The 57,671-nt window shown below is 49.2% G+C and carries 47 protein-coding genes and 2 pseudogenes (1 of these 49 running past the window's edge); 40 read left to right on the forward strand and 9 right to left on the reverse strand.

What is annotated here, in order from left to right; genetic code table 11:
- Window positions 1-24 precede the first annotated feature (24 nt).
- Together ABID13_RS28655 and ABID13_RS21220 are read left to right on the forward strand one after the other, a co-directional pair.
- A pseudogene (locus ABID13_RS28655) lies at window positions 25-90 on the forward strand (Maff2 family mobile element protein); the annotation flags it as partial.
- Between the two features lie 94 nt (window positions 91-184).
- On the forward strand, window positions 185-1,378 hold the full coding sequence (locus ABID13_RS21220) for a glycoside hydrolase family 36 protein (RefSeq protein ID WP_354021238.1): 1,194 nt from the start codon (window positions 185-187) through the stop codon (window positions 1,376-1,378).
- A gap of 272 nt (window positions 1,379-1,650) precedes the next feature.
- Here the strand turns inward: ABID13_RS21220 and ABID13_RS21225 are convergent, their stop codons facing one another.
- Entirely contained in the window at window positions 1,651-2,145 is a 495-nt protein-coding gene (locus ABID13_RS21225) for a hypothetical protein (protein WP_048930307.1), read from the reverse strand.
- Between the two features lie 11 nt (window positions 2,146-2,156).
- Complete coding sequence (locus ABID13_RS21230; protein WP_007859359.1) at window positions 2,157-3,842, reverse strand: helix-turn-helix domain-containing protein; 1,686 nt, start codon at window positions 3,840-3,842, stop codon at window positions 2,157-2,159.
- 267 nt (window positions 3,843-4,109) lie between these two features.
- Here ABID13_RS21230 and ABID13_RS21235 point away from each other — a divergent pair, with 267 nt between their 5' ends.
- The 7 genes from ABID13_RS21235 to arcC all read left to right on the forward strand — a co-directional run bounded on the left by ABID13_RS21235 (window position 4,110) and on the right by arcC (window position 11,869).
- A complete protein-coding gene (locus tag ABID13_RS21235) occupies window positions 4,110-5,471 on the forward strand; it encodes a YjiH family protein (protein WP_048930306.1) in 1,362 nt (453 codons plus the stop codon).
- A 17-nt stretch (window positions 5,472-5,488) separates the two neighbouring features.
- On the forward strand, window positions 5,489-5,680 hold the full coding sequence (locus tag ABID13_RS21240; protein ID WP_007859357.1) for a hypothetical protein: 192 nt from the start codon (window positions 5,489-5,491) through the stop codon (window positions 5,678-5,680).
- Window positions 5,681-5,881: 201 nt separating this feature from the next.
- Entirely contained in the window at window positions 5,882-7,399 is a 1,518-nt protein-coding gene (locus ABID13_RS21245) for a YfcC family protein (protein WP_045093963.1), read from the forward strand.
- Window positions 7,400-7,424: 25 nt separating this feature from the next.
- The gene (locus tag ABID13_RS21250; protein WP_048930305.1) at window positions 7,425-8,423 is read left to right on the forward strand and encodes an NAD(P)-dependent oxidoreductase; all 999 of its coding nucleotides are present in this window, start codon (window positions 7,425-7,427) and stop codon (window positions 8,421-8,423) included.
- Between the two features lie 69 nt (window positions 8,424-8,492).
- A complete protein-coding gene (locus ABID13_RS21255) occupies window positions 8,493-9,614 on the forward strand; it encodes a Rossmann-fold NAD(P)-binding domain-containing protein (protein ID WP_007859345.1) in 1,122 nt (373 codons plus the stop codon).
- Window positions 9,615-9,628: 14 nt separating this feature from the next.
- Entirely contained in the window at window positions 9,629-10,900 is a 1,272-nt protein-coding gene (locus tag ABID13_RS21260) for an agmatine deiminase family protein (protein WP_048930304.1), read from the forward strand.
- A 27-nt stretch (window positions 10,901-10,927) separates the two neighbouring features.
- Window positions 10,928-11,869, forward strand: coding sequence for a carbamate kinase (arcC, locus tag ABID13_RS21265; protein WP_007859341.1), 942 nt, complete (start codon window positions 10,928-10,930; stop codon window positions 11,867-11,869).
- Window positions 11,870-12,109: 240 nt separating this feature from the next.
- Here the strand turns inward: arcC and ABID13_RS21270 are convergent, their stop codons facing one another.
- The gene (locus tag ABID13_RS21270; RefSeq protein ID WP_007859339.1) at window positions 12,110-13,141 is read right to left on the reverse strand and encodes a LacI family DNA-binding transcriptional regulator; all 1,032 of its coding nucleotides are present in this window, start codon (window positions 13,139-13,141) and stop codon (window positions 12,110-12,112) included.
- Window positions 13,142-13,440: 299 nt separating this feature from the next.
- On the opposite strand from ABID13_RS21270, the gene ABID13_RS21275 reads away from it, so the two are divergent.
- The 10 genes from ABID13_RS21275 (at window position 13,441) to ABID13_RS21320 (ending at window position 25,019) form a co-directional block, all read left to right on the forward strand.
- The gene (locus ABID13_RS21275; protein WP_007859338.1) at window positions 13,441-14,220 is read left to right on the forward strand and encodes an SDR family oxidoreductase; all 780 of its coding nucleotides are present in this window, start codon (window positions 13,441-13,443) and stop codon (window positions 14,218-14,220) included.
- A gap of 14 nt (window positions 14,221-14,234) precedes the next feature.
- Complete coding sequence (locus tag ABID13_RS21280; RefSeq protein ID WP_048930303.1) at window positions 14,235-15,053, forward strand: transketolase; 819 nt, start codon at window positions 14,235-14,237, stop codon at window positions 15,051-15,053.
- Window positions 15,050-15,985: a transketolase family protein gene (locus tag ABID13_RS21285; protein ID WP_048930302.1), complete on the forward strand. Its 936-nt coding sequence runs from the start codon at window positions 15,050-15,052 to the stop codon at window positions 15,983-15,985. The genes ABID13_RS21280 and ABID13_RS21285 overlap by 4 nt, the downstream gene beginning before the upstream one ends.
- 3 nt (window positions 15,986-15,988) lie before the next feature.
- A complete protein-coding gene (locus ABID13_RS21290) occupies window positions 15,989-17,443 on the forward strand; it encodes an FGGY-family carbohydrate kinase (RefSeq protein WP_048930301.1) in 1,455 nt (484 codons plus the stop codon).
- A 304-nt stretch (window positions 17,444-17,747) separates the two neighbouring features.
- Window positions 17,748-19,220 (forward strand): sugar ABC transporter substrate-binding protein, encoded by a 1,473-nt coding sequence (locus ABID13_RS21295; RefSeq protein WP_048930300.1) that lies wholly within the window; start codon window positions 17,748-17,750, stop codon window positions 19,218-19,220.
- 138 nt (window positions 19,221-19,358) lie between these two features.
- Entirely contained in the window at window positions 19,359-20,234 is an 876-nt protein-coding gene (locus ABID13_RS21300) for an ABC transporter permease (protein ID WP_227884017.1), read from the forward strand.
- Window positions 20,235-20,281: 47 nt separating this feature from the next.
- The gene (locus ABID13_RS21305) at window positions 20,282-21,313 is read left to right on the forward strand and encodes an ABC transporter permease (RefSeq protein ID WP_007859319.1); all 1,032 of its coding nucleotides are present in this window, start codon (window positions 20,282-20,284) and stop codon (window positions 21,311-21,313) included.
- Between the two features lie 24 nt (window positions 21,314-21,337).
- Window positions 21,338-22,864, forward strand: a complete 1,527-nt coding sequence (locus ABID13_RS21310) for a sugar ABC transporter ATP-binding protein (protein ID WP_227884014.1) — start codon at window positions 21,338-21,340, stop codon at window positions 22,862-22,864.
- Between the two features lie 27 nt (window positions 22,865-22,891).
- On the forward strand, window positions 22,892-23,797 hold the full coding sequence (locus ABID13_RS21315) for an alpha/beta fold hydrolase (protein WP_007859317.1): 906 nt from the start codon (window positions 22,892-22,894) through the stop codon (window positions 23,795-23,797).
- A gap of 190 nt (window positions 23,798-23,987) precedes the next feature.
- Window positions 23,988-25,019 carry a homocysteine S-methyltransferase family protein gene (locus ABID13_RS21320; RefSeq protein WP_048930299.1) on the forward strand — a complete coding sequence of 344 codons (1,032 nt, stop codon included), beginning with the start codon at window positions 23,988-23,990 and terminating at the stop codon, window positions 25,017-25,019.
- Between the two features lie 176 nt (window positions 25,020-25,195).
- On the opposite strand, the gene ABID13_RS21325 is transcribed toward ABID13_RS21320, so the two are convergent.
- Window positions 25,196-25,780, reverse strand: coding sequence for a sugar O-acetyltransferase (locus ABID13_RS21325; RefSeq protein WP_045093969.1), 585 nt, complete (start codon window positions 25,778-25,780; stop codon window positions 25,196-25,198).
- Window positions 25,781-25,875: 95 nt separating this feature from the next.
- Between ABID13_RS21325 and ABID13_RS21330 the strand changes: the two genes are divergently transcribed.
- From ABID13_RS21330 to ABID13_RS21340, 3 genes are all read left to right on the forward strand, one after another.
- Window positions 25,876-26,502 carry a GNAT family N-acetyltransferase gene (locus ABID13_RS21330; RefSeq protein WP_195415265.1) on the forward strand — a complete coding sequence of 209 codons (627 nt, stop codon included), beginning with the start codon at window positions 25,876-25,878 and terminating at the stop codon, window positions 26,500-26,502.
- A complete protein-coding gene (locus ABID13_RS21335) occupies window positions 26,499-27,032 on the forward strand; it encodes a DsbA family oxidoreductase (protein ID WP_045093970.1) in 534 nt (177 codons plus the stop codon). Before ABID13_RS21330 ends, ABID13_RS21335 begins: the two co-directional genes overlap by 4 nt.
- 205 nt (window positions 27,033-27,237) lie before the next feature.
- Window positions 27,238-30,357 carry an ATP-binding protein gene (locus tag ABID13_RS21340; RefSeq protein ID WP_048930298.1) on the forward strand — a complete coding sequence of 1,040 codons (3,120 nt, stop codon included), beginning with the start codon at window positions 27,238-27,240 and terminating at the stop codon, window positions 30,355-30,357.
- Window positions 30,358-30,426: 69 nt separating this feature from the next.
- Here ABID13_RS21340 and citG read toward each other — a convergent pair whose 3' ends face one another.
- The 3 genes from citG to ABID13_RS21355 are packed head-to-tail and all read right to left on the reverse strand — an operon-like array spanning window position 30,427 to window position 33,861.
- On the reverse strand, window positions 30,427-31,851 hold the full coding sequence (citG, locus tag ABID13_RS21345) for a triphosphoribosyl-dephospho-CoA synthase CitG (RefSeq protein ID WP_045093971.1): 1,425 nt from the start codon (window positions 31,849-31,851) through the stop codon (window positions 30,427-30,429).
- Between the two features lie 17 nt (window positions 31,852-31,868).
- Window positions 31,869-32,993: a [citrate (pro-3S)-lyase] ligase gene (locus tag ABID13_RS21350; RefSeq protein WP_048930297.1), complete on the reverse strand. Its 1,125-nt coding sequence runs from the start codon at window positions 32,991-32,993 to the stop codon at window positions 31,869-31,871.
- 1 nt (window position 32,994) lies between these two features.
- Window positions 32,995-33,861 (reverse strand): LysR family transcriptional regulator, encoded by an 867-nt coding sequence (locus ABID13_RS21355; RefSeq protein WP_007859299.1) that lies wholly within the window; start codon window positions 33,859-33,861, stop codon window positions 32,995-32,997.
- A gap of 283 nt (window positions 33,862-34,144) precedes the next feature.
- Between ABID13_RS21355 and citD the strand changes: the two genes are divergently transcribed.
- From citD to ABID13_RS21385, 6 genes are all read left to right on the forward strand, one after another.
- Window positions 34,145-34,447: a citrate lyase acyl carrier protein gene (gene citD, locus ABID13_RS21360; protein ID WP_007859297.1), complete on the forward strand. Its 303-nt coding sequence runs from the start codon at window positions 34,145-34,147 to the stop codon at window positions 34,445-34,447.
- The gene (locus ABID13_RS21365; RefSeq protein ID WP_007859296.1) at window positions 34,444-35,355 is read left to right on the forward strand and encodes an aldolase/citrate lyase family protein; all 912 of its coding nucleotides are present in this window, start codon (window positions 34,444-34,446) and stop codon (window positions 35,353-35,355) included. The genes citD and ABID13_RS21365 overlap by 4 nt, the downstream gene beginning before the upstream one ends.
- A gap of 21 nt (window positions 35,356-35,376) precedes the next feature.
- A complete protein-coding gene (gene citF, locus ABID13_RS21370) occupies window positions 35,377-36,936 on the forward strand; it encodes a citrate lyase subunit alpha (RefSeq protein ID WP_048930296.1) in 1,560 nt (519 codons plus the stop codon).
- A gap of 55 nt (window positions 36,937-36,991) precedes the next feature.
- Window positions 36,992-38,290: a CitMHS family transporter gene (locus tag ABID13_RS21375; protein WP_045093975.1), complete on the forward strand. Its 1,299-nt coding sequence runs from the start codon at window positions 36,992-36,994 to the stop codon at window positions 38,288-38,290.
- A 111-nt stretch (window positions 38,291-38,401) separates the two neighbouring features.
- Window positions 38,402-39,658: an SLC13 family permease gene (locus ABID13_RS21380; RefSeq protein WP_007859289.1), complete on the forward strand. Its 1,257-nt coding sequence runs from the start codon at window positions 38,402-38,404 to the stop codon at window positions 39,656-39,658.
- Window positions 39,659-39,756: 98 nt separating this feature from the next.
- Window positions 39,757-40,815: a lactonase family protein gene (locus ABID13_RS21385; RefSeq protein ID WP_048930295.1), complete on the forward strand. Its 1,059-nt coding sequence runs from the start codon at window positions 39,757-39,759 to the stop codon at window positions 40,813-40,815.
- A 98-nt stretch (window positions 40,816-40,913) separates the two neighbouring features.
- Here the strand turns inward: ABID13_RS21385 and ABID13_RS21390 are convergent, their stop codons facing one another.
- Complete coding sequence (locus ABID13_RS21390) at window positions 40,914-41,573, reverse strand: Crp/Fnr family transcriptional regulator (protein WP_007859287.1); 660 nt, start codon at window positions 41,571-41,573, stop codon at window positions 40,914-40,916.
- A 250-nt stretch (window positions 41,574-41,823) separates the two neighbouring features.
- Here ABID13_RS21390 and ABID13_RS21395 point away from each other — a divergent pair, with 250 nt between their 5' ends.
- From ABID13_RS21395 to ABID13_RS21450, 12 genes and pseudogenes are all read left to right on the forward strand, one after another.
- Complete coding sequence (locus ABID13_RS21395; RefSeq protein ID WP_007859286.1) at window positions 41,824-42,306, forward strand: (2Fe-2S)-binding protein; 483 nt, start codon at window positions 41,824-41,826, stop codon at window positions 42,304-42,306.
- Window positions 42,307-42,320: 14 nt separating this feature from the next.
- Window positions 42,321-44,615 carry a xanthine dehydrogenase family protein molybdopterin-binding subunit gene (locus tag ABID13_RS21400; protein WP_048930294.1) on the forward strand — a complete coding sequence of 765 codons (2,295 nt, stop codon included), beginning with the start codon at window positions 42,321-42,323 and terminating at the stop codon, window positions 44,613-44,615.
- Between the two features lie 15 nt (window positions 44,616-44,630).
- Entirely contained in the window at window positions 44,631-46,985 is a 2,355-nt protein-coding gene (locus ABID13_RS21405) for an FAD-dependent oxidoreductase (protein ID WP_048930293.1), read from the forward strand.
- A gap of 113 nt (window positions 46,986-47,098) precedes the next feature.
- Complete coding sequence (locus tag ABID13_RS21410; protein ID WP_048930292.1) at window positions 47,099-48,757, forward strand: hypothetical protein; 1,659 nt, start codon at window positions 47,099-47,101, stop codon at window positions 48,755-48,757.
- 52 nt (window positions 48,758-48,809) lie between these two features.
- Window positions 48,810-49,418, forward strand: a complete 609-nt coding sequence (locus ABID13_RS21415; protein ID WP_040415491.1) for a nucleotidyltransferase family protein — start codon at window positions 48,810-48,812, stop codon at window positions 49,416-49,418.
- A gap of 20 nt (window positions 49,419-49,438) precedes the next feature.
- Window positions 49,439-50,551: a histidine phosphatase family protein gene (locus tag ABID13_RS21420; protein WP_048930291.1), complete on the forward strand. Its 1,113-nt coding sequence runs from the start codon at window positions 49,439-49,441 to the stop codon at window positions 50,549-50,551.
- Between the two features lie 137 nt (window positions 50,552-50,688).
- Window positions 50,689-52,240 (forward strand): annotated as a pseudogene (locus tag ABID13_RS21425) (Y-family DNA polymerase).
- Entirely contained in the window at window positions 52,237-52,695 is a 459-nt protein-coding gene (locus tag ABID13_RS21430; RefSeq protein WP_048930290.1) for a hypothetical protein, read from the forward strand. Before ABID13_RS21425 ends, ABID13_RS21430 begins: the two are co-directional and overlap by 4 nt.
- Before the next feature lie 194 nt (window positions 52,696-52,889).
- A complete protein-coding gene (locus tag ABID13_RS21435) occupies window positions 52,890-54,464 on the forward strand; it encodes an amidase family protein (protein WP_048930289.1) in 1,575 nt (524 codons plus the stop codon).
- A gap of 284 nt (window positions 54,465-54,748) precedes the next feature.
- Window positions 54,749-55,639 (forward strand): cation diffusion facilitator family transporter, encoded by an 891-nt coding sequence (locus ABID13_RS21440; RefSeq protein ID WP_048930288.1) that lies wholly within the window; start codon window positions 54,749-54,751, stop codon window positions 55,637-55,639.
- A gap of 97 nt (window positions 55,640-55,736) precedes the next feature.
- Window positions 55,737-56,204: a metal-dependent transcriptional regulator gene (locus ABID13_RS21445; RefSeq protein ID WP_048930287.1), complete on the forward strand. Its 468-nt coding sequence runs from the start codon at window positions 55,737-55,739 to the stop codon at window positions 56,202-56,204.
- Window positions 56,176-57,027: a MarR family winged helix-turn-helix transcriptional regulator gene (locus ABID13_RS21450; protein WP_048930286.1), complete on the forward strand. Its 852-nt coding sequence runs from the start codon at window positions 56,176-56,178 to the stop codon at window positions 57,025-57,027. The genes ABID13_RS21445 and ABID13_RS21450 overlap by 29 nt, the downstream gene beginning before the upstream one ends.
- Before the next feature lie 63 nt (window positions 57,028-57,090).
- Here ABID13_RS21450 and ABID13_RS21455 read toward each other — a convergent pair whose 3' ends face one another.
- Window positions 57,091-57,671, reverse strand: the end of a protein-coding gene (locus ABID13_RS21455; protein ID WP_048930285.1) for an MATE family efflux transporter. Its footprint extends 847 nt past the window's final position; the window shows 581 of its 1,428 coding nt (coding positions 848-1,428); the start codon falls outside the window, past its right edge; the stop codon is at window positions 57,091-57,093.

The raw sequence follows: 57,671 nt of genomic DNA on the forward strand, positions 1-57,671 counted from the left end.
TAACCGCCCGACCTATCCGACACAATGCGCAAGTGCCGGATAGGAACGGCAAAATTTTTTACACTTCTATTACTTCTTTATCGCACATCAGTAAATTGTCACCGTATGTAACACGGACTCCATCGACATCCTCACCGGACGGCTGACAGCGGCAGGACAGAAGGCGGCGGACAATGGACCCGGAATTGAACAGGAACTTCCCATGGTATTTAACGAATACTGCACCACATGGGGATGTCCGTCCCATGAGAACATTGTGGAGATATTACAAACAGTCAGGGAAAAGGGCTTTACCTATTTTGTGATCGATTGCGGGTGGTACAAGGAGGACGGTATTCCCTGGGATATCAGCATGGGGGATTACAATATTTCAAAGACACTGTTTCCGGGAGGGCTGGAACAGACCGTGAAGGCGATCAAGGAGGCAGGGCTGAAGCCGGGAATCTGGTTTGAGATTGAAAATGTGGGAAAGGCGTCCATGGCCTACCAGATGGAAGAACACCTCCTTCACCTGGACGGCAAAGTGCTGACCACCACCAGGCGCAGGTTCTGGGACATGAACGATCCGTGGGTGGAGGAGTACCTGAGCGAACGGGTGATCGGAATGCTTAAAAGATATGGGTTTGAGTATATGAAGATCGACTACAATGACACCATAGGAATGGGCTGTGACGGCACAGAGTCCATCGGGGAAGGCCTGCGGAAAAATGTGGAAAAAACCTATGGGTTTCTGGATAAGATCAAAAGGGAGATCCCCGGCATTGTTCTGGAAAACTGTGCGTCCGGCGGACACAGGCTGGAACCGCGCTTCATGGCAAGTACCAGCATGGCATCCTTTTCCGATGCCCATGAATGTGAGGAGATCCCCATTATCGCAGCCAACCTCCACCGGGCGATCCTGCCAAGACAGAGCCAGATCTGGGCCGTGATCCGGGAACAGGATTCCGGAAAACGGATCGCGTACTCTATGATAAATACATTTTTTGGAAGACTGTGCCTGTCCGGAGATGTGACAAGGCTGACGGAAAGCCAGTGGGAAGTCATTGACCGCGGAATGGAGTTTTACAAAAAGCTGGTGCCTATCATCAAGCATGGCCAGTCGTACCGCTTCGGACCTGCCGTAGACAGCATCCGCCATCCGAAGGGATGGCAGGCAGTGGTGCGCGTGGAAAGGGACGGCGGGCAGGCCTGTGTTATCCTTCACACATTTGACGGCAGCCTGCCGGAACGGATCAGCATAGACCTGCCCCAAGGGTGCCCGGAGACTGTACAGGATATGTATTCGGATACGGATGAGGCGGTCACTGTGGAACAAGGCTGTCTGTGCTGGATGCCTTCTGATAACAGGAAGGCGGTGGCGGTGCTGCTTGGGATGTAATGATTAATAAGTGTACTCTCGGAGTCTCCTCGGCACCCATGTTTGCGGCTGATTTTCCGCCAGTCGCACACAAATTTAATCAACGTACACACCGTGTACCCTTCATAAATTGGTGCACAACTGACAAAAAATCATCTCACAAATCTGAGTACCAGGAGATTCCGAGAGTACACATAAATGTTTAGTAACAAAAACACATACCATTCCAGGGATATCTGTGCGGAATGATATGTGTTTTTTTATTGCCAGCATGACCAAAATTGAAAGGCTTTTTAGATAATCCCTCCATCTTCCCTATCTGTCTTATTCACAAAATCCAAGTGATATAGTTTTTCCCAATGGTTAATATTTAAGGTTCCCCTTGTGAGATGAATTGCTAAAATGCAGCAATTTTCATCCTTTTCATTGTTCGCCATATCGTACCAGTTAGCAAAAGCTGTACGAAGTTTTGTTCTTATTTCTGCATTTTGGGGGTCAAGTGCCCAACCAAGGCTTTCCCCTACTCCCATAGCAGTAAACATCTCCGAGGAGAGCGCAACCGCAACCTCGGCATTTTGTTCTATTTGCAACATTTTATTTGATTTTCCATATGTAACAATATAAAATGTGCAGTCTTCATAATAGGCATCCACACAACGGACAGCCGGGCGAGGCTTTCCGTTAGTACCCGATTCCCGGGCGATCGTTGCAAGGGAAATAAGATTATCTTTTCCGTTACCAAACTTCTCATCAAGTAATTTTAATCCTTCTTCGTACATACTCGTCATTATAATGTCTCCTACCTATAATGTGAAAAATAATCAAACTGATTCAACAGGATTGTAAGGCGAAGCCCAATAATACTGTCAAGATTAGAGAAGCTGACATGGATCAGGTTCTCTATTTTTGCGATCCTGGCATGGAGGGTGTTGACATGGATGAATAGCTTTTCGCTTGTTATTTTATAGGAAAGCTCATTGGAGAAAAAGTATTCCAGGGTAAGATACAGGTCCGAGGAATGCTTTTTGTCGTAATCCACAATGGGTTTTAAATAGGATTGATACAGTTCATTGAGGTAGGCGTCATTGATATTGCCGTTGCTGTCGGTGAACAGTTTGATGATCCCCAATTCCCCGTATACCAAAAGACACACATTGTCCTGTTTGTTTTTTGCGTAATTGATGGTAAAAGCAGCTTCATTAAAGGCCCTTCTCAGATCCCAGTAATGGTGCAGGTCACTGATCCCCATGATGAAATGGGAGGAATTAAAATAGGTGGAAAGGGCATCGTATAACTGTGCGCCCATGGCCTTGATGGAGGGGACCTTGTCATCGATCAGGATGACCCATTGTTCCTTATATAAAAAGACCAGGAATTTATTATTGTATAACTTGATATGTTTTAAATGATTGATAAATCCGGTCAGCAGTCCCACATTGTTAAAGATATTTAAGTCCTTGCGGCTGTTGATCAAAAGCAGGTAATAGCTGCCGCTGAGCTCCGTGTTCAGGCTCAGGCCGATCTGCTTTTTTCGGGCGCGGTCTTCGTGGGACATATCCAGGAGACTTTCAAAAACAACACTTTTAAAATAATAATTTGATTTCTCGAATTCAGCGGTAATACTGTTTTTCAGAGAATAGATGGACTCGATGGTCTCCAGCCTGCAGATCAACTCCGGGGGCAGTGTCTCCGCGAAGGAGCGGTATTTTACAATGATAAAAAATGCGGAGGTAAACTTTGAAATATGGGAGGGAATGATAAAATACTGATACTCCCCGTTAATGGCAGTGTCCTGGTATCTGTAGCCGTTCATTGTGACGCCGTTAAAGTTCTCGCCAATGGGAATGCGGTGGTGCAGGGCGCTGACCCTCAGGTTATACAGTTCCGTGTTCCAGTTATTATCGTTTGAGCTGTCCTGAAGCCGCAGGTTGTAGTCTGCAATGGCGATGGTGATCTGTGTCAGGTTGTGTACGATCTCACACAGACTGTTGAGGGTATAGTTTTTGGACAGGTAATTGATGATGGAGTTCTGGAAATTCTGGTTCTCAACAAGGTACTGCGTCTGATTGTTGATGACCAGATTCTGGATCAGGACGATCATATCACGCCACGGAACATTGTCCTCTATAAATATAAGAGGAATATGATAATTCATCAATAAGTTTTTCTGTTCCGTGGTAATATATTCTTCATACAGCTTATGTGTGATGACACCGGAGATCTGCTTCTGGTGCAGGGTATTGATGAACTTTTCGGTGAGGCAGGTGCGCATAAAACGGCTTATGATCAGGATATCTCCTTCATGGAGCCAGTCGTCAATATCCTCCACATCCATAACGGTTGCGCTTTTTATGACACGCTGAAGTCCCTGTTGTGTTATGACCGTATCACAGGAATACATTTGCTTTGTATTGAGAAGATCCCTTATGGAAACCTCCTTGAAATCATTGTGAAACGTATACTTTAATGAATTATCTCCCATCATATCCACCGCCTTATCTGAGATTATATCATTGTTCCCTGAACATGCAAAGATGATAATTTAAACTTAAATAGAAAAGACCGGAAAATGAATTGGTGATTCATATAAAAACAAAACTGTAATTTTGTAGATATACACAATAGAAAAAACAGTATCAACAGATTATACTGGTTTTAAAAATCAGACCTCTCAGCGGGGCGGAACATAGAATCATCACGTAGAATCATTACATAGAATTGTCACTTAGAATCATCACATAGGAGAAACGATATGGAGAGCCAAGGCAACAGAACGTATACTTTACAGGAGTTATGCAGATTTCTTATCCCGTCTGTATTGGGAACAGTGATCTTTCTGCTTCCCATCCAGTGGCAGGGGAATATGACCATACTCATTGGCATCATTACGGATCTCATGCAAAAGCTGTTAGCCCCTGTGATCACCACTGTGGTGGTAGCAGCCATTGTCCTGTCGGCAGTATGCTCCACTGTCAGACGGTTCCTGAAGCCGGCCTGGATCGTGGAAAGTGAACGCTGGAACAGCCTTTTTTCCTGTAATACGTTCTATTATGTATGCCGTGTTCTGGGAGCTGTGTTTGCGGTCATGGTTTACTTTGGAGCTGGCTTTCATGTTGTGGTCTCTCCGGATACAGGCGGGACCATGTTGAATCTGCTCAAGACCATTACCGTGTGGTTTATGGCAGCGGCATTTCTGATTCCGCTGCTGACGGATTTCGGGATCATGGACTATGTGGGGACCATGCTGCGCAGGGTGACCAGGCCGGTATTCCGCCTGCCGGGAAGGGCGGCGGTGGATCTGCTGGCCTCATGGCTGGGGAGCAATACGGTGGGGGCGGTCCTAACCATTAAGCAGTACGAGCGTGGATATTACACGGCCAGAGAGGCTATTGTGATCGCGTGCTGCTTTTCCGCCGTATCCCTGCCATTCAGCCTGGTGATCGCTGCCATGATCGGAGTGGATCATCTGTTTGTTCCCTTTTATCTCATTGTCACAATTACCGGAGTGTTGAGCGCGGCCGTTATGATCCGGATCCCGCCCCTTTGCCTGTATCCGGAGGAGTTCTGCCCGGACGTGGGCAAGCAGGTGAAGGAGGAAGAACTGGAAGGATACACCATGCACCAGTGGGCATTGAAGCTGGCTGTTGAGAAGGCGGCAAAGGGACCCGGGCTGAAACAGATCCTGGTCAGCGGACTGGATACATTTATGGGGATCGTGTTCCAGACAGCGCCCATTGTAATGGCCTTCGGAACCATTGCCTGCATGGTGGAGGCGTATACACCGGTATTTGAATGGCTGTCCATTCCCTTTGGATACTATCTGCAGTTACTTGGGATTGAGGATGCCTTTTCTGTGGCGCCTGCAACCATTATCGGGTTTATCGACATGTTCCTGCCCTCCATTCTGCTGGCAGGGGTGGGGAGCTTAAAAACAAGATTTGTATTGGGCGCATTGTCGTTGGTCCAGATCATATATATCACCGAGATCGGTTCCATCCTGATCTCCTCAAAGGTGCCGGTCAAACTAAAGGATCTCTGCTGTATATTCTTAGAGAAAACGGTGCTGGCATTGCCGATCATTATTTTGCTGACAAAAATGTTCCGATTATTTTAGGTGAGGTTATAGATAGTATGATAAAAAGAGAATCCAGATGGAAACTTTTAAAAATTGTTCTGATCCTTTATATGGTGTACGCCGCCGTTCGGATGGTATTTTACGGACAGGGTAGCTTGCAAAGCGTTATATTTGACCTGGGCAGGATTGTGCTGCTGGTGCTGTTATTGTGGTGGCTTAATACCAGATCCGCGCCGCCTGGGGAATGAATCTGTATGAGTATATAGAATGGGACTGTTGCCTTGACAGTCTCATTTTTTTGATATTTTCACGTTGGTGATTCATACATTCTTTTGATCGTGACTTTGTATGTCCGACCAATGTATTTCCGGACCCATTTCCCCTAAAATAAAATCACGCAATGCAGTACTGGAAAATGCAAACAAAAAGAAGAGGAAGGTGAATTAAAAATGGGAGGAACCCAAAAGAAGAAAAAGGAAAAGAAGGGCCTGAATTCGTATGTTGTTATATTTGCAGTCATTGTGCTGATGGCCCTTCTGACCTGGTTTGTACCTGGCGGAGAATACGAACTGGATGAAGCCGGTTATGCAATTGCAGGAACGTACAGGGAACTGCCCGCCAATCCCCAGGGACTGTGGGATGTGATCACGGCGCCGATCACGGGCATGGTGGGGAATGGAGCCGTGAGCGGAGCTATCTCCATTTCCCTTTACATCATGCTTTTCGGAAGTTTCCTGAAGATGATGGAAGAGACAGGTGTGATCGGATATGCGCTGACATCCGTGGCAAAGAAATTTCAGGAAAAACCATATGTGCTGATAACCATTCTGGTGTTTATCCTGTCGTTCCTTGGCACATCCCAGGGGGCATATGAGGAATGCGCCATCTATGTATCCTTATTCCTGCCAATATTCCTGGCCATGGGTATGGATACAATCACGGTTGTGATGATTTCCGTATTTGGTACGCAGATCGGATGTGCGGCATCGGCGATCAACCCCTTTTCCACAGGCATTGCTTCGGATATTGCGGGAATATCCTTTGGAGATGGTATCATTCCCAGATTGATCCTCTTCTTTGTACTGTCAGGTACGGTTGCGGCCCTGATCAGTCTTTATGCAAAGAAGGTTCAGGCCAATCCCGAAAAATCCGTGCAGTTTTACCGCCGGAATGAGGATCTGGAAGCTTTTGGAAACGCTGAGGAAAACAGCGGCACATCAAACAATGTGAAGCATATGACCGGGCTTGTGGTCGTATTTATCATGACCTTTGTGATCATGCTGCTGGCATTGTTCCCATGGACTTCCATCAACGAACATTTTACATTCTTTACATCCGTTGCAGAGTGGATCAACACAACTCCCATTATCAGCACCGTGATCGGAAGCAATGTGGTGGCGTTCGGCGACTGGTACTTTACGGAACTGACAGCCCTTATGCTGGTGATGTGCCTGATCGCAGGATTTATGGCAGGATATGATCTGGACAGGATCATCAACATAATCATCAAAGGTGCGGCGGAGCTTGTGTCAACAGCATTGATCGTTCCCATGGCACGCGGCATCCAGGTGATCATGACCTCGGGAAATATCACATCCACCATCCTTCATGCAACAGAAGTGACGCTCGGCTCCCTGCCGGTGGTGATTTTTGTGATCCTGGCATTTGTTATCTATCTGATATTTGCCTGCTTTCTCCCCAGTTCCACGGGACTTGCGGGAGCTACCATCTCGGTTATGGTGCCCCTTGGCACATTTGCAGGAGTACCGCCCTATGTAATGATCATCATCTATAACTTTGCCCTTGGCATTGCCAAGATGTTTACACCAACCTCCATTGCGGTCATGACCTGTACGCAATACGCAAAGATTGATTACATGTCGTGGGTCAAAGCGGTCTGGAAACCCCTGGTTGTGATCTTCCTGGTGTGTCTGGCATTTGCGCTGGGACTGACGCTGATGGGTTAAGGCAGGATTGCCGGAAGGGGAAGATATGAAGATATTGATTGCAGATTATGCAGAACTGTTAATGCCCACACACGATCTGGAAACCCAAGTCTTAAAGGACGGGCTGGGGGAGGAGTGTGAGGTGGAAGTATACGAGTACACGGATGAAAAGCGGGATGAGTTTTATGAAAGGCTTTCCGGGGCGGACGCCCTGCTCACCGGTTTTATTGAGATGGATGCAGAGGCCATGGACCATGCCCCCGGCCTGAAGGTGATATCCATCAATGCAACCGGTTATGACAAGGTGGATCTGGCTGAGGCAAACCGCCGTCATATTGGAGTGTGCCCTGTGGGGGAGTACTGCACCATTGACGTTGCGGAGCATACGATCTGTGTCATGCTTGCACTGGTTAAAAACCTGAAACATTACATGCATGCGCTGGAACGTGACCACAACTGGGATTATCAGATCGTGGAGCCTAATAAAAGGATCAAGAATATGACACTGGGCATCTTTGGCCTTGGAAAGATCGGGACAGCGGTTGCTCTGCGTGCACAGGCCCTGGGAATGGATGTCATGGCCTATGACAGATATGTAAGTCCCACATACGCGGAAGATTTTGGAGTAAAGCTGGCGGACTCCCCGGAGGATATATATGAGGAGGCGGATGTGATCTCAAATCACATGAGCCTGACAGAGGGAAATCACGATCTCTTTAACATAGACGCATTCCGCAGGATGAGAAAACATCCTTATTTCATAAATGCGGGCAGGGGCGCTTCGGTGGTGGAAGCAGATCTTAAGCAGGCCCTTGATGAGGGGCTGATCAAAGGCGCCGCCCTTGACACTATCCGGGATGAGAGACCGGAACATATCGCACAGAACCCCCTCCTTGGAAGGGATGATGTCATCATAACGCCCCACACCGCGTTTTATTCCACCTCTTCGGTGGAAGACCTGGAGCGGACGTCAGCAATGAACATTGTACATTATCTAAATGGAAATTTGGATCAAGTATTCAAACTGGTTACAAAGCGGCGGTAAACACAGAAAAACTGAAAAAGTACAGATAACACTGGAATAAAAGGAAACAAAAAAAGGAGACAAGAAAAAATGGCAATATCATTAAAAGGAAGAAACTTTTTTGCACTGGAGGATTTTACACCGGAGGAGATCCGGTATCTTCTGGACCTGGCGATCCGGCTGAAAAAGGAGAGCAGGGAACACATCAAACATCAGGACTATATCGGGGAGGACTTTCTGCTGCTGTTTGAGATGAACTCCACACGTACACGCTGTGCATTTGAGACATCTGCAAATGATCTGGGGATGGGGACCACGTTCCTTTCCAATTCCCATTTTGGAAACACGGAGACAATCAAGGATTCCATGAGAGTATTCAGTGAGATGTACAGCGCCATCGGATACAGGGGGGCAAAGCACAGCACGCTGTTGGAAATGGCAAAGGACAGCGCGGTCCCCATTATCAATGGTTACACAGACCATCAGCACCCCACTCAGATGCTGGCAGACGCCATGACTTTGGATGAAGTCTGGGGACGTGAGAATTACAAGGGAAAGACCCTGTGCTTTATCGGACGGGGCGGCGCCGTGAACTCCTTCTCATATGGCGTTATGTGTGCTATGCTGGGTATGAACTTTACTTACATTACATCTTACATGGAAATGGATGAGGCATTAGAGGGACTGACAGCGGCAGAGAAGGCTACCTTCCGCAAGTTTGTGCCCGAGGGTGTGGTAAGCCCCAACTGGGATACGAAAATGGATGCCAGAAAACGTAAGATCGTGGAAGATTTGTTTGCGAAATACAGCCCCCAGTGCAAATTTATTGAAACAGATGATATCAATGCCATCAAGGGCGTGGATGTGATTACAACAGAGAACTGGGGATTTTTCACAGATCCTGTTGAGACATGGCTTCCGGGAATCGTGCGTTTCCGCCCCTACCAGGTGAACAGGGAACTGTTGGAGCGCACGGAAAATCCGGATTGTATTGTAATCCACATGCTGCCCTCCACCCATAATATGGACCATGCATCAGGACAGAAGCTGCTGTCCGTGATCGAGGACCCGGATCTGCGTGAGTTCCTTAAGGGCGGAATGGAAGTGACGGATGAAGTCTTTGAGCAGAACGCAGCATACATTTTCCAGGAAGCAGGAAACAGAAAACATACCATTAAGGCTGTTATAAAAGCAGTGTTAGGTGAGAGATAGAGGAGGAATCGGTTATGGACATATTAAAATACAGAGGATTGGATTACAGTGATTTTCGCGTACCGGGAGAATTTGAGCCACAGGAATATGTGATCCTGGGATGGCCGGCAATGGCGGAGTGCATTAAAGGATACAGTCTGCACAAAGCATTTGCACAGCTGATCAAGATCATGGTGGAGCAGGCGGAGGGCGTGACCGTGTACGTGAACTGCCCGGATCCGGCGCGTGTGGAAAGCTGCAAAAAGGCATTGGCAGAGGAAGATGTGGATATTGAGCAGGTTGTGATCACCACTTATCCGGACGGCAGCAACTGGACAAGGGATTACGGCCCCGACATTATGGTGGATGACAAAGGGCACCGTCTCCTGGCCAACCCAAGGTTTAACATGTACGGACAGAGCACCATTGACAGTGTGACCTCCACCCTGTGCGCAAAATTTGCTCCCCATCTCGCCCTTGAGATCGGCTGCAGGGATTTCCTCAATTCCACATTGATCACAGAAGGCGGGGATAAGGAATTCAACGGAAACGGCGTGCTGATGGCATTGCGGGACACCGAAGTGACCAAGAGAAATCCCCATATGTCCACAGAGGAAGTGGAGGAGGAGTTAAAGCGGCTGTTTAACTTAAAGAAAGTGCTCTGGCTGGAGAAAGGTGTCTTTGATGATGAGCTTACCACCTCGGGAGTGCTGGATTATGTGGATGGGGAACCGGTTTACCGTTCATCTTCCGCCAATGGCCATATGGACGAGTTTGCCAGATTTGTGGGACCAAATACCATTCTTCTCACCGAGATCACGGAGGAGGAGGCTGCCAAGCTGAATTCACACCGCATTACAAAAGAGCGATGCGATGCCGCATACGAGGTCCTGAAAAATGCAACGGACGCGGAAGGTAATCCATATAAGATCGTGCGCATGCCTGCGCCGGAGCCCTTCTATGTATATTCCAAACCGGGCGACTGGATCAATGATACATGGTCCTGCCGTTATGGGGAAGGAAATGACTTCCTGGATGACGGGACCCCCATGCCCACAGGAGATATGATCATGCAGCCCGCCTTAAGCTACGTCAATTTCCTGATTCTCAACAATATTGTGATCGCGCAGAATTACTGGGAGGAAGGCAGGCCGGAAAGCATCAGGGAACGGGATAAGCAGGCTCTGGCCGTCCTGCAGGAGGTATTCCCGGACAGAAAGATCGTGCCATTTGTAAGTACGGCCCTGAACATCCGCGGCGGCGGTGTGCACTGCGCCACAAAGAATGTGGGAAAGGCGTCCAAGTAGGGCGAATGAGACTAAAGAGGTGAGATCATGTCAAAAATAGTAATCGCCCTGGGCGGAAACGCCCTTCAGTCCAAGAACAGTAAGCCCACCTCAGAGGGACAGCTGGAGGTGGTAAGGCATACCTGCGAGAGACTGGCTGAAATCAGTGCACAGGGCTATGAGATGAGTATTGTCCATGGCAACGGCCCCCAGGTGGGCAGGATCCTTCTGGCCTTTGAGGCTGCCAGGGATGTGACGCCTGCCATGCCCTTTGATGTGTGCGGCGCCATGAGCCAGGGCTACATCGGATACCATATTCAGCAGGCATTAAAGTATGCGCTCAGCGTCAGGAACAAGCACTGTCCGGTTGTGACCGTTGCCACGCAGCTTGTGGTTGACAAAGACGATAAGGCCTTTGAAAACCCTACAAAACCCATCGGTCCTTTTTACACAGAGGAGGAGGCAAAGCAGCTGATGCAGGAAAAGGGATACGCCATGAAAGAGGACGCGGGAAGGGGATGGCGCAGAGTGGTCGCCTCCCCCACTCCCCGGAAGATCGTGGAGATCGATGCGATCAAGAACCTTTGGAAATCTACGATCGTGGTTTCCTGCGGAGGAGGCGGCATCCCGGTAGTTGAGAACCCTGACGGAACGCTGGAAGGAGTGGCTGCCGTGATCGATAAGGATTTTGCGGCGGAACTTCTGGCAGAGCAGGTGGATGCGGATATCATGATGATCCTGACCGAGGTGGAAAAGGTTGCTGTGAACTGGGGCAAGCCGGATCAGAGGAGCCTGGACAAGATGAGCTTGAAGGAGGCGGCCCGGTATGTGGAGGAAGGGCAGTTTGCCCCGGGAAGTATGCTTCCCAAGGTAGAGGCATGTATGAAGTTTGTGCGCCAGAACCCGCAGAAAAAAGCCATCATCACCAGTCTGGATAAGGCATTGGAGGCCCTGGAGTGTAAGACCGGGACCGTGATCACGTTCGCGTAAGGTCATGCGGGGGTGGGGGTGGACGCCTTTTTGGTTGGTGTTGGATGGTTGCGGGGAGATTTCTGTTAAGAATCTCCGGGCTCTAGGAGGATTTTTAAGTCGGGACACCAAATGATCAATGATACGGCCCAATGTCTCCATAACCAGTGATAGTGTTAAAAATAAAGAGGCTTTCTACGATTTTTGTAGAAGGCCTCTTTGGTTTTGCTATCATAATATTTCCCGATTTTTAGATATACTTTATCGATTCAAATCCTGTACTGACTCTCGTTTGATCAACTGCGTTCCAATACGTATTTTAATAGAACGTCCCCGTGGTTTACCATTATCGCCCTTTTCTATCAGAGAAAGGATACAATCTACTGCTTCTGCTCCGAAGGAATGGCGGGGAACATTGACAGATGTGAGTTTGGGTGAAGAAAGCTCACAAATTGGGCGGTCATTAAAGCCAACAATGGAAATATCCTCAGGAATGCGTATCCCTTTTTCTAATAATGCTCTCATCACGCCGGTAGCCATGGTGTCATCATCTGTTACAAAGGCAGTGGGAAGCTTTGAGGAACTATTGAGATAATGTTTAAAATCCTGATAACTGCCCTCTTCTGTATACTGGACTTTAAAAATAAAACTGGAATCTAGTTCAAGGTTAAAGTGTTTCATAGCATCCTGGTATCCGCGCGTCCTCTCGCCGAAGCTGCTAATGAAAACATTACTTTGAAGATATCCGATATGCCGATGTCCCATTTGATACAAATGGTCAATCGCCTGAAAAGTTCCCATGCTATTATTGATGGATACAGTATTTATATTCAGATGCGTGAAATCATTATCAATTGCAACATAAGGCTGCTTTAATTTTTTAAAACAATCAATATCATCATCTAACATCTCTGTAGCAAAAATAATGAAACCTTTGGCATTCATCTGATTTAAATTTTCTATTTGATTATCGATAGGACTTTTCTTATCTACTGTGGTCAATAGTATATGATACCCATATTCCCTGGCATGGCTTTCGATACTTTCAGTCAGCAGAAGAAAGAACGGATGTTGGTTTAGTATTTTGCCATGACGTTTATATATGACAAAACAAAGATTATTTTCCGCAATTATGGTTTGCGGCTGCTTGATTAAATGGGAATATCCCAATTCCTCCAGCTGCCTGATCACCCGCTCACGTGTTGTATCGGAAACACCGGATTTGTGATTCACAATTAATGATAATGCGGCTGGAGATATATTCAGTTGACGTGCTAACTCCCTATTTGTCATATGCTGACTCCTATTTTAAAAGATTTCGTGGTTCTATTATAAATTTTTTATGAAAGAATGTCAATGGAATAACTAAATAAAATAAATAGTTTAGTTAGATGACTAAACGCAATTGGGAAAGTAGTACATTCTAAAACACTGGATGTTAAAAGAATAACAAATAAAGAGGCAATAAATAGTACAAAATGCACAAATAAAGCATGAGATATTTATAAATAATATCAATTTACAATTGAATGGTTTAGAAATATAATTGAACCATTCAATAAATAATTTATAAGAAGGAAGGAGATTTTAGTATGATTCAGTATGAAAAAGCAACGGGAGAGTTTAAGCTGAATGGCAAAACCGCAATTGTAACTGGTGGAGCAGGGGGGATTGGAGAGGCAACTGCCCGCATGTATGCATCTAAGGGAGTTAAACTGGTTTTAGCAGATATGAAGGATACTGTGAGCGAGGTAGCTGCGAGGATTGCAGAGGAATACCATACTCAAGCGATTGGTATCCAGTGTGACTTGACAAAACCGGAAGAAGTTGACCGTGTGGTCGAAACTGCAATTGAAACTTTTGGTGAGATTAATATATTAGCCAATGTTGCGGGCCGGGTGGATTTGGATAACGCGGAAGATATTGATTTTGCGTTGGTTGAAAATCAGATGAATGTAAATGCATTCAGCGTGTTCCGTTTGACTCAGAAGGTTGGAAAGACTATGATCAAGCAGGGAAAAGGCGGAAAAATTGTATGTGTCACTTCTCAGGCAGATTTCATTGCCATTGATAAACATGTGGGATATACCATGAGTAAGGCGGCCTTGGTTGGAATGATTAAAGTAATGGCCTTGGAATGGGCTGAGTTTGGTATTAATGTCAATGGTGTGGCGCCAACAGTAGTCCGTACCTATATGGGGGACCGGGCTTGGCAGGGGAAGGTGAAGGATGACATGATCAAGGCGATCCCAGCCCATCGGTTTGCAGAGGTGGATGAAATTGCGGCGGCAATTTTGTTCTTATCTTGTAATGAATCCAACATGATTACCGGTGAAGATCTGGTGGTAGATGGCGGATTTACAATTCGATAAAATAGGAGGCATTTATGGAAGGACTGCAAAAAAAAGCATATGAAATCCGCAGGGATTTGATTGAAATGGTTCACAATTCGGCGGCCGGCCATGTGGGCGGTGATCTTAGTGTAGCTGATATCCTGACTGTGTTGTATTTCCAGATCATGAATGTATCTCCGGATAAGCAGGATGATCCAGACCGTGACCGTTTTATATTAAGTAAAGGACATTGTGCTGATGCTTTGTACTGCGTCCTTGGAGAAAAGGGCTATTTTAACAAAGAGGAAGCCATTAAAACTTTTAGCCAATATAGAAGCAGATACATAGGACATCCTAATACAGATGTTCCTGGAATTGAAATGAATTCCGGCTCCCTCGGGCATGGTATATCAGCAGGAGTAGGGATGGCCTTGGCAGCGAAAATGGACCAAAGACCATACCGGACTTATGTAGTAGTGGGGGATGGGGAACTGGATGAAGGTTCCAACTATGAAGGGATGATGGCAGCCAGCCATTACAGGTTAGATAATTTGTGTGTAACGATAGATTTAAACCGCCTTCAAATCAGTGGGACAACTAATGATGTAATGTGCAGTCACAGCCTTTCGGATAAGTTTAAAGCCTTTGGATTTCATGTGATTGAAGTGGAAGACGGAAACGACTGTGAACAACTGGTGGAAGCATATGAGGCTGCAGCGTCATATAGGGGAAAACCTACGGCTGTCATAGCCCATACTGTAAAAGGCAAGGGGATTCCCTATATGGAAAATGATGTGTCCTGGCACCATGGAGTGATGACGGAAGAACAGTATCAAAAGGCGGTTCAGGAACTGGAGGAGCTGATGTCATGAATAAAATAACTAACAGGCAGGCCATCTGCGATACATTAATGGAGGCGGCAAAAACAGATAAGGATATTGTGGTGCTGTGTTCAGATTCTAGGGGATCCGCATCGCTGGCTCCATTTTTTAAACAATATCCCAAACAGTGTGTGGAGGTTGGAATTGCTGAGCAGAACCTTGTGACGATTGCTGCAGGCCTGGCATCATGTGGAAAAAAATCGTTTGCTGTATCACCTGCCAGTTTCCTGTCCACCCGAAGTTATGAACAGGCAAAGGTGGACGTGGCTTATTCCGGTAATAATGTCACATTGGTTGGTATCAGCGGGGGGATAAGTTATGGGGCTTTGGGGATGACCCATCATTCTTGTCAGGATGTAGCGGCTTTTACAGCCTTGCCTGGGATGAGGGTCTACATGCCAAGTGACCGGTTTCAGACCGCTGTTCTCATCAAAACGCTGCTGGAGGATGATAAACCGGCATATATAAGGGTGAGTCGATCCGCAACAGAAGATGTATATGACGATTCCACAGATTTTTCATTAGACAAAGCACAAGTCATAAAAGAAGGGCAGGATGTATTGATCATAGCTTGTGGAGAGATGGTTCCCAATGCCTTGCAGGCGGCCGGAAAGCTGGAGGCGGATGGAATACGTGCGAGTGTCATTGATATGTACTGCCTGAAGCCATTTGATGAAAAGACATTGCTGGAATATGCAGATAGAGTCAGACTGGTGGTAACGGTTGAGGAGCATTCTCCGTATGGCGGACTGGGGAGTCTTACAGCTTTGACATTGGCCCGGCATAATCCAAAACATGTGCTTCAGATTGCATTGCCAGATGGACACATTGTGGCAGGAACCAATAAAGAAGTATTTGCTTTCTATGGAATGGATGCGGATGGGATTGCAAAACAGATAAAGCGGGCAGTAAAAGAGGTGTAGATCATGAATTATATTATCGGCATTGACCAGAGTACGCAGGGTACCAAGGCGGTCCTATTTGATGAGGAAGGCGTCCTTGTTAAAAGAGTGGATGTGAAACACCGCCAGTGGATAGATGAGAATGGTTGGGTATCTCATGATATTAATGAAATATACCAAAATGTTATCCTTTCTGTGGAGAAGGTGGTAAAAGAGGCCGGAGCTCCAAGGAACAGTATTGCCGCGGTGGGAATCAGCAATCAGCGGGAAACTACTGCTGCCTGGAACCATGATGGTACACCCTTGGGGAAAGCAGTGGTGTGGCAATGCTCACGTGCGAAGGAAATTACAGACAAGATGCAGGATCTTGCCGCAGTGGTTAAAGATAAGACGGGTCTGCCGCTGTCTCCCTATTTTCCGGCGGCGAAAATGGCATGGCTTATTAGGAACACTATAAAAGAGTCTGGAGCAAAAGACTACCTTTTGGGGACAATGGACAGTTGGCTGGTGTATAAGCTCACCAGTGGAAAATCATATAAAACAGACTATTCCAATGCCTCAAGAACCCAGCTTTTGAACCTGCACAGCCTGCAATGGGATGTAGAATTATGTGAAATGTTTGGGGTGCCGCTGAAGTCTCTTCCGGAACTTGCAGACAGCAATTCTGTGTTTGGCTATACGGATTTTGAGGGGGTTTTACAGGCGCCGGTCCCGATCCATTGTGTGCTGGGTGATTCTCACGGGGCGTTGTTTGGGCAGGGATGCCATAAGAAGGGGATGATAAAGACTACTTATGGCACGGGTTCTTCCATTATGATGAATATTGGGGAGGAATTCAGGGCCAGCACATGCGGGCTGGCAACATCGTTAGCCTGGTCCATGGATGGAAGCGTGACCTACGTTTTTGAGGGAAACATTAATTATACCGGAGCCGTAGTCACTTGGCTGCAGGAAGATATGGGTCTGGTCCGGTCCACGGTGGAATTGGAAAAGGCAGTGGAACACGCTAATAAGAAGGATACTACCGTACTTATTCCTGCTTTTTCCGGACTGTCTGCACCATATTGGAATGACCGGGCTAAAGCTATGATTTATGGAATGACCAGGACAACCGGAAAAAACGAAGTGATCAAGGCAGGGCTGGAAAGCATTGCATATCAGATCAAGGATGTTCTCGATGCCATGGAAAAAGACAGCCAAATCAAAATCAAAGAACTTCGCGTAGACGGAGGCCCTACTAAAAACAAGTATTTGATGCAGTTTCAGAGCGATATCGCGGATGTGACAGTCAGTATACCTCAGTGGGAAGAATTATCGGCCATTGGTGCAGCATATATGGCTGGCATCAGTCAGGGAATCTATCAAAAGGATACTGTTTTTGCCAAAGACAAACGTATATACTTCAAGGCAGGTATGAAACCTGAAGAACGGTTTGAGAAGTGCAGGAACTGGGAGGCAGCAATCAGTCTCTTGAGGTAATGGATGATTGAATAGGGTAAATAAACAAAAAACCATAAAATCAGTAAGAATGTATGAAAAAACATATAAGTTTTAGAACTGGTTTATAGAAAAGCGTACATATTTCCTATTGATGACATTGATTATTTGAAAAAAACATACATTATATACAAAATATAATGGCTAAGTTTATCCATTTATCATAATTCACAAAGAAAATGTTTAGATATATAATCTAAATAGAATTAAAATTTTTATGAACCAGGGGGCGTTTTTTACTAAAACAAACGGTTGAAAGTAAATTTAAAAATGGAGGGGTTATTTAATGAAAAAACACATGACGTTATTTCTTGCAGTTAGCATGGCATTTAGTATTTTTACCAGCGGTTGCTCGATTGAAGAATCATCAAATACAGGCAATGGAACTGATGCAGTAGTAAAAGAAGAAACCGCAAAGGAAGAGGCATCTCAGCCATCGGGATCAAATAAGGAGACTGGAGAAGTGAGCCTTGTAGACCAGTTGGTTAGTGAATGTTCTGCATTATCAGGAATGGAGGCATACGATTTTTTCACCACATTGGCTGACAGGGGGTTATCTCAAGGGGATATCATTGATTTTTTTGTAAAACTTCCAATTTCCCAGGCTAATAAAGAAGTATATGATCTATATATGAGTGATGCATTGGATGTATATGCAGAGAGTGCGCCTGATGGGGTTGTTTACGGTGATTATTTCTGGACTATGGGAGATGGCACGGAGATAACAGGACCTTATTCAGGCAATACAAACTTAAAGATGGCATACACAAACTATATGCCTATGGATGAAGGTCCCATTGGGGATTCAAGTAAAACATATAAAGTGGGTGTTGTGGCGATCAGCGCAATTGACTCCTGGATGGGAAATCTTTACGATTCTATTCAATATGAAGCAAGCAGACATGAGAATCTTGAACTTGTTTGGATGGATTATGGGCTGGATTCCGATGGCTGTTCTGATGCGATCGACATGCTTATAGCCCAGAATGTGGATGCTATCTTGCTATGGCCAAGGACTGAAGCTGCAACTGCTGCGCCTGCCCAGAAAGCTGTGGAGGCTGGAATACCCGTTATAACAGTTGACAGGCTTTGTGGCTATCCGGAGATTGATGGTGTTATCAGCGGCAATTTCCCCGCCAATGGCGCACAGTGCGGAGCATATCTGGTATGGCAGTTGGCCAAAGAATCCGGTGGTAAATCAGTGGAGGGAAATATTGTATTGTTGAGAAAAGCTGCTGGCGTTACGGCCGATACCTTGCGGTGTGGCTATTTTCTAAAGGTTATATCCTATTTTCCTGATATTCATATCCTGGAATCGTATTTTGACAATGACGATACGGAGCAGTCCCTGATTAATGCGCAGAATGCATTACAGCTGTATGATGATATTGATGCTTTCTTCTGTGAAGGATTGACCCAGACACCTGTTGCTATCGAGGCGGTAAACAGTGCCGGCCGCTGGGAAAGCAGGAAAGACGGAAAGAAGATCATCATGTTGACTATAGATGATACGAAAGAATCTTTTAATTTTATTGATCAGGGGCTGGTTGAGGTCAACTGTCCATATACTCCACTGATCGGAGATATAGGAGTACGCTACATATGTAAGATGCTAGAAGGAGAAACGCTTCCTAAAGATATAGCAATTCCAAATATCCCTATGGTAACGGCAGGAGGAGATGTGGTGTTCGGCCTTAAGACAATGACGTCAAAAGACTGGTATCAATATGCTTCAGGTCCGGACTATGTAGCTAAATAGGTTGAATCATGCTGTGATCAAAAGGGGAGGAATCCTGTTGTGATAGAAAATAAAGGCAAATTAAAGAAGACGATACAGAATATAACAGAAAAAACCCAAGGTCTTTTCATCTCCATATTGATTCTTGTTGTATTACTGGTGATATCCGCCTGTTTTATACCTAGGGTTTTTCAATTAAAGAATCTTGAGAATCTGTTAAGGACATATGCGCCCGGAGGAATTGTTGCAGTAGGTTTGAGTCTTGTGATACTGACCGGAGAGATTGATGTTTCGGTGGGGGCGATCATGACCCTCGCTATGGCGGTTGCAGCAAAGATATATGATATCAGTGAGCCGGCGGCCATTGCAGCTATATGCTGCACTGGCGCTGCCGCTGGTTTCCTGAATGGCTGCTTAATTACAAATACAAAGGTTCCATCCCTGATGCTTACCATTGGAACCACTTCTGTGTTTAATGGTTTAGCGGCCATACTGGTCAGGGCGCAGAAGAAGTATATTACGGATCTGTATCATATTACCCTTACATTAGCCAAAGGCAGTATATTTGGTATTCCGATTCCACTTTTGTTATGTGTGGCTCTGGCATTTATGTTTGAATTCATGTTGAGGAAATCCGCTTTTGGTAAGAAAATATATTATACCGGTGCAAATAAAAGGGCGTCTTGGATGAGCGGTGTGGATATCAGCCGGATTAAAATTATCTGCTTTACCGTCAGTGGTCTTCTGGCAGCCATAGCGGCCCTTCTTATGTCAGGACAGTTAGGGAGTTCCACCGTGCAGCTGGGAAATGGATATGAAGTTACGGCTATATCAATTGCCGTTCTGGGAGGTATTTCCCTTAACGGAGGAAAAGGAACGGTAATAGGGACATTGTTGGGATTTATTACAATGAGTTTAATGCAGAACATGCTTGCAATTGCCGGATTTGGAACGTATGTTTCAACGACATTGAAAGGCGTGATGATTATTCTGGTGGTATACCTATATGGCTTGACGGTCCGCAAACGGGCATGATCCAAGGCATGGAAATCGGTTAATGTAGACCTTGGGAGGGATGGCTTATGAAGGCTTTAGATATTAACAAATTAAAAGGATTAGTGGTCCATCATATGTTGTGGTGTGCCATTATTATTTCGTTGGCAGGCGGGAGGATATTAAGTCCTTATTTTTTTAAAAGTAATAATATCACCGTGATCTTATATACCTGTGCTATCTATGGTTTATTAGCGATTGCAGAATCTCTTGTGCTATTAGTCGCTGAAATTGATCTGACAGTGGGGATCAGTGCTGTTGTTTCGCCGGCCCTTGCAATTTACCTGTCCAATGCAATCTATAAATTCAGCATGGGTAAAGAAGTGGTGCGGGGAGGATATGTAACAGCCCCGTGGTGGATGATAGTTGTTTTCACATTACTAATTGCCACTCTGATCGGTTTGATCAATGCGATCTTAGTTGTAAAAGGCAATGTTCCGGCGTTTGTTGCAACCATAGGTGTGCAGTACGCTGTCACGGGAATTGGATACATCATAACCAAAGGAACTCCGCTGTTCATGACTAAGGTTAAAGGGGCAGCATTGATCGGAGGGGCTAAGGTGCTTGGATGTATTCCGCTTTGTCTGTTGCTGTTTCTGTTGATAGCAGGACTGTTTATCTTCTTATGTGGCTCCACCAGATTTGGAATGAGGGTCTATTCTACAGGAGGGAGCGTCAAGGCAGCCACACTCTGCGGTATTAATACCGGCAGATGGAAAATGTTTATGTTCATTATCAGTGGATTTCTGGCAGGTGTTACCGGTATTGTATTTACGTCAAAATTACAGTCTATTGATGTGACCCAGACCACCGGATATGAAATGACAGCGCTGGCTATAGCGATTATTGGCGGTATCGAGTTAAATGGAGGCGTAGGTAATCTGAGAAATACGGTAAAAGCGGCCTTATTTATGGCGATTTTATCAAATGTCATGAGCATGATCGGTTTCCTGTCCTATCATCAGACATTTGTGCTGGGACTGTTTATTGTATTATTTGCAATACTTCACAAGAGAAGCGACAGTAGGAGACTAAAAGAACTGAACATTGTTGAGGTTTAACAGGACTGGGAACGGGGTGAGATTATGAACATGGAAATAAACGGCAGTAAGCTGCTTTTGATGAAAAATATTCAGAAAGGTTTCAATGGAGTCCCGGTGTTGAAAGGGATTGATTTTGAAGTCAACTATGGTGAGAATGTTGCAATCATAGGTTCCAATGGTGCAGGAAAGTCTACACTAATGAATATTTTGGCCGGAGTCCATCATGCGGATGGAGGAGAGATCTATTTTGAAGGTAAAAAGGTTGACATCCATGATCCAAATGTAGCGGAACGCCTGCGGATCGGTATGGTACATCAGGAGCCGTCTCTTTGCGAGAACATGAAGGTTTACGAAAACATCTTTTTAAACAGGGAGTTGAGAAACTCTTATGGAATGCTGGACCGTGGCAGAATGAGAGAAGAGAGCCGCAAGGTGATGGAAAGCCTTGGGTTTGAAATAGAGGTGGATAAGAAAGTACGGGATATCAATCTTGTGAGCAAAGTAATCGTGTCTATTGCAAAAGCAATGCTGATGGATCCCAAACTTTTAATCTTAGATGAGGTTACAGCTGCCTTAAACCAAAAAGAAGTTGAACATCTTTTTGAAATTATCTGCGGCTTAAGGGAGAAAGGGCTTGGAATTGTATTTATCAGCCATAAAATTCGGGAAATTGTCCAAATTTGTGACCGTGTCGCAGTGCTCCGGGATGGATTGGAAGCAGGCGTATTTGATAAAAAAACAGGTATCCTCAATGAAAAAGACATCATCAATCTGATGCTGGGGGAGACGGAATGGAAAGGCGAATATTCCCAACGTGAAATGGCTGATCATGGGGAAACAGCACTTTTGAGCATTCAGGGGTTGTCCAGAAACGGTATGTTTCAGGATATTACATTTAATGTCTATGAAAGCGAGATTATAGGTCTGGCTGGTTTGAAGGGATCCGGTATAACGGAACTTATGTATTCTATTTTTGGGATCATGCAATATGATGAGGGAAGCCTTCAGATGCGAGGGGAATTTATGAAAGCCTCTTGCCCTCAGGAAGCGATTAGGCGGGGTGTCTGTATGATAACTAATGACCGTCAGGGGGAAGGGCTTGCAATGGGACTTCCGATTGAAAATAATATCCTTATTGCATCTTTGGACAAAGCAAAGGATAAAACAGGATTGATAAGCGGTCCGTTATCAAATGCCGCCTCAAAAGATTACATCACAAAATTGCAGGTTAAAACTACAGGCCCATCCCAGCAGGTGCAGTTCCTATCAGGAGGAAATCAGCAGAAAGTTGTAATCGCTAAATGGCTTCTGCGGGATTCGGATGTAATTTTAATTGACGAACCCACCCGTGGTATTGATATTAAAGCTAAAAATGAAATATATAATCTTTTGCTGCAGGAAAAATCAAAGAATAAGGGAATTGTCATCTATTCCCCGGAGACAAGGGAGTTGTTGAATGTATGCAACCGAATTATTGTTATAGACAGGGGGAGAATTGTTGCGGAGATATCTAGGACAGATCCTGATTTTACAGAAAAAGGAATTCTTGAAATCATGCATTCTTATTAGAATAAATAATTAAAAGGGGGAGATAACATGCCTGAGATTTATGATCACAACCACCGCCCAGTCCGCCATATGCGCGCCAGGGTAAATAACATCCGCATGCATTATGTAATTTCCGGAGAGGGAGAGCCGCTTCTGCTCTTACACGGGACACCTAAGACCCATTATTATTGGTACAGGCTGATTCCTTTGCTTACAGAACACTATACGGTGATTGCTCCGGACTTAAGAGGCTTTGGTGATACAGATAAACCGCCTGTGGAGGATGGATATGATTCCTTGACCAATGCTAATGATATGGCGGATTTGATGAGACAGCTGGGATATGACCGGTACTATGTACATGGAGAAGACAGAGGGGCAGAGTTTGCTTATGTGCTGGCTGCCACTAACCCTGATCATGTAAAGGCCCTTTCATTTTGTGAAATGCTTTTGTCGGGAGAGGACCTGGATACAATGTCCTATTTTACAAAGGATAATGTAAGACGCCAGTATAACCAGAATGGTACTTGGCAGTGGCACATTCCGTTTTTCTGGATCGCCCATGTACCGGAAATGTTAATATCCGGACATGAAGAGGAATTCTGGAGCTATTGGATGAAAGCTGAAACATGGAATCCCAATGCAATTTCAGAAGAGTGCATTAAGGAATGGATTTCTCACATAAAGGAACCTGGAGGGCTTAGGGGAGTTCTGGAAACATACCGCGCAGCGTTTAAGAATGCAGAAATAAATGCTGAGTTGAAAAAGTCGAAGATCACAATGCCGGTTATGACCATTGGTGCTCCGGAGTTTTTTGGAAATACGGTTGAAAAACAGATGAGGGAGTTTGCCGACAATGTGGTGTCGGGACAGGTATTTGAAGAATGCGGACATAGTCTTGCTTTGGAAGCGCCGGAGCGCTTGGCAGATGCGTTAATACATTTTTTCGGTTGAATAAAGTTATACTTAACGTTGAGCAGGCTATAATAACAGGATATAAAGTAAAGTCAACATGACGATATATCTATTGAAAATCATACCTAAAAATGCTATAGTAAGGAAGAGTGGGATGGGACCGGGTCAGGGCTCTCCCAGGGGTGTAGCAAGCTGTATTTTATAAAAAGAAAAGCAGGAGGTATGATACATGACAACCACACAACGGAGAGAAAAATTTAAAAAAACATTTGCAAAAGTCCCCATCATGATGCTGCAGGGATCTGTGGGGGAACGGATCAAACGTAATTTTACACATCAGGACCCAACGCCCCCGCTGAAGCTGGCCGGCCTTTATTATACTGAGAATGGGCATCGGGGATTGGACGCCGTGTTTCATGACTACATACAGATTGCACAGAAATATGATCTTCCAATGATTCTTCATCCGTACAGCAAGTTTACCACCCCATCCATGGGGAAAGGAACCTATTGGGAGGACCGGGATGTATCAGCGGATAATCTGAACCACTGCCGTTCCATCGTGGACGGTTATCCCGCTATCCGCGACCAGATCTTCATTGGCACCACCATGGGTTTCACCGGCGATCCTTATAATCCCTTCTCCGGATTAGATGAGGAGGAGGCTTATTTATACTATACAGACCATGCGAAAAAGCTGGAGACATCCATGATCGACCATGTGAGGAACGGCCTGACACCCAGTCTGCCGGATGCCGCCGGATGCGCCCGGGCATTAAGCGAAACCTCCATTCCGTACTTTATCACATTCCTGATCCGTAAGGACGGAAAGCTGATGGATGGAACGTGGCTCAGCGAGGCCATTGACTATATTGACGCCAAGACAGGGGATCATCCCCCTATGTTTTACCAGGTCAACTGCGTTCATCCGCGAAATGTTATGTCTGCCCTGGATAAAAGGCGGAATCGCACCAATGCGGTTCGGGAACGCTTCTTAGGACTGGAAGGCAACGGCTCTCCTCTGAGCCCGGAGGAATTAGATAACAGTCCGGTCGTGTACAGCAGCCCGGCGGATGAGTGGGCGGATGAGATGATGAAGTTACATAAGGATTACGGACTGAAATTACTGGGCGGCTGCTGCGGAACAGATCATGACCATATGGAACAGCTGGCAATACGCGTCCGACAGGTATATGATGAACAGATGGCGGAACAAAAGGCGGAACAAAAGGCGGAACCAGCGGCTGAGACGACCGAATAGATGATTGGAACTGACAATTAAGCAGAATTGCGGATAGAGCTGCGAACAGAATTAAGAATAGAATTGCGGACAGAGTTGCCGCCTGCCTTGGCTGCACAGGAAGCATCGGAACGGTTCCTGGTGCGGCCGGGGCAGGCGGTTTTATGATGTACACCATTGTGAACCATAAGTGTGCGCTACCTGTTTTCCCTTACAGCCCGGCAGGGATTTCCGCAGGCGATCATATTGTCGGGAATATCCTTTGTAACAACACTTCCCGCACCGATCACAACATGATTGCCAATGGTAACACCGGGCATAATGATGGCCCCGCCGCCAATCCATACATTATCGCCGATCACCACAGGTAATGTTTGCGTCTTGCAAAATTCAAAGGAACCGTCCTCTTTGGGACCGCCAAACCGTCTGGCTGCATTGGTTGGATGAAAAGCAGTATAAATCTGTACATTGGGAGCAATCAGGGCGTTATTTCCAATGACAATCTTGTTGTCGTCTAAAAAGGTGCAGTTCATATTAACCTCACAGTTATTCCCAAAGTAGATATTGTTTCCATAATCAACATAGAAGGGGGCCGTGATCCATAAATTTTCCCCTCGACCGCCAAGTAATAAATTAAGGATGCGCTCTTTTTCTTCTTTATTTGAAGAATCGGTATTGTTATAGTCCCTTGCCAGATCCTTTGCCCTGTGCCACTCGGCCAGTAATTCTTTATCACCGCAATCATAAAGCTGACCGGCCAGCATCTTTTCTCTCTCAGTCAATGTCCGAAACCTCCTCCAATTTTGATTTAACAGCTATATTGTACCATAGATTTCTGATATAATGATACGAAATAAGATATAGGAGGCAATAAGTAATGGAATTTATAAATACGCCCTCATTAGAAACGGAGCGGCTGATATTACGGAAATTTACCGAGCAGGATATAGATGCTCTGTTTGCCATATACAGTGATCCGGAGGTGAACACCTATCTGCCCTGGTTCCCTCTGAAAACACTGGAGGAAGCCAGGGCATTATTTGAAACAAAATACAGGGATGCTTACAGGCAGCCCCGGGGATATTGCTATGCCGTCTGTTTAAAGAGTGACCAGATACCCATTGGATATGTTAATGTAGGAACAAAGGCTCCCTATGATCTGGGGTATGGACTGCGCAGGGAGTTTTGGCACAATGGAATTATAAGTGAGGCATGCAGGGCGGTGATCCGGCAGCTGAAAAGGGATGGCTTTCTTTATATTACAGCCACCCATGATGTGAATAATCCCCGCAGCGGCGAGGTAATGAAGCGGCTGGGAATGAGTTACAAATATACATATGAGGAACAGTGGCAGCCTAAGGATATCCTGGTCACATTCAGGATGTATCAGCTGAACTTTGACGGACAGGATGGCAGAGTGTATGAGGGCTACTGGGATCAGTGGGCGGTTCACTTTATTGAAAGAGATACCTATGATATAAAAGAAGAAAGGGGTTTGAAATGATAAACATAGAATTGTTTTTTGATTATGCCTGTCCCTATTGCTACCGCGGCCACAAGAATCTGCTGAATCTTCTGGAATACTATCCCCGGATAGAGATTACATGGCGTCCCTGTGAGTCACATCCATACCCGGAAACTTATTTTATGCACAGCGACCGTGCGATCCAGGGCATGTATTATATCCAGGAGCACGGAGGAAATCTGTGGAAATACCACAGGCTGGTTTATGAGGCATGCTTTGACAAGAACATGGATATTGCATCAACAGACGTACTTGCCGGGCTTGCCAAACAGTGCGGGGCAGACCACAATGCTTTTAGGAATTGTATAGAGGAAGACCGTTACCGGGAGCAGGTGCTGGCAGGCAACCGGTACGCCTGGGGAGAGAACCGCCTGGACGCAGTGCCAAGCTACCGGTTTGGGAAGCATTTACTCGGTTCACGGGACGGCCTTCTGGTGCCGGTCAGGGAGTTGGAGGATTTTTTTAGGAAGGCAGCTGCAGTTCATCAAACAGACGGCCCGATCCAATAGGCTATCCGGTCCGAAGGATTTTTCACACACCCGTTCCCAAATCTGCCGGTCATTGCATCTGCCCATCTTCTATGATAGAATGGATGAAAACGGAAGATAAAATAAAGATACGAAAGACGCATATCTGCTGCGGGAATAGGGGGAGATTCACGGATGGAGAGGGACTCTTGGTCGCCGCTGGAACTGTTAAAGCCGCGTTACCTGTATGACAAAGATGGAGAACGGCCGGTCCAAGATCTGCGAGATGCATACCTCTATTCCGGAAGGACACCAGGAACAGGGAGAGTATTTTCCCTTTGAGTTTGCAAAGCAGCATGAATCCGATGTCCTGCGCGATTTTGTGAATACAATGCTGCCCGGTGGGATCTTTGCCATGGAGTTGGGGAAGGACTTTCCTCTGGCTATTATCAACCAGAATATGCTCATCTATCTGGGATACAGGAATGAGAAGGAGTACCTGGAAGCCATAGCCGGCAGACTGAGCAATGCGGTCCACCCGAAAGATCGGGGGCTTTTGCGGGCGGCCGTCCTGGACACAATGGATCAGGGGGATGAGTTTAAGGCGCTTTTGCGTATCAGAAAAAGCGATAACAGCTATTTCTGGGGAGATATCAAGGGCGTGCGCAGCCGTGACAGCCGCGGCATTGACCAGATCGTCTGTCTGTGCCTGGATGCCACGAATCTGGTAATGGCTAATAACCAGCTGAAGGATGACCGCCTTAAACTGGATGAATATGCATCCAAGCTGATGGAAAAGGAAGAGATCATCCAAAAGGATGCCAGACAGATGAGACAGCTGCGCCAATGGGTTGGCAGACATGCCGGAGATACGGACAAGCTTCCAAAGCAGCAGCACGTAAACTGGAAGCATATGGGTGTTATCATCGCATCGGTTATCCTTATCATTGCCGCAGTGATCGGTTTTACCATGTATCTGTCAAATACACAGTGGGATGCGGCTGTTTTGGCGATCCGCACCACTTCTTTGGCCGGGGTCCAGTGTATCTCCAATGCCACCGATGCGGACCAGGCAGTCCTTGCCAACATGGCGGAGGTGTTGGGAAAGCTTTATGACAGGGACGAGGCGGCAGATATACTGCAGGCAGCCCCGGATTCCGGTTTCAGTGAGATGATCGCGTCATATGATGATGGAAAATGTGTGTCCTCCGGCCAACGACAGCCGGAAGAAGCGTCTGACTTTGCCGCAAAACTGGACTTTCCCCAGGGCGGTAATGTCAGCAGGCCTTTTTGGGAGGCAAACGGCAAACGGCAGATTGCGTACCGCACGGATCTATACCATGAAGATAAAAAGGCAGGCGTACTCTATGGAATGGTCAATCTGTCCAGGTATTATGTGCCCAGTGTTATGGAGTTTTATGACGGGCAGGGATTTTCCTGCGTGATCGATGCCCGAACCGGCGAGTTTGTTATCTACTCGGACAGAATCATGCCGGAGAACGTACATGGTGATCTGTATAGCGCCTTGAATGAAAACGGTGACACAAAAACGGCCGGAGAGATAAGGAACGCCCTGTCGGGAGGAAAGACGGGAAGCGCGGTTGTCAGCCTGAAAGGGAAAAAGGTCTATCTCTATTTTGTCCCGGTCAATGACGCTGCAGCGGAATATCTGATCACCATGATACCCTATGATGTGATAAAAGAAGAATCCTCCGGCATGGCCTATCTTGTGGGCGCGTTTGTGGTAGTGGTCCTTCTGGCAGCTGTTCTGCTCATTATCTATAATAACCGGATTACCAAAACAAAGCTTCGTGAAAGGGAATACCGCAATACGCTTTTCCGGCTCCTTGCTGAGAATGTGGACAGCGTTTTCCTGGTGTTTGACCATGAAACTGACGAGGTGGATTATGTCTCTGAAAATATCGGGCGTATCCTGGGGGTTGAAAGCAGGGAGATTTTGGATCATGATACCAGATCCATCAAGCTTCCGTTTGATGATGAGGAACTGGAACGGATCCAAAGGATCATGAAAGACAAGAAAAATTTCTACGTAGATTTTCCATACAGCAATCCCGGGAGCGGCAAGCAGCAGCTCCTGCGCCTGAGCGGCTATGTTCCGGAGGGAGCAGACTGGCAGAAAAAGTGGATTTTCTGTGTCAGTGACAGAACGGATGAAGTGTTAAAAGAGCGCAGGCTGGAGCAGGCGGTGAGGGAAGCGGACGAGGCCAGCAAAGCCAAGTCAGAGTTCCTGGCCAATATGTCCCATGATATCCGCACACCCATGAACGGTATTATCGGAATGACCCAGCTGGCCCTTCAGGACGGGGTGGGAGAGGAGGCCATGAGAAGCTATCTGAAAAAGATTTCAATCTCATCCGGCTTTTTGCTGGCCTTGATCAACGATATCCTGGACATGTCCAAGATTGAAAGCGGCATGATCGAGCTGCACCCTAAGGCATACTCCATGAAGGAACTGCGCAGGTATCTGGAAAGCGTGATCCTGCCCCTGTCAGGGGAAAAACAGATCGATTTCAGGATCGATGTGGATGAGAAGATCACAGTCCTGGCGGACCAGCAGCGTTTTAACCAGATCCTGTTTAACCTGCTGTCCAATGCGGTCAAATATACGGATGAAAAAGGAACCGTCACACTCACCATAAAAGGAGTGCCCAAGGACAGCGGAATGATCCACCTGACCATGCGGGTGGAGGATAATGGGATGGGCATGTCCCCGGAGTTCCAAAAGCAGATGTTCAAATCATTTACTCAGGAGAGCAGAAAGGCCATGGGAATGTCCGGCACCGGACTGGGGCTTGCTATTGTTAAACGGCTGGTAGACCTGATGAACGGTACCATACATGTGGAGAGCAGCATCGGCAAGGGAAGTATATTCGTGATCGAGATGGATGTCCCGGCCGCCAAGGGACCATGTGAGAAGGAACTGGCAGCGGATGCGGCCGGTGATCCCACCGGACAGTCTGCCTGCATACTGCTGTGTGAGGATAATGCCATTAATCAGGAGATCATGATGGGAATCCTGGAGTTCCTGGGCCTGACCACGGAACTGGCTGTCAATGGAAAGGAGGGCGTTGAGGCATTCCAAAGCCGGAAGCCGGGGTATTACAGCGCCATCTTAATGGACTGCCGCATGCCGGTTATGGACGGATATCAGGCAACCAGGGCCATCCGTGCCCTGGAACGGCCGGATGCAGCCCGTATCCCTATTATCGCTCTCACCGCGGACGCCTTTGAGGAGGACCGGAAACGCTGTCTGGAAGCCGGGATGGATGACTTTCTTGCCAAGCCGGTGGAGATAAAGGTTTTAAAGGAAATGCTGGGAAAATATATGCGGAAAGATTTGGGATGACAAAGAGGGAGGAACCGTGTCAGGTAAGTGCTGTCCGATGACGGTTACCCTGTACTGGCCAGTCCTCCCTCACCCAAATTCTTTTTCAAACAGATAAATAAAATACGTCAGCGCCAGAAGATCCGCACTTCCTCCCGGACTGATATTGCGTTGTATAAAGTCCCGGTCCAGATCTTCTATATACGCCAGTCCGGCTTTTGCATCTAGTCCAGCTTTTGCATCCTGTCCCTGCATGATTTCTTCCTCCTGAAGCATTTTCCCAAGGTTCCCCTGTATCTCTTTCATCTCCCCATAAGAAGAGCGGTTCACAATATTCGTATCCTCCGAGTTTGCTATGATATGTAACAGTGTCATGGCACCGGCGTCATTGATGGAAAACCCTTTTCCCAGATAGTCCTTAAGCACAGGAAGGGCCACCTTTAAAACCGTATGATACCCGGACAGCGCCTCCCCCCTCGCGCCCTTCATTCCATAGAGGGCATACAGGCGCTCACCGTTTGTCCCGGCATTTTCCGCTGTGATATCCTTAAAATCCTCCAGCACATCCTCCACCAGCCTGCGGTTTACCGACAGCAGGTTGTCCTGGGAATAGGGGATCTGATTGGCGTACATATAACCCAGGGAACAGTTCATAATGGCCAGGGAGAAGATAAGACCCTTATGGGTGTTGATATTGTGCGTTGCCTTCATCATGGCATCCTCAGCCTGTATGCCCAGGGAGCGGAGACGGGAGAAGATGCGGGAAAATGATTCATGGCTGTTTTCCATACCGCACAGGGCAAACTTTTCAAAAAAATGGTTCAGGGAAACGGCGCTGGCCTCAAAGGTGAAAATATCCATATCCCTGTGGGCGCCCGTATTGCTGCGGTCCACAAGGCCGGGCTTAGGCGTGACGCTGACTTCATATAAGAGGGCCAGCATGGAAAGAGAGGAAAGTTTTTTTGCGTACCTGCAGGTGAAATACTCTTTCATGAGCTGGCATTCCTTATTAAGCAGTTCCTTCACCGTATGGGTTCTGGCCCTGCCGCACACAAATGCGTCCCGGCTGCAGAGCAGGCATTTGCGGACCGGAAATCCCAGCTCGGTCCGGGAGATCTTCCGCCCGTCCGTGTTGATCACGTCAATGTCAAACAGCCGTCCGAAGCTTAAGCTGTCCTCCAGAAGGCAGAGGGTTTCCTTGATAAAACAGAGATCTCCGTCCACGACCCAAAAGTATTCGCAGCCGGTGTGGGCCGTGATGGAACGGGTACAGAGGACCGGAATCTTCCAGGCGTTAAGCTGCGCCCCGATCAGGTCCACTCCCTCATAAAATGTTTCCACAGCCAGGGGAAATACTTTTACCGGCCCCACTATATTAAGGGTAAATGAAATGACCGGAAGATGGTATTGTCCGATCAGAGCTCTCTGCATATCCTGCCTGCGTTCTCTGGCATCCAGCATGTCTAAAAGCGCCGCTTCCCTGCCGACCGCAATCTTGGAACAATCAATATTCATATCGGTAGTCTCTCCTTCTAATAATGGATCACATCATCCTGACTTGTAATGGCCCGGATCACAGGCCCTGCTTCCCCACTGCAAAAATACCTATAAGTGCTGTCGGGAACCAGACCGGCAAGCAGGTCCATGCGGTTCTCCCTGATGGCATTGCGCACAGAGGAGGCGCTGATTGCCGTGCCGTTCGCCTGCTTTCGGGGAATCACGCGGCAATGGATACCGGCCTTTGGAAGCTGGGATTCCATGATTCGGTTGTAGATACCGGTCACCCGGCTGAATGGTTCCTCCCCCACATACCGGCAGGTGATCCCCAGCGTCCCGGCGATCCGGGCAAAGATAGCCAGGTCCAGCCGCGCATGGCTTTCGATCACGGCATCCTCATCCTTTTGAAAGTAGCTGGGAAATGTTGCGTTGCTGATAATATAAGGCCCGCTGTCATGGTAGACCAGATTGTGAATCCCAGCGGTCCCTTCTATGACCAACCGTTTTCTCACCTGGAAGGGCACAAGGCTGACGTCCTCGCTTACAATAAAAATGTGCAGCAGATCACTTTGTGCAGCCGCTTTTTCGATCAGATACAGGTGGCCCAGGGTAAATGGATTGGCGTTCATGACAATGGCTGAGACCGGTTTGGATCCGGGGGCTGCATCACGGAAGTCTGCACCACGGCAACCTGTACCACGGCAATCTGCACCATGGCAATCTGCACCATGCTGTGCCAGATCACCGCTAAGACCTTTCAGATATTTGTCAAATCCATTCCTCTTATTCTCCATAAACACTACCTGCCCGTCAATCCGGGCAATTTCATAAAATCCCAGATCGTGGAAGAATCTGGCGGCGGAGCATTTTGTATATAGAAATAAATGGGTGTTGCCGCGGAAATACTGTACCTCCATGAGATGGGTCACAATGCGGTTCATCAGCCCTTCGCCCTGATGCAGGCGGCTGACCGCCAAACACCGAAGGGTATTGCCGAAACAGCTTCCCGTGGCAACCAGCTGCATTTTGTCATCAAACAGTCCGCAGGAGTAATCCAGATTGGGATCCCTGCGGATTCCTTCCTGTAACAGCAGCAGATCCATCTGCCGGCTGCCATGAAGGTCGCTTTTAAAAATCCGGGAAATGGTATAGTCGGACATGTCAAACTCCTTTGTTTTCCTGGTTTCGCACAATATTGATAAATGCCTCGGCCTGGGGCAAAGAAAGCGCGGTATCTGTATACATGATATAGGTGGATCGGACAAAGGGCTCCCCATTGGCAAAGGTAAGAGGGCGGATATCGCCGGAAAAGCCGTTCAGGCATATCTCCGGAACAATGGCCCAGCCCAGCCCGCGGGTAACCATCTCCACACAGGTGGTAATATTGTCCACAAAGATGCCGTGCTGCTGCGGCTGTATATTATGTTCGCGCATCCACTGGGCTGTCTCCCGTTCAAATACCATATCTGTCTTTCTCCCAATATATGGAATTTCTCCAAGATGTTTGCCCTTGTCTTTGGCACTGCAGATCGCGCATATATTTTCGCGGTCCAGCAGGACCTTATGTTCCTTCCAGGGATACTCGCCCCGGATGATCGCAACATCGATCAGACCCTGGGCGATCTGCATGTAAATATTCCGGCTCTGGTCCGTGATGACGTGGGTATTTACATGGGGATACTGTTTTCGGTATCGGGCCAGCACATCCGGCAGCTGGTAGAGGGCATAGTTGATGGATATTCCTGCATTTAAGGTGCCGCATACATAGGAACGGCTGATATTCAGCGCCTCCCGCATCAAGGTGAGCTGTCTGGCTGCCTGGGTGGTATATTTAAGCACCTCCTCACCTTCCGGGGTAAAATGGATCCCCTGCCTGGAGCGGATCAGAAGGGTTACACCCAGTTCATTCTCAATGGCGGTGATGCGCTTTGACAGGGATGACTGTGTCACATACAAAAGGTCAGCCGCATGTGTGATGTTTTTTGTTTTTTCCAAAATATCCAATAGTTCAAAATCGCGTTCGTCCATAACCGCCTCCATGATAAAAGTATTTTATTCAATTCCTATAAGGAATGGATAAAAAGAAATATATATTCTATATAAGAATTGAATGAATTGAGAACCATCTGGGGATGAGTTAAAAAAGAATGTATTTATAAGACTATTATAATATAAAAAGTAATAATGTAAATAAAAATACGATTCAAAATTGGAATGGTATATTACGAAAAAATTGACTTTTACTTTTGCCTGGAACCGGTGTTTAATAAAGGCATGCAAGAGCAATCAGTCAGGAAAAGGAGAAGAGCTTATGGAAATTCTGAAAACAGCGATCGCGGGCACCCTGGAGTCCAGCGATGCGCAGGTTACGGTGGAGCCGGGAGAGCAGGGGATCGAGCTGACCATTGAGAGCAGTGTGATGAACCAGTACGGGCGCCAGATCAAGGCGGCGGTCCTGGAGACCCTTGACACACTGGGGGTCAGCAAAGGAGTTGTAAAGGTGGTGGACAAGGGCGCTCTGGAGTGCACCCTCAAAGCCAGGGTGCAGTGCGCGGTATACAGAAGCTGCGGCGCAGCAGAAAAAAATATTCCATGGGGAGGTATGGCAAAATGATTCCACGTCCAAGACCACAGAAAAACCGGCTGCGCAGGACCATGATGTTCATGAACGCACAGAAACCGGGATTGATTAAAGATGCGTATATCTATGGAACAGACAGTATCATTCTGGATCTGGAGGATGCGGTGGCCGAGAACCAGAAGGATGCAGCCAGATTCTCCCTGTTTCAGGCCCTGAAACACATTGATTACGGCGATACGGAGGTGATCGTCCGGATCAATGGACTGGATACGCCCCACTGGCAGGAGGACATCCGCTGCGTGGTGGCAGGGGGCGCGGACGGAATCCGCATTGCAAAATGTGAGAGCGCCCAGGACGTGAGGACCGTGGAGGAGCACACGCTGGCAGCGGAACGTGAATTCGGCGTGGAGGAGGGCAGAACCCTTCTGATGGCTGCGCTTGAAAGCCCAAAGGGCATAATGAACGCCTATGAGATCGTGACCGCCTCGGACCGGATGTTCGGGTGCGCCATTTCCGGAGGTGACTTCAGAAAGAGCATGCATGTGCAGATTGAACGCGGCGGCATTGAAATGCTGGCAGCCAGGGGACAGATGCTGCTGGCGGCCAGGGCGGCAGGCGTTCAGTGCTTTGACACTATGTACCCCAACATTGACGATATGGACGGGTTTAAGGAGGAAGTGATCCAGAACCGGAAAATGGGATTTGACGGCAAGAGCATCGTGAATCCCAAGCAGATCCGGTTTGTACATGAGACATTTGCCCCCACTGCCAAAGAGATTGCTTACGCGGAGAAGCTGGTGCGGTCTTTTAATGAACAGGCGGATTCCGGTGTGGGCGTGTATACGGTTGACGGCAAGATGGTGGATATTCCGTTTTTTGAGGATGCGAGGAGAGTGATTGCGCTGGCAAAGGCCTGCGGCGTGTATAAGGGTGATTTATAAAGGGAAAGGATGTGGCGGTCAATGATCAATGCGGTAAAAAGAGACATTCCTGACGAACTTCTTGTAAATGGAAAAGAAGTATATCAGGGCAAATACTATATGGATGGCAAATATGTGAAAAAGGATTCCCCCAACACACGGAGGTTTGTAAAGCCTTTGGAGAGCAAGGTGTGCGGCAGCATCCGAGAAGCATGTGAACGGTGCGGCGCCCATGACGGGATGACATTTTCCTTTCATACTGAATTCAGGGACGGGGATTATGTGGCCGGCATGGTGGCAAAGGTCCTGGTGGAGGAAATGGGATTAAAGGATATTACGGTTGCGGCCACATCGCTGGGCAATGCCCAGGATGTGATCGCAGATTATATAGAAGACGGCAGGGTAATCGGAGTTCAGACGTCCGGGGTCCGGGGACGGATCGGCGAGGTGATATCCGCGGGCAGACTGAAGACACCTGCGGTCATCCGAAGCCACGGCGGCAGGCCGAGAGCGGTGGAGGCCGGAGAGGTGCATATTGATATCGCGTTTCTGGCTGCGTCTACCTCCGACTGCTGCGGCAATGCCAAGGGCGTGGGCGGAAAGAACAACTGCGGTTCCATGGGATTTGCCATCCATGATTCCCATTTTGCAGACCACACGGTTATCATAACGGATACACTGGCGCCATTTCCCAATCTGCCATCTTCCATATCCGCCATTGATGTGGACTGTGTGTGTCTGGTGGATGATATCGGTGATGCCGGTAAGATTTCCACAAAAGAAGCGCGTATGACGGATAACCCCAGGGAACTTATGATGGCCGAGCATGTGGCGGATGTCATTGCCGCAACACCGTATTTTAAGGATGGATTTTCCTTTCAGACAGGTGTGGGAGGACCGTCCCTGGCGGTGAACCGGTTCCTGGAGGAGCATATGCTGGAAAAGAATATCCGGATGAGCTTTGCACTGGGCGGGACCAGCAGTGCGGTCTGCCGTCTTCAGGATAAGGGGCTGGTGGAGCACATTCTGGATACCCAGGACTTTGACCAGGGGGCGATCGACCACATTTTTAAGAATCCCAACCACCATGAGACGGACTTGAGTGAGTACGCCAATCCGGCCAATAAAGGCGCTTATGTAAATAAACTGGATTTCGTGGTGCTGTCCGCCCTGGAAATCGATACGGATTTTAATGTGAACGTGATCACCGGCTCGGACGGGGTGCTGCGGGGCGCGCCGGGAGGCCATCCGGACACGGCGGCCGGAAGCAAATGCTGTATCATTGTCACACCTCTTACCAGAGGGCGTATGGCCACGGTCTGCGATGAGGTGGTGACGGTTACCACGCCGGGAGACTGTGTGGATGTGCTGGTGACGGATTACGGCATTGCCGTGAACCCGCTGCGCCGCGACCTGATCGACTGCCTGGATGCCGCCGGGATCGCCCATGTGACCATAGAGACGCTGCGGGATAAGGCATACGGCCTGGTGGGAACACCGGACCGTCTGGAGTGGGAAGACCAGGTAGTGGCTGTTGTGGAGGCCAGGGACGGCACCATTCTGGATGTGGTGAGAAAGATACGCCCGCTGCACCTGGATTAAAGCGTGGCAGACTATGGAATAATGGTGTACACTAATATAAACGGGGGATTTACACATGAATTTAGCAGTAATTGGATTTATCTTGATGTTTGTGCTGATGTTTGTTTTGATCAAGGATAAGCTGTCGCCTCCGGTTGCATTTATACTGCTGCCGCTGATCGCGGCAGTAGCCGGTGGATTTGGGATCGAAGCCATCAGCGGGTTTGTGAAGACCGGTCTCAATACAATGCTCAGTACGGCTGTTCTGTTTATTTTTTCCATTTCTTATTTTACGCTGATGTCTAATGAGGGGCTATTTGATCCGATCATCCATTTCCTTATCAAACGGGTGGGGAACAATGTTACCACCGTGCTGTTTGCAGTGGTTATCACTACCTTTGTGGCACATCTGGACGGCTCGGGCGCAACCACGTTTTTGATCGTGGTTCCCGCATTCCTGCCGATCTGCAAGCGGCTGAAGGTCCGGCCGGAAGCTTTGCTTGGAACCATGTGCGGCATGTACGGTGTTATGAATATCGTTCCATGGGGCGGTCCCACCATGCGTGCGGCTTCCGTGATCGGGATCGAGGTTTCAGATTTGTACCAGTTTATCATGCCCTCTGTTGCAGCGCTGGCGGTGATCGCATTTGGGATCGCATTTGTGATCGCCCGGATCGAGATACATAATGGAGCCGGAGCTGATAAGGATGATACGGCGGCTGACGAGAAAGGGGCAGGCGAGGGCACTGCCAAAAGAAAGAAACTCTATTGGTTTAACCTTGGGCTTACGGTCCTGATGCTGGCGCTGTTATTTGTGGATATCGGCCTGCCTCTGCACCTTATTTTTATGATCGCATTCTGTATTGCGCTGACTGTGAATTACCCCAACACGGCGGAACAGACAAAGCAGCTTAAGAGCTATGCCGCGTCCGCCATGATCATGACCATGACACTGTTTTCCGTGGGTATTTTTATGGGCGTGATCAAGGATTCCGGCATGGTGGAGGCTATGGCTGCCGCGATCGTGGGCATTCTTCCGGCCGGAGTGGCACCCCATATGCACTGGTTTATGGCCTTGTTTGCGGTTCCCCTTATTATGATCCTGGGAACCGATGCATTTTATTATGCACTGATGCCCATTATACTGGGCGTGGTGGAACAGTTCGGGATCTCGCCGGAAGTGGTGGCAGCCACCTTTTTGCTGACTGCAACCCTCGGCACTCCCATCAGCCCCAGCGTGGCTGCGGTCTATGTGGGCCTTGGCCTGGCGGACAGCACCATTGGCAAGCATATCAAATATTCCCTGCGTATTCTGTGGCCTGCCAGTATCCTTCTTCTGGTTGTCTCTACATTGATCGGTGTAATCCGGTTCTGACCATGCAAATGGCACACGCTGCAGTACATGTTACATCATGGGTCAAAGCAGTCATTGCAGTACACAACTGGCCCGGGCTTTGGTCCGGGCGGCTTTGGAAGGAGTATATATATGGTATTTCAGGCAATTGCGCTGCTGTTTCTGGCCGCAGCCATTGTATTGGGTTTTGTGAGAAAGATTAATGTGGGTATCGTGTCGCTGGGCCTGGCATTTGTTCTTGGGATGATCGGCGGCGTGGATACCAAAGTGATATTTAACGGGTTTCCCAGTAAGCTGTTTATCACGCTTTTAGGCACCATGTTTTTCTTCTGTCTGCTGCAGGAGAACCATACGCTGGAGCTTTTGTCAAAGAAGATGGTGACCCTGGTGGGAACGCATGTTTATCTGATCCCGGTAATCATCTACGCTGTTTCCTACGGCCTGTCGGCGGCCGGGCCCGGGGCGATCTCGGTGCAGTCGGTAATGATCATATTCGCGGTTTCGTTGGCAGTCCAGATGGATACGTCACCTGTGCTCATGGCATGTATGGCCATCCTGGGGGCGGTGGGAGGGACTGCCTCGCCCATCGCATTATCCGGTATCATTGTGACGGACCTGACGGCCGAATTCGGTTTTTCCGGCATGGCGGCGCCGGTGTTTGCAGGCGTTACCGCTGCAAACCTCCTCTGCGCAGTACTGCTTTATGTGGCCTATAAGGGGTATAAGCTAAAATCAGATCATGCCGTATCTGCCTCGGACCTTCCTGCCTTTAACCGTCAGCAGAAAATGGGCATTGCAGCCATCCTTGTGCTGGTCATTGCGGTTGTAGGCTTTCAGTATGATGTGGGGCTGGTGTCATTTGCCCTGGCGCTGGCGCTGATCCTGATCGGGGCGGTGAATGAAAAGGCGGCCGTCCGGCTGGTTCCGTGGAGCGTGCTGATCCTGATCTGCGGTGTGAATGTGCTGATGAGCGTGACAAAGGAGATGGGCGGTATTGAGCTGCTTTCCAATCTGCTGGCCTCCATGATGAACCAGGTGACGGCCGCTCCTCTCATTGGTCTGACGGCCGGTATCATGTCCTGGTTCAGCTCTGCCAATGGTGTGGTGCTTCCCACTCTGATCCCCACGGTGCCGGATATTGTATCCAATGTGGGAGGCAGCACCAGTGTGCTGGAGATGGTCATGTCGATTGTGGGAGGGGCAACCGTGGCCGGGATCAGCCCTCTGTCCACGGGCGGAAGCCTGCTTCTGGCCTCTTATACCCAGGAGACGGATGCATCGGAAAAGGTGCAGCAATCTCTGTTTGCAAGACTGTTTGCCCTGTCGTTTTCAGCGGTTATGGTGATCGTCATATTCGCCCTTGCGGGGGGATTTAAGCTGTTCTGCTGATTAGGCCGCGAAGCGGGTGTACAGATGGAATACAGGCGGCGTACAAATAGCAAACAAATGGCGGAAAAAAATTTCAAACACGATCTAGGAGGATACATATGGACAGATTTGCATACGTGGGCTGCAGGACCACGAAGGAACGGGGCGCCAGGGGCAGAGGGATCCAGGTTTTCAAAATCCATGATTCAGGAAAATGGACCAGGCGCCGGACCGTGGGAGACCTGGTCAACCCATCCTACCTCTGCATGGACCGGACAGAACATTTTCTCTACACCATACATGGAGATTTCAGTGAGATCACCTCCTTTTCCATGGACAGGGAGACAGGGGAACTAACCCGGCTTAATACGGTATCTACCGGAGGAACCAACCCGGTTCACCTTTCGGTGGACGCATCCAACCGCTGGGTATTTGTGGCTAACCTGCAGACAGGGACCGTGGCGGTCATTCCCAGAATGGAGGACAGAACGCTGGGGGAACGGAAACATTTATATACGATCCCCGGTGTGAAGACGGGGGACGTGTCCCATCCCCATCAGGTGGCTCAGGATGAAACGGGCGCTTATCTCATCGTATCCTGCCAGGGACGTAAGGCAGGATTCGGACAGGTGGTGGTTTTCAGGATCCATTGGGAAACAGGAGAACTGGAGAAGACCTGCACGGTGCGCTCCCGTGAGATCGCGGAACCGAGACATTTTGTGATGTGTCCGGGCAACCGGTTTGGGTATGGAGTGAACGAGAAGGACTATTCAGTGACCTGTTATGAATTTGATGCCGCGCAGGGGCTGCTGACACCCAAACAGATCCTGCCTACCCTGCCGGACACCTATACCGGAGACGGCTGGGCCAGCGGTATTGTGATGGATCCCCTGGGAGAGTACGTGGTCGTATCCAACCGGAAGCATGACAGCCTGACCAGCTTTCGCATTGACCCTGAAACCGGCATGCTCACCTTTGCGGACTGCGTGAAAACCGGAGGACAGCAGCCCAGGTTTATCACCGTATCCACCGGGGATAACCGGATCCTTGCGGCCAATGAGCTGTCGGATACACTGGTGGAGTTTGAACTGGACAGGAGGAGCGGAAAGCTTATGCCGGTGGGGGATGTGATCCACACGGAGAGCCCGGTGTGCGTGATCTTCACCCGCCCATCATGACCGCCCGGTCACGTGAATTGCCGATGGATGCAGCGGTCTAATATAGAAATCCCCACAGTTTCAACATGGACTGCGGGGATTTTTGTTATGCTTTATGATTACAAATGACAATAATTCCGAAGCTTTCCCAGATCCTTGATCACAATCGACCGGTTGCCTGTCTCGATGATCCCCTCCCCCCGCATCTGGCCGCACATCTTAGCCACCTGGGCGCGGGAAATGTTGATGGACGCGGCAATTTCTTCCTGCGTCATGGAAATCCTGCCCTTTTCCCTGTATTCGGGCGTATCTGTAAAGAGATAGAGAAAATTGGCAAAGCGGGCCGTCAGATTGCTGATTCCCAGGTTCCCGGAATGGTAAGTTACCTGGCGCAGGACTTTTCCGTAATATAATACCAGGTCATAAGCAAATTCCGGGTCCTCCTCCAACATCTTTTTTAAGATATCCGCGTTAAAGGGGAGGACGTGGATATCGGTGACGCAGGAGATACTGACCACGGACTTTAGGGTTGGGATCACACAGTCCATTCCGATCAGGGTATTCTTTTTCATGAAATCAATAATGCGGTCATTACCGTCATAATTGGTCATATATACCTTGGCAATGCCGTCCGCCAGGTAGTACATCCAGTCGCTGGTATAGCACTGTCTGCACAGATCAGTTCCCTTTTTTACGTTCAGGGGAGGCGGGCAGTACCGTTCAAACATGTTCTTGTATTTAATAAAATCATCCTCGAAAACAAAACTGATGTTCCCCATGCTGATCCTCCCAGGCATCCATGTACAATATATATAACTAAAATAATATTATAACAAATAACAGTGTGCCATTCAAGTGAAAAATATATAATAAGACAGGAGAAAAATGTCTACATATAGACAATAATACACAAAAAACCTTCGCTCCCATGATAGAATATTTTCTTAGTTGGAGATATGATTGTCATATATTTAACTAGCAACTGCCTGTTGCTGGATGTACAAATATATGTTTGAAAGGAGGATTATAATGGGCAGCGAATTGACTCTGAAGATTAATGGGGAAACGTATGAGTTTACCATTGGGCGGAGGCTGGGCCAGATTCCGGAATCCGAGACACTTTTGGAGACTCTGCGGGAGAGGATTGGACTGACGGGAACCAAGATGTCCTGCGGACAGGGGGCATGCGGATGCTGTGCCGTACTCATGGACGGGAAAGCGGTGGCATCCTGCATCACGCTCACAGCGGAATGCGGCGGAAAAGAAATTGTTACGATTGAGGGCTTAAGCGATCCGGTGACAGGAGAACTGGACCCGATCCAGGAAGCATTTCTGTCCCACAGTGCATTCCAGTGCGGATTCTGCACGCCGGGCATTATCATTGCGGTAAAGTCCCTGTTAAATAAGAATCCCAACCCGACAGAGGAAGAGATAAAGGATGCCCTGTCGGGCAATTACTGCCGCTGCATCAGCCATTACCAGGTGATCGAAGCAGTGAAGTCTATTTTGTAAAGGAGGGAATAAGAATGTCTGAATACCGTCATATTGGAAAAGTGCGCCGCCGCCAGGATGGACGTGCGATCGTGACCGGAAAGGCTGTTTACTGTGATGATATAAAAATACCCAATGTCCTATACATGAAAGTATTGCGTTGCCCTTACCCTCATGCGGAGATTGTTTCCATTGATACCTCAAAGGCAGAGGCCATGCCCGGGGTGAAATCCGTCATGACCTACAAGAACGCGCCGGCATGGAAGACGGGCGTTCCCGCCCACCGTCCGGTGATGGATCAGCATCTGCGTTTTACAGGTGATGTGGTGGCAACGGTGAGCGCCGTGAGCAATGACATTGCGGAGGAAGCGCTGGAGCTGATCGAGGTGGAGTATAAGCAGCTGACTCCTGTATATGATGTGGAGGAGGCCATCAAGCCGGGTGCGCCTGAAGTGTACCGGGCAGAGGATAACATCGAATCCAAGGGGTACCACTACGAGAACAACTGTCTGCCTCCCGGCAGCTATTTTGAGGGAAATGATCCGCCATTTTATTATATCCGCGAGGGAGATGTGGAAAAGGGCTTTGAAGAAAGCGATGTGGTGGTGGAAGGCAAGGTTTCTTATGACAAGCCGTCCTTCCCGGGAGCACCCGAGGTTCCGTTTATCGCGGCCAGATGGGAAGATGATTCCCATGTAACCGTATGGGCGTCCTCGCAGGGACCGAACATGGTTGCCAAACCATTGGGACTGACCATTGGGGCACACATTTCCACCATCACCCCTAACGTGGGCGGAAGCTACGGCAACAAGGACAGCTTGAGCTATACCAGTATGCTTGTGGTAGCGGCATCAAAGGTGGCGGGAGCCGCCGTTAAATTCAACATGACAAAGGAAGAGCATCTTCTTACATATGAGCGCCGCCTCAGCAACAAGTTTATCGGCAAGATCGGAGTTAAGAAGGACGGCATGATCCATGCGATCAAGGGCGACTGGCTTGTGAGCACCGGCGTTGGCTCCGAGCTGACCCAGGGCCAGGTAGCGGAAGGCCTGGGCGAGCTGAACCTGGTTCTCAACCAGACACCTAACTGGGACGTGACCGCCAAGGTGGTGGTATCCAACCTGACCCCGGTGGGCATTGCCAGAGGATTTGGGGGACAGGAACTGAAATCCTGCGCCCTCCATCTGCTGAACCGGGCATTAAAGCAGATCGATATGGATCCTGTTACCGTCTTTAAGAAGAATTTCTGCAAGGCGGGGGACGAGTATTATTGGAGAACCGGACACAAATACAGCAATCCGGTGATCGACTACACCAAGTGCTTTGATGTGGCGGCGGAGAAATTCGGATGGTACCGGAAGTGGAAAGGATGGGGCAAGCCCACCAGAGTGGAAGGTAACAAGGCGTACGGCGTGGGCTTCAGCCTTCACAGCAGCGGTGATCCACAGAGTGACGAGACATTTGCATATGTGCGCCTGGAAAATGACCAGGTGACCGTACACTGCGTTATTTCGGAATGCGGCAACGGCGAGCGTCTGGCCATTGCAAAGGTGGCGGCAGAGGTGTTAAACGTTCCCATGGAAGCAGTTACTGTGGTGCAGGCCGACAACGGCACCAACCCGGCTGATTTCGGACTGGCCGGTTCCAGAGGAACCATCACTGGCGGCGCGGCAGTTGGAAGAGCGGCTGCAGAGGCCAGAAAGAAGCTGCTTGAGGAAGCGGCTCCCGTGATGGGATGCAGTCCCGAGGAACTGGATACAAAGGATATGATGATATTTAAGAAGGATGACCCGTCCAACCGGATTCCATGGCTGCGGATCTGTCCTCTGTATTATTCAATCACAGGTACAGGCGGGATCGAGGGAGATTTTAACCACAACAACTGTGTCATGATCTTTGTGGAAGTGGAAGTGGATCTGGATACTGGACTGGTAAAGGTAGTGGACGTACTGGGCGCATCCGATGTGGGACAGATCGTGAACCCCATCGAGCTGAAGATGCAGTTTGAAGGCGGCCTTGGATCTGCGGGTCTGGATACCGCGCAGCTGGAAGCGCATGTGCTGGATCCTGTGCTGGGACGTATCATGACTCACAACCTGATCGATTACAAGTGGAGGCCCTTTAATGAACTTCCCCATTTTGATACATCGATCCTGGAGTCCCAGTTCCCCACAGCCCACCCGTTCGGCGCCATTGGAATCGGTGAGATAACCGGAGCAGGAGGACCGCCGGCCGTACTGATGGCCATTGAGAACGCCATCGGAGGAGCGGAGATCAACGAGTATCCGGCAACGCCTGACCGGATTCTGAAAGCACTTGGAAAAGCTTAAGGGGAGGTGAATGGAATGAAAAAATTTAGTCATATCAATGCCGGTAGTTTTGAGGAAGCATCGGAGGCATTAAAATCATATGAAAAAGCCCAGCCGGTTGCCGGAGGTACGGATCTGATCGGAACCCTGAAACAGAACCTGCTGCCGGATTATCCGGAACTGCTTGTAAACCTGAAGGAGATTCCGGATACCGGATACATAAGAGACAATGGCGATACGGTTTCCATCGGCGCGCTGACAAAGCTCTGCGACATCGAGGAATCCGGCCTGCTTGCAGGCGGGCTGAACGCGGTCCGGGAAGCAGCCCGCAGCATCGCATCCCCAATTGTGAGGAATGCGGCAACCATGGGCGGAAACCTCTGCCAGGATGTGCGCTGCTGGTATTACCGTTATCCGGATAACATAGGCGGACGCCTGATGTGTGCAAGAAAGGGCGGAGAGGAATGCTACGCCATCCATGGAAGGAATCAGTACCATTCCGTCATGGGCGGCATGAAAGCAGGCATAACGCCGTGTTCCGCGGAATGTCCCGCGGGAACGGATATCCCGGCTTATATGCAGAAGATTAGAGAGGACAACTGGGACGGGGCAGCTGAAATTATCATGCAGGTGAACCCCATGCCCATGCTCACAGCCAGGGTATGCCCCCATACCTGCCAGACAAAATGCAACCAGTGCCAGCACGGGGATTCAGTCAGCATCCACTCCGTAGAGCGCGCTCTGGGAGATTACATTCTGGAACATGCATCCAGATTCTATCCGGCTCCCAGCCGGGAGACCGGTAAGAAGGTTGGTATCGTGGGAGCAGGCCCGGCAGGCCTGACAGCCGCATATTATCTGCGCAAGGCCGGACATCAGGTCACGGTTTATGAGAAGATGGAGGAAGCCGGCGGCGTCCTCATGTACGGAATACCGGAATACCGTCTGCCCAAGCATTATGTCCGCGACCTGGTGGCGGCCATAACGGGAATGGGAGTACAGTTTAAGTACAATACGGAAGTGGGCAAGGATATTGCCATGGAAACCATCAAACAGGATCACGATACCGTGTTCCTGGATACGGGAGCGTGGAAACAGCCGATCCTTGGTATTGAAGGCGAGCAGCTGACCCATTTCGGCCTCAATTTCCTGGTGGAAGTGAAGAAGTTCATGAGCAGGCAGATCGGGAAGGAAGTTCTTGTATGCGGCGGCGGAAATGTTGCCATGGACGTTGCTCTGACAGCCGTCCGCCTGGGCGCACAGAAGGTAAAGCTGGTGTGTCTGGAGCAGCGGGAGGAGATGCCTGCCACAGAGGAAGAGATCGCACGCGCGGAGGAAGAGGGTGTGGAGATTTATAACGGCTGGGGCCTGGAGCGCGTGGTGGAATCCGGTGACGGACAGGTAGCCGGACTGGAAGCCAAGAAATGCGTGTCCGTATTTGATGAGCATGGACATTTTAGCCCGGTCTATGATGACGCGCACAAGCAGATGTTCGCATCCGACTGTATCATCCTTGCAACCGGACAGCGTGTTGACCTGGACTTCCTGGGCGAGAAATACAAAGAGGAATTAAAGGATGCAAGGGGCCTGATCGAGGTTGGCGAACACAAGGATACAAGGGCGCCGGGCGTTTATGCAGGCGGCGATGCGGCCTCCGGTCCGTCTGTTGCCATCAAGGCGGTCCGTGATGGCGGCGTTGCGGCCAGAAGCATGAGCAGCTATATGGGGTTCCCGCTTCAGCCCAAAAAGGAGGAAGAAGGATTCCTGCGCCATGACAGCCTGGCCATTGAGATTCCAAAGGCTGCGGTGGAGAAGGATACGCCGGTAAATGAGCGCTGTCTGGAAAAAGAAGATTCAGAAAGCCTGACACAGGAGGAAGCAAAAGCCGAGGCAGGGCGCTGCATGAACTGCGGCTGCTATTCCGTAAATGCTTCCGACATGAGTCCGGTGCTGATCGCCCTCGGCGCAAAAATCCACACCACAAGACAGGTATTTGAGGCGGAAGATTTCTTCGGCGTGATGCATGCCGCAGACAAACTGGAGCCGGGAGAAATCGTGACTGAGATCACAATTCCCAAACAGGAAGGCTGGCGCACCGGCTATTTGAAGATGCGTCTGCGGGAGTCCATTGACTTTGCCGTGACCTCCCTTGCCTACGCATATAAGGAGGAGGACGGAGTCATCCGCGGCGCACGCCTGGCAGCGGGCGGAATAGCCCCTGTTCCGGTACGCCTGTTCAAGGTGGAGGAACTTCTCACAGGCAAGGCCGTCACCGAAGAACTGGCGGAGGAGGCGGCACAGCTGGCCTGCGCCGGCGCGGCGCCTCTTAAGGAAAACGCCTACAAGCTTCAGGAGATAAAGGTACAGATCAAGAGGTCCCTGGGACTGTAAGGCGGGTTGTACCGGACAAATAATATATAAGTGAAATGCTGCGGCAATATCCGGCTCCGGTTAGGAACCGGATATTGTAAGTGGCAAGTGGAAATATGGGGGAGGCGTTGTTTATGGAACAGACATTAAACTGCTGCATTTCTGAAAATGAGGATATCATAACGGTTGGAGCAGGGGTAACGCTTTCCGTCATGGCTGAATCAGAATTGCTGAAACGGGAGGCGAAACCGCTGTTTGACGCTGCGGTGATGCTGACCGGCAGAGGGAAGGAAGCATTGGAGGACACAGCGGTGGATACAGCGATGGAAACATCGGAGGACAAAGACACCGGTGTAAAGGCACCAACCATATGTGATGAAATTTTTCAGAATGTTAACTGTGGTTTCACAGGAAGCGCAGTGCCCTGTATCAAAGAAGGCGGTACGGAGTGCCATGCCCTCTGGGAAAAGGGATGCGCCTTTTCCGTGATGGGAGGCAAGGCGGTTGGAACAACATCCTGTGTATCCGCCTGCCCGGTTGGCATGGAGATACCGGCCGTACTGGAGCAGCTGCGGGACAAAGACGGTCTGGAGGCCCGGAGGATCATCATGAAGTATAATCCCATGCCGTCTGTTACCTGCCGGATGTGCGGACAATGTGAGGCTGCCTGTATCCGTTCAAAGCATGACCGGAGCGTGGGGATCAGCGGGGTCTTTCAGGCGATGGGGGATGATATCGCGGCCCATCCTGAGATATTTTACGCCGTTCCATCCGGTGACAGCGGGAAGCGGATCGCCGTCAAAGGATGCGGTCCGGCCGGGGCAGCTGCCGCTTTCTATCTGCGAAAGCTTGGAAACCGCGTATGGGTGTTTGAACAGCGGTCAGAGGAAGAACTCACAAAGGAACTTAAGAAAATGATTCCTGATTTCCCGGAAACGGAATTTAGCGGATATATCCGGGCGCTGTCCGGCATGGGGGTTGTATTCCGGTTCGGCGCGGACAGCGGGGAATGGGATGAGAATGAATTTGACCGTCTGGCAGAGGGGGCGTACATGTCTTGCAGCGCGCCGGAATTCCTGAGGGAGGTGCGCAGAGGCTATGAGACCGCCAACCGGATCAATCTGGACTTTGGCCTTAAATCATATATGAAACCTGGAAAAACATTTATTGGTTTTGATTGGGAAGCATTTGCCGGAAGGATGGACCAACGGATAGCCCCTATATCATCCGGGCTGGGGGATAGGGATTGCGGTACAGACTATGGTACAGACTGCGGTACAGACTGGGAAGCGGTCAGCACGGAAGCTGTCCGGTGTCTGAACTGCGGATGCTACGGAGTGAACAGATCCTGTACCCGGGCGATCCTGACCGCCCTGGATGCGCAGATAAGGACGAATAAAAGGAGCCGGCGGGCGCTGGATTTTTTCAGTGTGACCGATCCGGCCGGGCAGCTGGAACCTGGAGAGGTGATTCAGGCGTTTGAAATTCCAAAATCTGGGGATTACACCAGCGGATATCTGGAATTTGGTCATGGGTCCGGCGTGGCGTTTGCATATCTTGTGCAGCACGGGAAGATCAGGGATGCACGGATCGTATACAGCGGGATCGCACCTGTGCCGGTGCGCATGATCGAGACCGAAGCATTTCTTCGGGGGAAGGAAATAAACAGCGGGACAATGGAACAGGCAGCCGCTCTTGTATGCCGGGAAGTGATACTGACCGGTGATGGCCGGGATCAGGCGGATGAAATGAAAAAACTTCTGGTCCGTTCACTGGAGGGCAAGGAGATCTAATGGATGGGAAGCTTGGGGGATGGAAGTCATTTCCCGGAAAGGGGATAAAGGGATGAAACAAACAGGTGCGGTATTGCTGGCAGCCGGTCTTTCATCGAGGATGGGGGCATTTAAACCCATGCTTCCCTTTGGCGGGGATACTATTTCCCGTCAAGTGGTTTCCACGCTCCTTCAGCTGGGAGTGGACCCTGTGGTGGTGGTAACGGGATTCAGAGCAAATGAGCTGGAGGAGCATTTACGCCCGCTGGGCGTCCGGTTTGTGAGAAATGAGCGGTATAGGGAGACCCAGATGTTTGATTCTGTGAAGCTGGGGATGGAGGCAGCTGTCAGAGAGTGCGGACGCGTCATGGTCATGCCCATGGATATTCCGGCTGTCAGGCCGGACACCATTGCCGGTCTTTTAAACATGGACGCGGAGGTTGTATACCCTGTGTGCCGCGGTATTCCCGGCCATCCCCTGGTGATGGAACGCCGGATTGCCGCGGCGGTCTGCGGGGACAATGGGGACGGCGGTCTTTGGGAAGCTGTGAAGCGGACGAAGGCCGTCATATTGGAACTGGAGACAAAGGACGAAGGGATTTTAAAGGATGTGGACACACAGAGGGAATACCGGGATCTGATCCAGTGGAACCATGCCAGACAGAGTATTGGGAACCGGTAATGAAAATGAGGGAAGCTGATATGAGGATAATCTATTTGATACGTCACGGGAGAGTGGGATTTCCCAACGGAATTAAGAGGTGCATTGGGCGGACCGATTTACTGTTGGACGATTGGGGAAAACGCCAGGCAGAAGATTTGAGGGAGTATTTTAGTCTCCATCCGGTGAAACATATCTATTGCAGCCAGCTTACGCGTTCCATAGAAACCGCGCGGATCCTGGGGGGATGGAAAACGGACGGGCGGGATGGGAGCCGGATACCGGATGAGAATGGAGCGGACCGGATGGCAATACCGGTACGGATCGACCAGGACCTCCAGGAGCTTGATATGGGGGAGTGGGAAAATGTTCCCATGGCGGATCTGGATAAAACGCTGGAGCAGGAACCCGTAAAAGGGGAGAGACGAACCGAGGCGAAATCCAGGATGGAACGGGCGGTCACCAGGATCCTGAAGGAGACGGACGGGGATGTGGCGGTGGTTGCCCACGCAGGGATCAACTGCTGTTTTCTGGCCGGCATTACCGGGAGCCCGTTGGAGACATCGCGGGCCCTGTTCCAGCCATACGGAGGGATCAGCCGCATAGCGGTGCGGGAGCTTGAGAACGGCAGCTTTAATTACCAGCTACTGGAACTGGGAAGAATGCCAAGGCTGTATCCCACAGATGAGGAGTGTGCCGCAATGCTGGAACATTACAGGACCCCGGAGCCGGTCAGGAAACACTGCTGCAAAGTTGCATCCATAGCAGAAGTGCTGGGAAAGGTCCAGGAACAGATGGGAGTGTCCCTGGACCAGGGATTGATCCGCAGTGCATCCCTGCTTCACGATATCGCGCGGCACAGGGAGAACCATGCCCGGGAAGGAACCAGGATCCTGATGCGGGAAGGTTATCCCGCGGTTGCAGAGATCATCCGGCAGCACCATTGCCTGGAACAGGAGAAGATCAATGAGGCGGCTATCGTGTACCTGGCAGATAAGCTGGTAAAGGGAGACCGGACCGTGACCCTGGAAGAGCGGTTCCGGGACACGGAGCAAAAGTGCAGGGCCAGCCATGAAGCCTGGAATAACCATGAGATGCGAAGGGAGCAGGCCTTTCGGATCTTACGTATGATGGGAGCAGGCATGGACCGGTAAGACTGCTTTAGTTTTAATGAGGCTGCTGCCTTTGCGGTTGAAAAATCGTGAGGGCGGCGGCCTTTTCTTTACATGTTGTACAAAATTAGAGGAATAATATGATATAATATTACTGTCCGAGAGGTGAAAATGATGTTATGGTTTACGGACAAAAGGAGTGGATACAGTTGACGGAGAGCAGAACCTATATTGCCATTGATCTAAAAACCTTCTACGCTTCGGTAGAATGTATGGAGCGCGGCCTTGATCCCCTGACCACCAATCTGGTGGTGGCGGATACCAGCCGAACGGAGAAGACCATCTGCCTTGCGGTTTCTCCATCCCTAAAAGCTTATGGGATTCCCGGCCGGGCCAGATTATTTGAGGTGGTCCAAAAGGTAAGGGAAGTGAATGCCAAACGGAGGCGACAGGCCCCGGACCATGTGTTTTCCGGAAGTTCTGCGGATGACAGGGAGCTGAAGGCGGACGCCGCATTATCACTGGATTATATTGCCGCCCCGCATGAACCTGTATATGGATTACAGCACGAAGATCTACAACATTTACCTGAATTATATTGCCCCGGAGGACATCCACGTCTATTCCATTGATGAGGTTTTCATTGATGTGACAAGCTATCTGGGCACATACCGCCTCACGGCACGTGAACTTGCCAGGAAAATGATCCTGGATGTGCTAAAGGCCACCGGGATTACGGCCACGGCCGGGGTTGGGACGAATCTGTACCTTTGTAAGATCGCCATGGATATTGTGGCAAAGCGCATTGAGCCGGATGAAAACGGAGTCAGGATCGCTGAACTGGATGAACTGTCCTACCGGCGTATCCTGTGGACCCACCGGCCCCTTACGGATTTCTGGCGTGTGGGAAAGGGATATGCGAAAAAGCTGGAGGAACACGGCCTTTATACCATGGGCGATATTGCAAGATGTTCCCTGGGCAGACAGGGGGATTATTATAATGAGGATCTGCTGTACAAGCTGTTTGGGATCAATGCAGAGCTTCTCATTGACCATGCATGGGGATGGGAACCGTGCACCATTGCGGACATCAAGGCATATAAACCCCAGGAGAGCAGCATGGGTTCCGGCCAGGTGCTGCTGTGCCCGTACGGATTTGAAAAGGCCAGGCTGATCGTCCAGGAAATGACGGATCTTCTGGCCCTGGACCTGGTGGATAAAGGGATGGTGACGGACCAGATCGTGCTTACGGTTGGCTATGATATAGAGAATCTAACCCGGCCGGAGATACGCAGCCGGTATAAGGGACCCATTGTGACGGACCGATATGGACGCCGGATCCCGGGACATGCCCACGGATCAGAGAATCTGGGATGCAAAACCTCGTCCGCCAGGCTGATCATGGAAGCAGCCATGAGGCTGTACGACCGGATTGTGGACAGGGACCTGCTGGTCCGCCGGGTCAGCGTTGCCGCGGCCCATGTGGAGGAGGAGAGCGGTATCCGGGAACAGGAGACATTTGAACAGCTGGATCTGTTTACGGATTATGAGGCAATGGAAAAGCAGAGGGAACAGGAACGACAGGATCAGGAACGGGAGAAACGGATGCAGAAAGCAATGCTGGACATCAAGAAGAAATTTGGGAAAAATGCGATCCTTAAGGGCATGAACCTGGAGGAGGGCGCTACAACCATGAAGCGCAACAAGCAGATCGGAGGTCACAAGGCATGATACGCAAAGAAGAGGATGATCCCCAATGCTATGATGATATCATCAACCTGCCCCGCCATGTTTCCCTGTCAAGGCCTCAGATGGCGGTTTCGGACCGGGCGGCCCAGTTTTCCCCGTTTGCGGCCCTGACGGGATATGAATCCGCAGTAAAAGAGACGGCGCGGCTGACGGACAGAAGAATAGAGCTGAATGAGGATGAAAAGGAGACTTTGGACCAAAAGCTGCTGATCATTAAAGAATGTTTGAAGGGGCAGTTAAAAGAGCGCCCTTCTGTTTCAGTCACATATTTTGTTCCGGATGAGAAAAAGGAAGGAGGGCATTATGCCACGGTCACAGGCAGCATCAAACAGTTATCCGAATATAAAAACCTCCTTGTCCTGTGGGATGGGACCGGGATCCCTCTGAGTGATATAGCGGATATTGACGGGGAGATATTTTGGCCCATGGAGCGGTAATCGGTCCATGGAGCTTTTTATTTTGTCACATGAATGTCAAATCCGGGTGTTATTATAAAAATAACCGTGCTGCACTGTGCAGCTGCCGGCATTCGTAAAATAACAGGATATAAAACCATGGTTTGGTAAAGAATAAAACCATGTTTTAAGTGAAAGGATATATCCGAAAATAACAGCTTTGCCAGGAGAAATGGATGAGTAAAGGCATAAATAAAAGTACGGATAAAGGTGCGGATAAAAGAAAAAGAATAGGAATCACTGCGGCAGGTGTGGGGATCGTTCTGGCGGCAGGAGCGTTTATCTATATAAAAGCAGCAGCTCCCCCGGGCGAGGCATGGATCTCTTATAACAATCAAAGGGTGCTGGATTCCATTGAAAAACAGCTCCACGGGATGAAGATGGAAGAGATCAGGAAAAAGGAACCATATATTCTTGAAAAAAGCATCCGGGAAATCCAGGACGAAGCAGCCAAAGGAACGATCAGCTATGAAGAAATGACCGCGATCTGCCTCTATCGGATCCAGACCCTTGACCAGAAGGAAAAAGGGTATAATTCCGTAATTTCAGTGAATCCCCGTGCCATTGAGGATGCCAGGGAAAGGGACCGGGAGCGAAAGGATAACCCAAAGGCAGGTCGTGGTATGTACGGAATACCGGTCATGCTGAAAGATAACATGAATGCCTCTGACATGGCAACCACCGTAGGTACGGCTGCTTTTTCGGATTATTATCCCTCAGAGGATGCAGAATTGGTAAAGACCCTAAAAGAAAACGGGGCGGTGATTCTGGGAAAAAACAATCTGTCAGAGTTTTCCGGTTATGTATCCAGCGTTATGCCGGCCGGATACAGCGGCAATAAAGGGCAGACGATCAACCCGTTCGGGCCGTTAAAGCTGTCGGCTTCCGGTTCTAGCAGCGGCAGCGCCGTTGCGGTGACATGCAATCTGGCTCCGGTGTCCGTTGGAACGGAAACGGACGGCTCTGTTATAGCTCCGGCTGCCATGAACTCGGTTGTAGGGTTCAAACCTTCCAGAGGAAGTATCTCGTCAGAAGGCATTTTCCCGCTTATTATAAAAATCGATACCCCAGGGATCCTTGCCAAGTGTGTGGAGGATGCGGGGACCGCGTACAATGGCGCGGCCAACACCCCGGTTTCGCCGGATTATAGGCCGGATGCCTTAAAAGGAAAGACAATAGGCCTAATAAGATATGAATATAATGACAAAGAAAAACTGGATGAGTTAAAGAAAACACTTCAGGATATGGGAGTTCATGTGGTGGAACCGGAGTTAAATGAGAACGGGATCATTGTCTTTCACCATATTGCGCTTTCTTTTAAAAAGGATTTTGAAGATTATGCCCAGGCCTATCATTTTCCTATCCAAACGTTGGAAGAACTGATCGTGTTTAACCGGAATAATCCCCAGAGGAATATCAAATACGGACAAGATCTGCTGGAGGAAGCGGTAACGATTGAAAACGCGGATATGGACCGGATCAACGGATCCATACGGAATGCAGATGATGCCTTGTCAGCGGTGTTTGACCGGGACCGCCTGGATGGGCTTGTCTTTTTAAACAGTTCAGGGACCACGGCTCCGGCTGCTGCAGGCTATCCTGAGCTGACAGTACCGTTCGGGATCGGAACGGGAAATGCTCCCCAGGGCGCCACATTTGTGGCGGAATATGGGGAGGATCAAACATTGTTGGAGATGGGGTATTCCTTTGAGTGCTTTGCAGCGGGTAGGGTGGATCCTCTTGATCATTAAATCAGGAGATGGTTTATCTTTATAAGCAAGCATTCTGTTTTTCATATGCATGATGTGTAACATCACTGTAATATATCCTCAGCGGCCAAGGGGCGTGCGTCCTTGTCCGCTGAGAGAAGGAAAAATAATTTTTTAAAAAATAAATCGTACGTTCATATTGACAATACATCAGGTACCTGCTATATTTATGACAGGTACCTGATGTATTTTGCGTTTTGTGGACGGATTCCGGAGCATGGATGAAAAAAGCTTCAGCAATCCGTGTTTGAGAGGAGTTGATCAATATGGAACAGACAATACCACAAACGGTTTCCAGGGAAAGCCTGGGCGCTAAAGTCGGTCTTTTTTCCACCATCGGGAATGTTGTACTGTTTGTATGTAAGTATCTGGCGGGAACGCTGTGCGGGAATGTGGCGGTCCTGGCGGAAAGTTTTGACAATCTGATGGATTCTCTGAATTCTCTGCTGGTGATACTGGGATTTCACATGTCGGGACGGAAGGAAGATTATCTTCATCCATACGGGCACGGCAGGTGTGAATATGTCCTGGGGCTTATCATTGCCATCACCATCATTCTTACAGGAGCAGCCATGCTTCGGGAGTCCATCCTGTGGATCCTGTATCCGCCGGACCGTTCATTTCCGGCCGTGGTCTACGGGGTGTCGGCACTTTCCATCCTTGTAAAGTACGCCATGTCGCTCTACACCAGCCATATGAATAAGCAGCTGGATTCATCTGCGCTGAAAGCCTGCGAGCAGAACGAGGCGGCGGATATCCGTATGACACTTCTCACAGTGGGATCGGCTTGTCTGTATTCCCTGTCCGGATTTTCAGCGGATGGGGTCGTGGGGATCGTGATCAGCGGGCTGATCTTAAAGGATGGGCTGAAGTCATTTGCAGAGCACTTTGTACTGCTCCTTGGAGAAGGGGTCTCAGGGCAGCAGATGGCACAGATCCAGGCAATATTTGATTGTAAAAAGGATATGGTGACCCTGAAAAAGGCGGATCTGCACGACTACGGACCTGAAAGCAGGATCATTTCCCTTCAGGTCACAGTGAATCCGGTCTGTTCGCCTGTGGAGGTGAACACGTGCATGGACAGCATTTCGGAGGATATTAAGGCATTGGGACTGTGCCCGGCATTTTCGCTCAGTATGGAACAGATCCTGGTATGAGGGGGACCTGATATGAGCGGTCCCTGATATGACAGGCCCTTGGTATGACAGGCCTTAATATGGCAGGCCTTAATATGGCAGGCGGGAGAGGTAAGCTATGAATATCACTGCTTCAAAAGAAGACTATTTAAAGGCGATTCTGCATCTGAAAGAGAAAAACGGGTATGTGCGAGCCACGGATGTGGCAGAGGCCCTGTCGGTCAAAAAGCCCAGTGTATCCATTGCCTTTGGCAAACTGGCAGCGGATGATCTGATCACAGTCCACGAGAACCACCAGGTGGACCTGACAAAAGCCGGGTATGATATTGCGGCAAAGATCAACCACTCCTATGAGACTGTCAAACAGTTTCTGTGCAGCATCGGGGTTCCGGAGAAAGTGGCGGAACATGATGCGTGCAGGGTGGAACATTATCTTAGCCAGGAATCGGTGGTGAGTATCGGGGGACTGGTTGGAGAGAAGACAAAAAACAGGCAGGGAGAAGATACAGGACAAATAGATTCGGGGCAAAAAAGCGAAAAGCGAGGAGGAACGCAGTATGGAGAAAAACAATATGGAGGAAAATAATATGGAACAGAACAATGCGAATCAGAATAATACGGAACAGAATAATACGGAACAGAATGGTGGAAATCAGGATAATGCGAACCAGAACACCACCGCTCACAGCGGCATGGAACAGGAAAACAAGCACCTGTCAGAGCATTTCTTTCATATAGGTATGCTTTTACACCGTTACCAGACAGAAGCAGCACGGGAAAATGGCCCTATGGGAAGTCCGTATAAGGGACAGGGGAGGATACTGGCGATTTTAAAACTGAAACCGGAGATCAGCCACAGGGAGCTGTCCTATCTTTTGGGGATCAGCACCCAGTCCATGAGCGAACTGCTGCGGAAGCTGGAGAGCAAAGGGTATGTGAAACGGGTACCCTCGGAACAGGACAGGCGGAGCATGAATATTGTACTGACGGAAGAAGGAAAAAAGGCCGTGGACCAGGCCGGAGGGTTGGATGACCGCGACACGGAACGGCTCTTTGACTGCTTTAGCGAGGAAGAGAAGGAACAGTTTAAACAGTACCTGGAGCGCCTGGAACAGGCCATCATCGGGCAGCTGGATCCGGAGCACGCAAAGGAGTATACATTTGAAAGAATGAAGGAAATGCATGACTATATCCTTGCCCAAAATCCCAGGGAGCGCGTACGTTCCCATCATCATGCCCATGGCATGGGAATGGACGGATCCCCGAGGGGAGAACGGGCAACCCGGGGTGAGAGACAGGAAGGGCCGTTTCATGGAGAAGGACCCCAGGGACCCTTTTGCGGAGGCTTTGGGCGTGGTCCGGCGAATGATGAGGACGAGTTCAGGAGGAGATTTGGGAGACGGAGGTAGATGGGCCTCTGTCTGGAACAGACGGAACAAACGTATTATGTTGATCCGCAGTTAGGATATTTTTTATACGTCCGAAAGTACTGCCTGAGCGGTATTGGTTCCTCTGTGTCTTTCTGCCTCGCTCTCATCAGCCAGCCGCGTCAGCTTTTTAAGCACAACGCCCATGATCAGCACCGCTGCGCCAAATGCCGCCACATCCGCAATGGGCCCGGAGTAAAGCGCTCCCGTGACTCCCAACAGCTTTGGCAAAAGCAGGGTGAGGGGCACACTCAGGATAAAATCCCGGAGCAGGGACAGCACCATGGATAGGGCCGGTCTGCCGATGGACTGGAGGAAAATGCTGCATGCCTTCTGGAGGCAGCAGAGCACGATTCCGCTGAGGAAAATGCGGAAGGCCAGCACGGCGAACTCATTGTAAAGACCATCCTCGCTTCCGAACAGGCTGATGATCTGTATGGGAAATGCTTCAAAGCATACCAAGGAGACAAGCCCTACACAGAATTCGGCTATCATCATGGTACGGAAAATGCATTTTACCCGGTGCCATAGGCCTGCACCGTAGTTATATCCCACAATGGGCTGTGCTCCGGCGGCGATCCCCACCACAATGGAGATGACGATCTGAAACACCTTCATTACAATTC

The sequence above is a fragment of the Enterocloster citroniae genome, assembly GCF_040545455.1.
Lineage (GTDB): Bacteria > Bacillota > Clostridia > Lachnospirales > Lachnospiraceae > Enterocloster > Enterocloster citroniae.

Excerpts from the sequence above, each read along its gene's own strand:
- ABID13_RS21225 (WP_048930307.1), bottom strand. The coding sequence starts at position 2,145 with ATGACGAGTATGTACGAAGAAGGATTAAAATTACTTGATGAGAAGTTT.
- ABID13_RS21230 (WP_007859359.1), bottom strand. The coding sequence starts at position 3,842 with ATGATGGGAGATAATTCATTAAAGTATACGTTTCACAATGATTTCAAG.
- ABID13_RS21235 (WP_048930306.1), top strand. The coding sequence starts at position 4,110 with ATGGAGAGCCAAGGCAACAGAACGTATACTTTACAGGAGTTATGCAGA.
- ABID13_RS21240 (WP_007859357.1), top strand. The coding sequence starts at position 5,489 with ATGATAAAAAGAGAATCCAGATGGAAACTTTTAAAAATTGTTCTGATC.
- ABID13_RS21245 (WP_045093963.1), top strand. The coding sequence starts at position 5,882 with ATGGGAGGAACCCAAAAGAAGAAAAAGGAAAAGAAGGGCCTGAATTCG.
- ABID13_RS21250 (WP_048930305.1), top strand. The coding sequence starts at position 7,425 with ATGAAGATATTGATTGCAGATTATGCAGAACTGTTAATGCCCACACAC.
- ABID13_RS21255 (WP_007859345.1), top strand. The coding sequence starts at position 8,493 with ATGGCAATATCATTAAAAGGAAGAAACTTTTTTGCACTGGAGGATTTT.
- ABID13_RS21260 (WP_048930304.1), top strand. The coding sequence starts at position 9,629 with ATGGACATATTAAAATACAGAGGATTGGATTACAGTGATTTTCGCGTA.
- arcC (WP_007859341.1), top strand. The coding sequence starts at position 10,928 with ATGTCAAAAATAGTAATCGCCCTGGGCGGAAACGCCCTTCAGTCCAAG.
- ABID13_RS21270 (WP_007859339.1), bottom strand. The coding sequence starts at position 13,141 with ATGACAAATAGGGAGTTAGCACGTCAACTGAATATATCTCCAGCCGCA.
- ABID13_RS21275 (WP_007859338.1), top strand. The coding sequence starts at position 13,441 with ATGATTCAGTATGAAAAAGCAACGGGAGAGTTTAAGCTGAATGGCAAA.
- ABID13_RS21280 (WP_048930303.1), top strand. The coding sequence starts at position 14,235 with ATGGAAGGACTGCAAAAAAAAGCATATGAAATCCGCAGGGATTTGATT.
- ABID13_RS21285 (WP_048930302.1), top strand. The coding sequence starts at position 15,050 with ATGAATAAAATAACTAACAGGCAGGCCATCTGCGATACATTAATGGAG.
- ABID13_RS21290 (WP_048930301.1), top strand. The coding sequence starts at position 15,989 with ATGAATTATATTATCGGCATTGACCAGAGTACGCAGGGTACCAAGGCG.
- ABID13_RS21295 (WP_048930300.1), top strand. The coding sequence starts at position 17,748 with ATGAAAAAACACATGACGTTATTTCTTGCAGTTAGCATGGCATTTAGT.
- ABID13_RS21305 (WP_007859319.1), top strand. The coding sequence starts at position 20,282 with ATGAAGGCTTTAGATATTAACAAATTAAAAGGATTAGTGGTCCATCAT.
- ABID13_RS21310 (WP_227884014.1), top strand. The coding sequence starts at position 21,338 with ATGAACATGGAAATAAACGGCAGTAAGCTGCTTTTGATGAAAAATATT.
- ABID13_RS21315 (WP_007859317.1), top strand. The coding sequence starts at position 22,892 with ATGCCTGAGATTTATGATCACAACCACCGCCCAGTCCGCCATATGCGC.
- ABID13_RS21320 (WP_048930299.1), top strand. The coding sequence starts at position 23,988 with ATGACAACCACACAACGGAGAGAAAAATTTAAAAAAACATTTGCAAAA.
- ABID13_RS21330 (WP_195415265.1), top strand. The coding sequence starts at position 25,876 with ATGGAATTTATAAATACGCCCTCATTAGAAACGGAGCGGCTGATATTA.
- ABID13_RS21335 (WP_045093970.1), top strand. The coding sequence starts at position 26,499 with ATGATAAACATAGAATTGTTTTTTGATTATGCCTGTCCCTATTGCTAC.
- ABID13_RS21340 (WP_048930298.1), top strand. The coding sequence starts at position 27,238 with ATGACAAAGATGGAGAACGGCCGGTCCAAGATCTGCGAGATGCATACC.
- citG (WP_045093971.1), bottom strand. The coding sequence starts at position 31,851 with ATGAATATTGATTGTTCCAAGATTGCGGTCGGCAGGGAAGCGGCGCTT.
- ABID13_RS21350 (WP_048930297.1), bottom strand. The coding sequence starts at position 32,993 with ATGTCCGACTATACCATTTCCCGGATTTTTAAAAGCGACCTTCATGGC.
- ABID13_RS21355 (WP_007859299.1), bottom strand. The coding sequence starts at position 33,861 with ATGGACGAACGCGATTTTGAACTATTGGATATTTTGGAAAAAACAAAA.
- citD (WP_007859297.1), top strand. The coding sequence starts at position 34,145 with ATGGAAATTCTGAAAACAGCGATCGCGGGCACCCTGGAGTCCAGCGAT.
- ABID13_RS21365 (WP_007859296.1), top strand. The coding sequence starts at position 34,444 with ATGATTCCACGTCCAAGACCACAGAAAAACCGGCTGCGCAGGACCATG.
- citF (WP_048930296.1), top strand. The coding sequence starts at position 35,377 with ATGATCAATGCGGTAAAAAGAGACATTCCTGACGAACTTCTTGTAAAT.
- ABID13_RS21375 (WP_045093975.1), top strand. The coding sequence starts at position 36,992 with ATGAATTTAGCAGTAATTGGATTTATCTTGATGTTTGTGCTGATGTTT.
- ABID13_RS21380 (WP_007859289.1), top strand. The coding sequence starts at position 38,402 with ATGGTATTTCAGGCAATTGCGCTGCTGTTTCTGGCCGCAGCCATTGTA.
- ABID13_RS21385 (WP_048930295.1), top strand. The coding sequence starts at position 39,757 with ATGGACAGATTTGCATACGTGGGCTGCAGGACCACGAAGGAACGGGGC.
- ABID13_RS21390 (WP_007859287.1), bottom strand. The coding sequence starts at position 41,573 with ATGGGGAACATCAGTTTTGTTTTCGAGGATGATTTTATTAAATACAAG.
- ABID13_RS21395 (WP_007859286.1), top strand. The coding sequence starts at position 41,824 with ATGGGCAGCGAATTGACTCTGAAGATTAATGGGGAAACGTATGAGTTT.
- ABID13_RS21400 (WP_048930294.1), top strand. The coding sequence starts at position 42,321 with ATGTCTGAATACCGTCATATTGGAAAAGTGCGCCGCCGCCAGGATGGA.
- ABID13_RS21405 (WP_048930293.1), top strand. The coding sequence starts at position 44,631 with ATGAAAAAATTTAGTCATATCAATGCCGGTAGTTTTGAGGAAGCATCG.
- ABID13_RS21410 (WP_048930292.1), top strand. The coding sequence starts at position 47,099 with ATGGAACAGACATTAAACTGCTGCATTTCTGAAAATGAGGATATCATA.
- ABID13_RS21415 (WP_040415491.1), top strand. The coding sequence starts at position 48,810 with ATGAAACAAACAGGTGCGGTATTGCTGGCAGCCGGTCTTTCATCGAGG.
- ABID13_RS21420 (WP_048930291.1), top strand. The coding sequence starts at position 49,439 with ATGAGGATAATCTATTTGATACGTCACGGGAGAGTGGGATTTCCCAAC.
- ABID13_RS21430 (WP_048930290.1), top strand. The coding sequence starts at position 52,237 with ATGATACGCAAAGAAGAGGATGATCCCCAATGCTATGATGATATCATC.
- ABID13_RS21435 (WP_048930289.1), top strand. The coding sequence starts at position 52,890 with ATGAGTAAAGGCATAAATAAAAGTACGGATAAAGGTGCGGATAAAAGA.
- ABID13_RS21440 (WP_048930288.1), top strand. The coding sequence starts at position 54,749 with ATGGAACAGACAATACCACAAACGGTTTCCAGGGAAAGCCTGGGCGCT.
- ABID13_RS21445 (WP_048930287.1), top strand. The coding sequence starts at position 55,737 with ATGAATATCACTGCTTCAAAAGAAGACTATTTAAAGGCGATTCTGCAT.
- ABID13_RS21450 (WP_048930286.1), top strand. The coding sequence starts at position 56,176 with ATGGAGAAAAACAATATGGAGGAAAATAATATGGAACAGAACAATGCG.